Genomic DNA, 53,601 nt, shown 5'->3' on the forward strand with positions numbered 1-53,601 from the left:
TCAGCTCGGTTGAGGTACCGCCAGCTGCTCGCCGAGTACGAAACCGGGGTCGACCTGCGCCGCCAGGTCGACCCCGGACCCCTCTGTTGTCTGCACGCCTCGCACCGCTCGGCGCCTGGGGCGCCTCCCGGGCTTCGGCGCGCTGCGCCGGCCTCCGGCCGTCGGTCGTCGGTGCGGCTCAGCTCGGTTGAGGTACCGCCAGCTGCTCGCCGAGTACGAAACCGGGGTCGACCTGCGCCGCCAGGTCGACCCCGGTCTTGGCGTTGCCCCAGCTCTCCGCGTTGCGCAGGTGGAAGTGGACCATCTGGCGCGTGTACCGCTCCCAGTCGCGGTGGGCGTACGAGTCGTCCGCCGCGTCCTGGAGGGCCTGGAGCGCCATCCGGTTGTCCGCCTCCAGGAGTTCGAAGCGGGCCGGGCGGCCCTTCTCCATCGCGCGGACCCAGTCCGAGTGGCCCACCGTCACCAGCAGGTCGTCGCCCACCTCGGCACGGAGGAAGTCCACGTCGTCCTGGCCCTGGACCTTGTTGCCGACGACCTTGAGCGCGATGCCGAAGTCCCGCGCGTACTCCTTGTACTGGCGGTAGACCGACACCCCCTTGCGGGTCGGTTCGGCGACCAGGAACGTCATGTCGAAGCGGGTGAACATGCCCGAGGCGAAGGAGTCCGAGCCCGCCGTCATGTCGACGACCACGTACTCGTCCGCCCCGTCGACCAGGTGGTTCAGGCACAGCTCCACCGCGCCCACCTTGGAGTGGTAGCAGGCCACCCCGAGGTCCGACTCGGTGAACGGGCCCGTCGCCATCAGGCGGATCTCCCCGTCGTCGAGGCCCACGCTCCGCGCGCAGGCGTCGAACACCGGGTTGTCCTCGCGGACCCCCAGCAGCCGTGAACCCTCCCCGGGCGGTGTCGTCTTGATCATCGAGTCGGCGGAGGCGATCCGCGGGTTCGAGCCCCGCAGGTACTCCTTGATCAGCGGCAGATGCGCGCCCATCGCGGGCAGCGCCGACGCTCGGGCCTCGTCGAGCCCGAGCGCGGCCCCGAGGTGCTGGTTGATGTCGGCGTCCACCGCGACGACGGGGGCCTCATTGGCGGCGAGGTGGCGGATGAAGAGCGAGGACAGCGTGGTCTTCCCGCTGCCGCCCTTCCCTACGAAAGCGATCTTCATGTTCACGAAGCGTAGCGGTACGATCGCGTCACGTGGTCAAGGTCCGTGAAGAAGACCACTCCAAGGTGGGGCGGGCCGGGGTCGCCGCCCCGGGCGCGTAGCCTCCCTACTTATGAGTACGCACGCCTCTGACCCCCTGGCCGCCCTCGGCTCCCTGCCGGGCGTCGCCGATTCGGTGGACTCCGTACGCAAGGCCGTCGACCGGGTCTACGGACACCGCGTGATGCGCCGCCGCAGCAACGAGATCACCTCCGAGGCCGCCCTGCGCGGGGCCCGCGCCTCGGCGGCGCTGTCCGGCGCGGACTGGGCGCTGGAGGAGGTCCGCCGGCGCACCGACTTCGGCGGGGAGAGCGAGGCGCGGACGGTGGGCGCGGCCCTGCGGCTGGGCGCCGAGGCGGGCCAGCTGCTCTCCATCTGGCGCCAGTCGCCGCTACGGGTGCTCGCCCGGCTGCACCTGGTCGCGGTCGGCGACGCGGCGCTCGCAGCGGCCCGCGGCGAGGCCGACGACACGGTCGGCAGGCCCCGGCAGCTCGGCGAGGCGGTCGAAGAGCCGCTGATCGAGGCGCCGCTGCCGGACCCGGCGGAGGTCGCGGGGCGGCTGGACGGGCTCTCCGAGCTGATCATCGCGGGCGGTACGGCCCCGGCGCTGGTGACCGCGGCCGTGGTGCACGGCGAGCTGCTCGCACTGCGCCCCTTCACCTCGTACAACGGGCTGATCGCCCGGGCCGCGGAGCGGATCGTGCTGATCGGCAGCGGGCTCGACCCCAAGTCGATCTGCCCGGCCGAGGTCGGTCACGCCGAGCAGGGGCGGGCGGCGTACGTCGCCGCGTTCGAGGGGTACCTGTCGGGGACGCCGGAGGGCATGGCTGCCTGGATCGCCCACTGCGGGCGGGCCGTTGAACTGGGGGTCCGGGAGTCGACGGCGGTCTGCGAGGCGCTCCAGCGCGGCGCGGCCTGAGGTCCCACCCCCGGAAACCACCCGTACACAGGGTTGCGGCGGTACCAGTCCTGGTACCGCCGCTGGCACGTCTGCCGAGTTACCAAGCGTCCTCGATATGTGCCCATCAAGCGGGGAACTTTGCCCATCGCCTGGTGCGGCTGGCCCGTAATCGACGGGTCGACGTCGCGTGGGTGCTCAGTTTCTGTGCGTGGTCCGTGGGGCCTTCTTGCTCAACAGGTGATCCTCTCGGATGTCCTAGGTCTCGCGGGCCTGATTCCTTTCTACTCCTGTCGGGTGGGAAGCGAAAGTCCTGGCTCCACTTCTTTACTTTCGCCTCAAATCCGGGCAAAGCGATCGGCAAGGGTGGCGTGGCGCCGACGGTTGGCGTACCAGACCAGTCCGGCCGTCGCGGCGGCCGCGCCCACGGCGGCCGCGGCCAGGAGGGCGGGGCGCGGCGGCATCCGGAACGCCGGCAGCCGCTGCTTGAGCCGGACCGGCTTCTCGAACGCCAGGATCGGCCAGTCCCGGGCGGTCGCCTCGCGGCGGAGCGTCCGGTCGGGGTTGACCGCGTAGGGGTGACCCACGGACTCCAGCATCGGTACGTCGGTGGCCGAGTCGCTGTACGCGTAACACCGTGAGAGGTCGTACCCCTCCGACTCCGCGAGCTCCCGGATCGCCTCCGCCTTGGTGGGCCCGTAGGCGTAGTACTCCACCTCGCCGGTGAAGCAGCCGTCGTCGCCGACGACCATCCGCGTGGCGACGACCCGGTCGGCGCCGAGCATCTCGCCGATCGGCTCGACCACCTCGGCGCCCGAGGTCGAGACGATCACGACGTCCCGGCCGGCGGCGTGATGCTCCTCGATGAGGGACGCGGCCTCGTCGTAGATGATCGGGTCGATCAGCTCGTGCAGGGTCTCGGCGACAAGCTCCTTGACCTGCGCGACGTTCCAGCCTTTGCAGAGCGCGGAAAGGTATTCGCGCATCCGCTCCATCTGATCGTGGTCGGCGCCGCCCACGAGGAAGACGAACTGGATGTAGGCCGTCCGCAGGACGGCGCGGCGGTTGATCAGTCCGCCTTGGTAGAAGGACTTGCTGAAGGTCAGCGTCGAGGACTTCGCAATGACCGTCTTGTCCAGGTCAAAGAAGGCGGCTGTGCGCGGCATCGAGTGGTTTTCCACGAGCCGAGCATAGGTGCCCGCCATTCGGCGTACGCTCGAGCGTGTGGGTTTGCCTGAGAAGGCTCTCGGGTACACCATGGAAGTCACGGATCGTTCGCGACCGTGCTAACCCGGTCCGGCTCCTCCCCCCCCGAGTCGGCCGGAGAGACGACCCCCGCTCTCCCCCCCGGCGGGGGTCGTCGCATGTCCGGACGCGTTTTCATCCCTCGGATCCTCATCTCTCCCCCTCTCGGCGGCCGGTTGGCCGCGGCGGCGTGATGCCCTCGTTTCGTCACTCAGCGTAGTGGCTGTGCTGCTCTCCGGGCATCCCCGGTATGGGGCACGGGGATATTCACAACGGCGGAGTTATCCACAGCTTTTGAGCAAGATCCACACGATTTCCGGGATGGCGCCACGGTGATTCCCACCGCGAACTCCGCGGACGGAAGGAATCACGGATCTCGGCCGCGCGACGGGCGCGGACGGGATCGCATGGACAGGGGGCATGTGCCGTGGCGGGAACCATGACTTTCGGAACGACAACGGTGACTTCGGGGGCGGCGGGGCCCGCCCGAGTGACCCGGGCGCGGGACGGGTGGGGAGACGGCCGGCTGGGCGGCCCGCCGGGCGGTCGGCGGGACGGGTGGCTCGGTGGACCGCCGGGCGGTCGGCAGGACGGGCCGGACGGGCGGGGCGGGCGGATCGGGGGCTCGTTCCGGCGACCGGAGGGCGAGGAGGCCCGTCGCGCGCCCCGGCCCTTGATCGTGACCGAGGACCTCGCGCTTCTCGACGACCTGCTGCGGCTGTGTGCCGCCGCGGGGGCGGAGCCCGAGGTGCACCACACGGTGCCGGAGCACCGCGCGAGCTGGGCCGACGCCCCGCTCGTCCTGGTCGGCGACGACGCGGCGGCGCGCTGCCGTGGGGCGGCGCGCCGGGAGGGGGTGATCCTGGTCGGCCGGGACCGCGGCGGCCTCGACGACCCCGAGGTGTGGCGGCAGGCGGTGGAGATCGGCGCCGACTGCGTGCTGCGGCTGCCGGACGCCGAGAGCTGGCTCGTCGACCGGATCGCCGACGCGGCCGAGGGCGCGGGCCGCCAGGCGTTGACCGTCGGGGTCATCGGCGGACGCGGCGGAGCCGGCGCCTCCACACTGGCGTGCGCGCTCGCGCTGGCCGCCGCCAGGACCGGTCGGCGCACCCTGCTCGTGGACGGCGACCCGCTCGGCGGCGGGCTCGACGTCCTGCTCGGCGGGGAACGGGCCGAAGGCAGGCGGTGGCCCGATTTCGTCGCCTCCAAAGGGCGCGTCGGCGGCGGAGCCCTGGAGGAGTCGCTGCCTTCGGTGCGCGGGCTGCGGGTGCTCAGCTGGGACCGGGGCGACGAGGTCCTCGTGCCGGCCGAGGCCATGCGGGCGGTGCTCGCGGCGGCGCGCAGGAGGGGCGGCATCGTCGTCGTGGACCTGCCCCGCCGGATCGACGAGGCGGTAACCGAGGCGCTGGCCCAACTGGACCTCGGACTCCTCGTCGTCCCGGGCGAGTTGCGGGCCGTCGCCGCCGCACACCGGGTCGCCACATTGGCGGGCCTGACGCTGAGCGATCTGCGGGCCGTGGTGCGCGGACCGTACGCGCCCGGGATCGACGAGCAGTGGGTCGCGGACACCCTGGGCCTGCCGCTCGCCGGGGAACTCCCGCACGATCCCGGCCTCCTGGCCGCCCTCGACACCGGGGCGCCGCCGGGCGGCGAGGCGCGTGGCCCGCTCGGCCGGTTCAGCGCAGCCTTCTGGGAGCGCGTGCTCGCCCCGGAGGCCGTCTCATGAGCGCCATGACGGACGGCGGCGGCGCGGGGCTCCTGGAGGCCGTACGGCAGCGGCTCGCCGAGAGCGGGGCCGAGCCGACACCGGCCAGGGTCGCGGCGGCGCTGCGGGCCCAGGGGCGGCTCCTGGGCGACGCGGAAGTCCTGGGCGCGGCCGAGGCGTTGCGGAGCGAGCTGGTCGGCACCGGACCGCTGGAAGCTCTGCTCGCCGATCCCGACGTCACCGATGTGCTGGTCTCCGCCCCCGACCGGGTCTGGGTCGACCGGGGCGCCGGTCTCGAACTGACCGGGGTCCGCTTCGCGGACGCCCCGGCCGTGCGCCGGCTGGCGCAGCGGCTCGCGGCGGTTGCCGGACGGCGCCTGGACGACGCCCGGCCCTGGGTGGACGCCCGGCTCCCGGACGGGACGCGGATGCACGCCGTGCTGCCGCCGGTGTCGGTCGGATCGACGTGTCTCTCGCTGCGTGTGGTGCGGCCCCGGGCCTTCTCCGTGGGGGAGTTGACCGAAGCGGGCACCGTTCCGCCCGGCGGGGAGCGGATCCTGCGCGCCCTGATCGAGGCCAGGGTCTCGTACCTGATCTCCGGGGGCACGGGCTCGGGCAACCCCAACCTATGGTCAAGACACCCCTATTTCAGGGAGGCCAAGGGCCGTGCGAGGCGCCGCCGCCGCTGAGGGTTCGCAGCGCCCTGACCTGCGGCAACGCCGACCTCCGTGAGGGGCTGGCGGCGCTGTGCCCGTGGCCCTTCGAATCGAAGGCGACGTGAAAATGCCCCGGCCGACCGGGGGCACCGGTCTACCGGGGCGGAGCGTGCCGGGCTCAGAGTCGGTTGGCGGCGGTGTACGCGAGCATGCCGACCGCGGCCGCCAGGACCAGGCCGAGGGAGAGCAGCCATGTCGGCATGCCGAGGACCTCGTAGTCGAGCTGCTGACACTTCGGGTCGCCGCAGGTGCAGGCGGGCTGGCCCCAGTGGAGGCGTCGTGCCACGCGCGTCATCGTCTTCATGCTCGTGCCCTTCGTCCGGACTGCCGCACCAGGGTATGCGCCGCGAGGCATAAGAGGCCGAGACCGATCGCGGGGATCGGCGCGACCACCATGCAGCTGTCGCCGTCGGAACCCCCGGAGCTGCCGCCGGCCTTCGCGTGCTTACCCGAAGAGCTGCCTGCGGCGTGCTTCCGCTGGCCGCCGCCCGCTGCCTTCCGATCCGTGTACTCCTGGTACTCGTCGTACTGACTCACGGCGCCTCCAAGGGGGTTGAAGTGGAGGCCCCGGCCGGGGAACGGACCCGGCCGGGGCCGTCGTGCCCCACTCGCCCGTGGTCCGCCGTGACCACGGACGCACGGGAGATCATGGGCGACGCGGAACGGCGACGCGGCGCAGCTGCGACTGGAGGGGCGACAGGATCCCATCGTCCGGGCCTGGCAGCAGTCGCCTGCGAGGCCCGCACTCCGCTCGGTCGGCGTGCCAGTAGGCGGGCAGGTGCACGCCACTGCCCGCGTCGTCGCCGAGCTGCACAGCCTTGCCGTGGATCGGCTGGTCACACCACGAACAGACCTTCACGAGCCCTCCCCTGCCCGGGCATGCGGGTTGCCCGGCGCCGGGTACGCGCGCAGGTGCGCGGCTGCGAACTCCCGGTACGTCCGGTGGCCGGTCTCGCCCGTGTGCTTCAGCGCCCACGCGTCGGTGTCGGCCTGGGTGGTACTGGGCTCCGACCTGGCATCGCAGCCCTTGCACGTGACGAACCGCGCCGGGGGCCCAGGCTCCTCGCGGTCTGCGCCGATCGTCCACTCCGCCGGCCGGATGATGGTCCGCGACACGCTTCCTCCCCTGTCAGCGCTCGTCAGGCCCGAGTACGAGGTCGCTGGGGTCGGTGTTCGCGCCGCAGAGAACCACGGCGACCCGCTCGCCGTTGCCGGGGCAGTAGCTGCGGCTCGTTGTCGTGCGGCTGGACGGAAGGCCGCGGTCGGCACGGTGGTGCGGCGGGGACGTGAGTGCGGCGAGCGCGGTGGCGGCCCCGTGCTCGACGGCCACCCGCCGGTGGTCCCAGAGGGCCTGGCGGGCTCGAAGGATCTCGGAGTCGGGCACGATCACGGAGGTCACGTTGTCCTGCTGGGCAGCGTGCAGAGCCATGGAGGAGGTGCGGCGGGCACCGAGGGAGTCGGCGGCGATCGAGTCGACGGTGACGTCGACCGAGTGCCCCGCCTCGATGGCGGCGTTGAGAGCGCGGCAGTTCTCCGGCTCGACCGCGACCGCGCGGATGCCGTGATGCTGGGCGGCGGTGGCGATCCCGGCGAAGAGGCCGCCGCCACCGACCGCCACGACCACGGTGTCGAGGCCGGGGATGCGCTGGTGGATCTCCTCCAGGAGCGTCCCGGCTCCGGCGGCGATGAGGGGATGGTCGTAGGCGTGGGAAGGGAGCGCTCCGGTGGTTGCGGCGAAGGTCTCGCAGGCGGCCAGGGCGTCGGCGTACTCGGATCCGACGAGACGGACGTCCGCGCCGTAGGCGCGCAACTTGGCGACCTTGACCTGCGGCGCGGTCTCCGGCAGGAACACGGTGGCCCGAACACCCTGCTGCTGGGCGGCCCAGGCGCACGCCAGGCCGGCGTTGCCTCCGGATGCGATGGTCACTCCGGCGTCCGGCAAGGTGCCCGCCTCGCGATGGGCCTGGATGAAGTTCTGGGCGCCGCGGGCCTTGAAGGAGCCGGTGTGTTGCATGAACTCCAGCGCCAGCCACACCTGAGACGGTTCGGGCTCGCGGTCGTCGAGGGGGTCCCGGTGGGCGGTGCGGATCGCCCCGGGGTCGACGGGGGCGATGGTGATCGGGCGGATACGTCCGGCGATCCGGTCGGCTGCGGCTTTGATGTCGCCGTACGTGAGCTGGTGCACGAGGTACTCCTCTTGAGAGGTGGTCAGGACCAGGCGATGAGTTGGCCGGTGGTGGTGAGAGCGAGGAAGAACGCGAACGCGATCCGTCGGCCGCTGGGGTTGGGTTCGACGGCGTGGAAGTTGGCCGGGTTGAACAGCAGCGCATCGCCGAGTTCCGGGGTTACTGAGACGGACTGGCTGTGTGCGACGGTGTGGGGTGTGTAGCCGTATGCCTCGCGGTGCTGCTCGTCGGTCGGCTCCCAGCGGTGTCGCCACACCGTGGTCATTCCGCCTGTCTTCGGGGCAGCCACCCAGACGTTGAACGCCAGCTGGCCGACGGTCTCCTGGTCGAACAGGCCGTTGGGGAACTCGCGGTTGATGTCGTCGTAGTGGATGAGCGCGCCGGAGTTGATCTCGCGCAGCGTGCCACCGAAGACGGGACGGCCACCGATGGTGGCGGGTGCGACTGCCGCGCCCCACGCGGAGCCGAGCCGGGCCAGGGAGACCGCGATCGGGTCGGGCCTCATGCCGGCCTGGTGCCAGGCCGCCCGCGCGGCTTCGGCGTCGGTCCAGTACCGGGCGGCGTCCAGGCTGCCGTCGGGCTGCCGGTAGTCGTTGAGGGCGGGGCCGAACCGAACGATCGGCGTCGGTACCCGGCTGCGGTCGTAGTCTGCCGTGGGGAGCCGGCCCAGCGCCGCCATCGCGGCCTCGCATGAGGGGGTGCTGAGGAAGTTGGGAACGCGTACTGCGGCGAGCGCTCCGGAGGTGAGACGGGCCAGGTGGCGCTCGGTGAAAGCCGCGGCGGACGCGGTGCTGAAGAGGGGGTCGACGGTGGTGCGGGACATGCCGCCTCCGAGTGAGGAGAGATGAGCCTAGCGTGACCGATACGATGTACCGTACGCTGACTCTCATGCCGAGGCAATCCGTTCCCACATCTCCCGAACTCATCGCCGAGACGGCCCTGCTGATCGTCAATCAGCAGGGGCCCGGCGCTCTGAGCTTCCGCACGCTGGCTGCACGCTTGGACATTGCCCACGCCACCCTTCAGCGCCGCTGCACCGATATGGCGGGGCTACTGGACATGTGCACCGACTACCTCGCCGCCCAGCTGCCGGACATCCCGGCCAGCACTGAGTGGGCAGCCGCAACAGAACAGCGCTTCCGTGCTCTCTACAAGCTGCTCACGGATCATCCTGGCCTCGTTGCGCTCCGCGGCGCCCGCCCCTGGCTCAGCGCGCAGCTGCTCAAGCGCCTGGTGGAGCCGCAGCTCGCCCACAACATCGCGGCCGGAATGACGCCCGAGGAGGCCATCGTCGCCTACCGGCGCATGTACCTGCTGACGTTGGGCAGCGCGAGCTTCGTCGACCACCGGGACCCGAAGAGCGCGCAGGCGGCGACTCGGGTTGCCCTGGCCAGCCTCGACCCCGACGAGTTTCCTCTGCTTGCCGGGCATCTCTCGGCCATCGTGCCGGCGGTGGTGGACCACGAGGTGTACTACGGGGCGCTGCGTCAGCTCATCCACGCGGCGGCACCTGAGCCGGGCGCATAGCCCGGATGGGGCGGCCTTGCCCCGAGCGCAAGAAATCGCCCCCTCCCGCCCGAAGGCGAGAGAGGGCGTCGTGCTGCGGGGGCCGGAATCGAACCAACGTCTGAACCGGGTATGAATCGGCTGCTCTGTGCCCGTTGAGCTACCCCGCAGCAGGTTCAGCGCGCGGCGATCTCGTACAAGGTCAGGCCGAGCGCAGCACACGCCGTGATGGCAGCGATCGACGGCAGCGGCCAACGGGCCTTCTCCAGAGCGTCGAGGCGCTTGTCGTGGTCGTCGAGCTGCTTGTCGGTCTGGTCGCTCCGCTGCACCAGGAGGGCGAGCTGCCCATCCACCCGGGCGAACCCCGTCTCGACCGTTCCGCGTAGCCGTTCCAGTTCCAAGACCACCTGCCCCGACTCGGTCGGCGTCACCCGCGGGCCGCCGGCTCATCGGTGCGGAGCCAGCCCGGGAGGAGCCGCTGCACCCCGGGCAGGGCCATCACGCGCGTGAGGGCACCCGCAGCGGCCAGGGCGCCGGCGACCCACGGCAGCGTGGCCGGGATGTCGGCGGCGTCGACGATCGCGGGCAGGACCACGGCGAGCGCGACGGCGGACTGGAGGACTGTGCGCGCGGTGCGCTTCGCAGCATCGGACATCAGGGGTCTCCGTTCAGTTGGCGAGGCGGGCGGCGAGCTTGTCCGCTACCCGGTCGGCGAGCTTGTCGAGCTGGGCTTCGGTGAGGCCGGTCGCGGACAGACCCTTGGTCTGCTCGGCCGCCTGCTTCGCGAAGGACGAGGCGTCACGCTGGATCTGGTACACGTCGCGGGACGGCTCGACCGCCGTGTTCTGGTAGCTGGCGACAGCGCGGGCGATGCGCTTCAGGTCGTCGTCGGAGATGGGCATGTCGTCGTCCTCCTCGGGGGGCGTGGTCTGGCCGTTGGCGCGGGCGACGATGCCCGGGAACACGACCTCGTTGAACTGCTTCACGCGGGCGTTGCCGGGGCACGCGGTCCCGTCCTTCGCCCACTCGGCGTGGAGCCGGTGGTAGCCGAACCCGGGGTCGTCGTGGGTGCGGCAGATCCGCAGCGGGATGCCGTGCTCCTTGTGGAGCCACACCCCGATCTTGATCAGCTCCTCGACCTGCTCGGCCGTCCACGGGTCCGTGCCGCTCGTGTTGGACGCGGTCTCGACCGACACCGCCCCCGTACCGTCCGGCCGCAGGTTGGCCCTGTAGTTGGCGTCGGCGCGGGTCTGCGTGCCGATGTACTGGGCGAGGTCGCCCGCGTACCCCAGGCCGAAGTGGCTTTCGAGGTTGGTGGAGTCGCGCCAGAACTCGAAGGTGCGGCGGGCCGTCCACGGCGCGATGATCGAGTGGACGATGAGCTGCGTCGGCCGGATCGCCGGCTGGTCGTCCGACTCCGGCTGAAGCTCGTACCGGGTCGCGCCCGGGTACCAGGCCATGAGACCTCCAGAAAGCAGGAAGGCCCCGGCCGGCGGCGCGGGGCGTGCGGGTTGTGGGGCGGGTCAGGCGATCTCGTAGGTGATGGCCCCATGCAGGTAGTTGGTGGACGCGGCCGCCCAGGTAGTCGGCACGAGCGCGCCCCACTCCGTGTTCGGCGTCTCCTTGTGCGGGTAGATCCGCGCGACGGCGGTGTTCTTCAGGACGAACGCCGAGCCGTTGTACCAGTTGCCTGCATGCCCGCGGGCCGCGCCAGACCAGCCGAAGTTGGCATCGGTGCCGCCGGGATTGGCGGCCGTGAACGGCAAGCTCCACCCGTACACGCTGGTGCCGAACGTGGTGGTCGTGCCCATGGTCTGCCCGAACACCACATGGCAGGTTTTCCCGACGAGCTTGTACCTGCCGGCCAAGGTCCCGTTGCCGATAGCCGGCGCAGTGCCGGTCGACGTCCAGGCCGGGGTGTAGGAGACCCACGGGGCGATGAGGTCGGTGAACTGGTCCTTGATCTCAGCGTTCATGTAGGCCGCGGTCACGACTTCGCCGACGACCCACGTGCGGGGGGTAGCCACCATCGTCAGACCTCCGGGTTCTCAGGGGCGGGCGGCTCTTCCGGCTCGGGCTCGGCAGGGCGCACGGGGTCGTCGGGGTGCCACCAGTTCCGCTCGCCGACGGGCAGCAGGGCGACCCCCTGCTCCGCCGCCTCGACGTCATCGGGGAACGTGAGCTGCCACCAGCCGGTGCCGCACTCCACGCACCACATCCGCGGGTCGGCCGGGGTGACGATCTGCGCGGACATGCACGTGCAGGACGCCACCCATCGGCCGTGGTCGATCCGGGCGTACAGTCGCCCGGCGAGCAGCAGTAGTCCCTTCGCGACGAGGATGCGGCGCTGCTGCCGCTCCTCGTACCAGCGCACCACCCGCTCGGCTGGCGGGACCAGCGCCCACGCGTCGGCGGGCAGGTGGGGCGGGGGCAGGTAGAGGTCCTCGGCCCGGGTGACCGGACGGGGAACACGCATGAGGGTCCTCTCAATAAGCCAGGCGGGTGGAGGTGTTCAGGACGCTGTAGGTCGGGTCGTCCAGGACCCACACGGCGTCGATGTCGGACCGGCTGACGTGGAAGTTCAGGGGGTGCCGGCCTTCGAGGATCTGCTCCGTGTAGCCCTCGACGGTCACCGTGACGCTGGACGACATGGCCTCGTCGGGGAGGCTGGTGACGGCGATGACGGACGAGATGTCCGCGTCGAGGAGGTCCCGGTAGGTGGCGGTCGGAAGGGTCGCGGCCTCCACGGGGAGCTGCCGCATCTCGGGTTGCGGGTCGGCGTACCGGACGATCGACCACGTGGCCGCATCGATCACTGCGTCGTCGGTCACCTTGAGAACTTCGAGCGGCTGCTCGTAGGTCCCGTAGGCGGCGATCGACTCGGCCGACTGGATCCGCTGCTCGGCACCGCCCGGCCGCGACGCGCGGATCAGGTTCACCAGCTTCTGGTCGTCGTCAGAGAACTCGACGTCCTCGGTCTCCAGGTCGGCATACGCGACAGTGGCGGTGACGGCCGGGTTGTACCGGACGCTCCGACTCTGGAACACCAACTGCGCGGACGCCCGGTCGGCGAAGAGCTTGCCGCCCTCGGTCCGCTCGACGTCCCGCATGTGGGACAGCGGGCTGGAGCCGAGCTGGCCCTGAGAGGCGACCGCGCTGTAGGCGCCGAACGGCAAAACACCGGTGATCTTCGCGTAGGAGGCGAGGCGGACCATACGGTCCCACGAGTCCTCACCCTCGTGCCCGGTCATCCCGGCGCCGTAGTGGTCGACGATCGCAGACACGGCCGGCAGGCCGCTGAGGGCGACGTAGGCCGCGACGTGGCTGATCGCGCCGGACCACAGGTCAGTGCCCGTGGAGTTGGCGCCGACGGTGAGGACCGCGAGGTCCTGCCACGTGGTGGTGGCGACGGCGTATTGCACTCCGTCGACCCACACGTCGTGCCCCGCCTCGTCCCACACCAGATGGTGCACGTTGCCGTCCGCGAGGTTCGGCGTGCCGATCGTGTAGGTGGTGGTGCCGATGGGGAATGTCTCCAGAACCTGGAGCTGCCCCGTGCCCGACTCCAGCTTGAACGAGAGCACCGAGTCGAAAGCGGTGACCGCGCCGAGCGACCAGGCCATGAGCACGCGGCCGGACGTCGAGGTGGAGAACCACGCCTCCAGGATCAGGTCGCCGGGAATCGGGGTGCCGGTCGATCCGCTGGACGTGAGCATCGGATCGACGAAGCACCGCAGGTACTTCCCGTTGGTCGCGTTCACCGGGGTGAGGACCGGGGTGGACAGGCCGTCGGACGGCGGGCCGATGCCCTGCCCGAACGTGAGCGTCCCGCCGCTGCCGGACTGGCCGATCGCGAGCGACGGGCGGGAGTAGCCAGACTGGTCCCCGGCCGTCGTGCTCGACTCCGGTTCGGACAGCGGGTAGTACAGCTTGGCCTCGTCGCCCTGGACCTCCTCGACGAGCATCGGCCCCAGGGCCGGCCGCCTACTCGGCCACTTCAGCATGTCCGACGCGGTCACCTTGGACACCGAGTGCAGGCCTTCCCAGCCCATCGGCCAGGACGTGACCATCCCGAAGTACCGCGCGTGATGCGTCGCCGCAGTGCCAGACCACGTGGTGGCGCTGGAGCCTTCCTCGACCTGCGCCTCGTCCATCCACACCAGATCCCCGATCGTCGGGGACGTGGTGTTGGTGGTGATCCGCAGCATGTGCGAGGCGGCGCTCGTCGTCCACGTGACAGTGATCCGCTGCCACTGATCGTTCAGCGTGGACGCGGTACCGACCGTCGTCCCGTCGATGTCGAGGCGTACCGCCGGGTCCCCTGCCGGAACCCACACGTACACGGACGCGGTGTACGGGCGGCCGATCGTCAGCCCGTACAGCGGGCACTGCATCACCCCGCCCGTACCGGAGTCCGTCCACCCGACCTTGAACGCGAACGTCCCCGACTTCACGTGGGCGGTGTCGATCGTGGCGAGGTCCGGCTCCAGCCCCTCGGGCGGATCCCACCCGTTGTCCGACACCTCGAACCCCGGCTCGCTCAGGAAGTTGATCCCGCCGAGCACGGTCGTGAACACGCGGATCGGGCAGTTGCGCCGCACGTTCGGGTAGTACGGAGACGACGCCGCACCCGGGGTGAACCGGCCGTCGGCGTTGGTCAGGTCCAGCGTCAGCGTCCCCGTCTGGGTCTCGGACAGCTCGTCCGCCGCGCCCCGGGTGATGCGTGGGCCGTCGTCGTCGGAGAGCGCCACGAACTGGGTGATGTCCGTCCAGGTGATGTCCAGTGCGGTCGGCACGTAGCCGAAACCGCACTGGACCGTGAGCCGTGTCGTCGTCATCCCGTCCCCGTGTTGTTGCCACCGTTGACCCGCTTCAGCCTGAGCAGCCGGGTCTGAATCGCCTTCGCCGTACCCACCGGATCAGACGCCTCCTTCACCGTGATGTTGAAGGTGTCGCCACCCCGGACCATCTGCACCGGCACCGCCCGGCCCGGCGCCGCCGCAAGGGGGGACGGGAAGGGGGTAACGCCGAAGCCAGCGGTCCCCTGCGTGGCGCCAAAGCCACCCACCATTCCCATCGAGGACTGGTGGTCGTACACCTTGGTCCCGGGCTGCCGGAACTGCACCAGCTCCGGGCCCTCTTCACCGACCCACGCCCACTCGCCGGCGCGCGGGTTACCGCCACCGGCGTAGCCGCCGATGCTCTTGGCGAAGTCGGACGCGGGAGAGTTCTTCGTCCGGTACTCGATCATGACCGAAACGGTCTTGCCCTTGACCGAGGCGATCTCCCCCTTGGCCTTCCTGATCTGGGCTTCAAGCTGAGAGATATCCGCCCGGACCTTGGCCTTGTTGGAGTCCGGGACCTTGCCCAGCTTGTCCTTCGCCGTACGGAGTTTGGCCTCCAGATCCTCCAGGTTGCCCTTCAGCCGGGCGGTCTTGTCCGGGGTCTTCAGGATCTGGTCCGCGAGCCGCCGGGCCGCGTCCTTGTTGAGGCCCATCTGCATGGCGTTCTTGATGAGCTGCTGCCGGCCCCGCTCGTAGATCCCGTTGACCGTCGTCCACGACGCCCCGGACTCCCGCGCCGCCGACGCTGCTTCGTCGGTCTTCGCCGCCAGGTTGTTCAGCGACGTCGCCGCAGTCCGGCCCTTCTCGGTGGTGACGTCGAGCTGCCCGCCCGTCGACGCCCAGATGTTCTTGTACTTCTTCGCTGCCTCGGTGCCGTCGTCGACGGCCTGCTCGAACCCGATCTGCGCGGAGATGCCCTGCCGGTTCACGTCGTTGAGTGCGACGATCGCCTGCCTCAGCCCGTCGGCGCTGGTCTTCTGGGCGTCGAGCTTCTGCTTCGTCTGCAAGGCCTGCTGACCGAACAAGCCCATCGCCTCGGCCGCGAGCTCCTGCTCAAACCGGGCGTTGGCGATCGCGTTCTCGTAGTCGTCGAGCTGACCGGTGAACTCGCCAGCGCTGCGACCGGACTTGGCGTACTCGGCAGCCATCCGCTTCGCGGCCGCGGCAGCGAGATCCGAGTTCCCGCTCGACACCAGGCTGGCCAGCGCCTTGTCGATGGCGTCGACATTCTCCTTGGCCTGCTTGACCGGAGTCGAATCCCATGTCGCCAGGCCGCCCAGAGAAACGATGAACTGCTGGATGTCGTCCGCGGTCGACGGGTCGGTGAGGGAGCGAACCTTGTCGTAGAGCCCGCCGAAATCCTGCCCGAACGCCTTCGCCGCCTCGCCCGTGACCTTGCCCGTAGCGCCGAGCTGCTTGAGCGACCCCGTCAGCTTGTCGACATCCGGCGGAGCTTTCTCCGCCCCGGCCGACAGCTCGGACAGGGCGATGATCAGCAGGCCGATCCCCGTACCCGCCAGGGCGATCTTCGCCGTCCGGGACAGGCCGGTGATCGCGGCCCCAGCCGCCGCGAGCGGGCCCGGCGCAGCGGCCGCTGCCGTCCGCATCGCCATGATCTGCGTACCGAACGCGGCCATCGCCGTCCGCGCCGCCACCGATCCGGCCACCGCCAGGTTAACGATCTTGATTGCGACAGCCAGCTGCAGCAGCGTCGCGATCATTTCCGGCGGCACCGCCGCGACCAGCTTCGCGAGGACAGCCACGACCTGGAGCATGCCGACGCCCATGTCGGCCGCTGCGTCCAGCACGTTGAGCAGCGTCTCGCCCAGGTTCCGCAGAATGTCCCCGACGACTGGGCCCTGCTGCCTCGCCCAGTTGAGGAACTCGCCCACGCCCTGCCCGACCTCGTCAGTGTCCAGCGTCCGCAGGAACGTCACGAGCGAGTCGTTGACGCTCGCCATCACCCCGGTGGAGAAGACACCCATCCGCTTGGCGAAGGCGTCGAACCCCGGGCTGGCGACCCCGCCGGCAGCCAGCGTGACGGTACGGTCCAGCTGCCCGGCGAACCCCTTCACCATCGGCGTCAGCTTCGGCAGGATGCCCTGCATCACGGCCAGGCCCTTGACCACTGGGCCCATCGTGTCCTTGGCCAAGGAGTCCGACCACTCCTGGTACTCGTCCGTGAACACGGACAGCGCGGCGGCTGCCTCGCGGGTCTCCGGGGGCAGCTTGGCCATCTGTTTCGCGTAGGCGGCCTGCGCCTTGATCGCGTCCTCGGACTGGGCGCCGGACTCCTCGACGGCGTCCCTGTACTTCTGCTCCGCCTTCGTCGCCTCGCCGAGCGCGGCGACCTGCCTGCCGATCGCCAGCATGTAGACGCCCGCCGCCGCGGCCCCGGCCAGTACGGCGGGCGCGATCGGTGCCAACGACGCGGCCGCCGGGATGGCGGCGGGGGCGAGGCTGATGAGGCTCTTCTTCAGGGCTTCCCCAGCGATGCCGGCCTCGCGGGCGGCGTCTCCCCACTCGGCGGTGGAGCGCGCTGCTCGGTCGGTTCCGTGCGCCATCAGGGCGGCGGCGTCCCCCGCGTCGAGGAAGTTGCCCTCAAGGTCGCGCAGGAAGCCGCTGCCGTCCCGCGTGAGTGTGAGGAGGGCCTGCCCGCTGCCGTCAGCGGCGTCGGTCATCTGGCGGCGCAGCCGGTCGGCGGAGTCCCCGGCGTGGCCGAGGACGCGTGAGAGTTCGTCGCGGCCGCTGAGGGTGAACGTGAGGCGCTCGGCCACGGTCACTCACCTCCTGTCTGCTGGGCGAGGTGCTGGTCGATCCAGCCGACGAGCCGCTCGAAGTCCTCGACGATCAGGTCGTCCACGTCGGGGGCGGTGTAGTGGAGGAGGTGGCCGAACAGGCCGAGGTAGTGGTGCCTCAGCTGGACGATGTCTCGGTCGGGCCGGTCGTCCCGTTGCTCTGCGGCGCGGGGTGAGCCTCGTCTTTTGGGGCCTTGGCCAGCCGCTCGACGACGGCCTCAGCGTGCTCACGGTCCAGGGCCGCGGCCGGGATGATCCGCATCGCGGCGAGCAGCTTCTCCGGTGTGGCGTCGGCGTCCTGCCATGCGATCTCGGCGGTCGCCTCGGCCCACCGCTCGACCTCGTCGCGGTCGAGGCGCGTGCTCAGTTCCTCCACGCCGGGGTCGAAGTCGGCCAGCCGCAGGGACGGCTGAGAACGCTTCTTGATCACCCAGGCCACGCCGCACATGGCCACGAGATCCTGCTCGCCCAAGCCCGCCTGGATCTCCTTCCAGGTCTGGTCGATGCTCCGGGTCAGGATCGCGACCTCGGAGACCCGCAGCGACCGGGCGTCGAAGTGCTCGGGCTCCCCATCAAAGGGAGGGGTGTACACGACGATCAACGGGTTCTCCTAGGTGATCTGGCGGCGGACGTCTTCAAGGACCCGCGCAACCTCGGCCTGCATGCGGGGGGTGTGGCGGCGGATCGTGGCCTCCCACCACAGCGGGGTGGTCCACTGGTTGACCCACCCGCCGCGGCCCTTGTTGCCGAAGGTCGGGTGCCGGATCCGGCCGTTGGATTTGTTCATGGCCTCGGGCATGAACTTCAGGTCTGACGGGAGCATCGAGCGGTCGATCCAGACTCGGGCGCCGGGGTTGCCGCTGGTGCGGACGGAGAGACGCACCGCTTCGGCGATCTGGGCCCGCAGGGGCCGGGTGGTCGGCGATGCGCCACCTCGCGATCCGGCCTTGCGGGGCTCGGCGTTGATCGGCAAGTTCCGGATCGTCTGTTGCATGTCCGTCTTGAGCGGCTCGCCCGCCCGCCGGATCCGGCGGGCGAAGTTCTGCTTCAGCCTCGGCCCGCCAGCGGCGTTGAGGCGGCGGGACAGCTCGACGAGCTGCCCCGTGCCGCTGATCTGGACGTTGCGCAGGGCCATGGCGGGCCTCCTACAGGGTTACGTCCGTGCTCATGTACTCGATGGCGACCTGGTTCGTGCCGTCGAAGAGCGCGGTGAAGTTGATCGTCGTGCGCACGACCTCGAACCCGTCGACGGTCGGCGGAGCGTCGTCGACCTTGATCGCCGGGAGCTTGATCCGGAACGTCTCGGCGAACGTCGACGCGATGATCGGCCCGATGAACTCCAGCACCAGGCTGGTCGCGCCGTCGCTGGTGTGGAGGTCATCGAGCGTGGTGGCGACGTAGTCCGATTCCAGGCTGCCGGTGATCTTCACCAGGTCGTTGCTGATCGGCTGTGCCTTCAGCGCGCTCTGGTTGGCGTAGAACCGGTCGACCGCCTGCGGCCGCTCGATCTTGACGCTGGCCTTGCGGATGCCGTCGAGCGCGGTCTCAGAGCTGTACGTCCCCGCCTTGACACCCATCTGCCCGAAGTGGAACGGCGCCATGGTGCTGTAGCTCGCGACGGCCAGGGTCTGCGTCTCGTCGCAGTCCTTGCCGTCGAACTCGAAGGACGCGGTGAGCATGCCGCCGACCTCGCACGAGAACTCCGCCGACACGATCTTGCATCCGACGAAGGTCTTGTCCGTCACCGTGCCCGTGGTCAGCGGCACGCCCTTCTGGATCGTCAGCGACTTGCCGAACACATCCGCGAGAGTGTGGGTCTGGAGGTACGCGGCCGTCGCGCCCTGCTGCACCGGGGTCACCGTCGTACCCATCAGGGCCTGGAGCAGGACGCCCATGCCCTTGTTGGCGACCTCCATCTCGATGGAGCCCGACGCCTCCCGCTGGGTCACCACCCGCCGCGAGGAGAGCGCCATCAGTCGGCCCGCCGCGATCCCGCTCGACTGCGCGGTCGTCTTCTTCAGAACGAGCGACTCCTGCGTGAACTCCGGGAACTTCGTGGGAGCCACGTAGGTGCCGTAGGTGCTCTCGGCCGCGATGCCGATCTGCGCGCCGAGGCCTGATCCGATCGCCATGGGTCAGCCCTCCTTCCGGGTGGTGGTCTTCTTCGCGGCGCCCGGTTCCTCGACCGGCTGCCACGTGGTGGTCTGGCAGACGTAGCCGTCGAACCGGGCGTCCGGGACGGCCACGACCTCGTCAGGCTGAACTACTCGATCCCCGAGCTCCGGCACGGTGACCGGCTCCGGGCCGATGAAGCGCACACGCGCCATCGCTCTCTCCTTGCAGTGGGTGGGTGGATCAGATACGGGCCATGCACGAGACCATGAACACCAGCCCGGCGCGGGCGCCTTCACCCTGTTCCTGGGACAGGTCGCCGGCGGTGAGGTGGGACCACAGGACCGTGTTGCTCAGGGTCGGCGCCATGGTCGCCTCGTTGGTGGCACGCAGGGCGGTCTCGACTGCGCCGACGAGCTCGAACACGCGGGTCCGCTGGACGTGCATGTCGATGTCGCCGGACGAGACCTCGGCGTAGCAGTTGATCGCGAACGTCTCATCTCGCGTGCGGGCGCCCGCGGCGTTGAAGTCCTGGGACAAGGCGACGGCGGGGCCGCCGTCCGGCGTCCAGCCCACGTAGAGGCGCTGGTTGCCGGTGAGGCCGTTGGTCGGAGGGCCGTCCAGGATGAGGACGTCGTCCAGGGCCGGTGCCGCGCGCAGGATCGCGAGCAACGCGTCGACTGCGGCGGGCACGCGGGAGGTTGCCACTACGCCACCCCCGGCGGCGCCTTGAACGCCTCCAGCAGCTGCAGTACCCGGTTGGGCACCGCGTAGCCGAAGCCGGGGATGGGCTCGTTCACGTCGAAGTCCTCGCCGCCGCCGGGATTGCCGCGGGCGGCGCCGAACTTCGTCCGCCACAGGTGCTGCAGCAGGATCCGCGACGCGAGGTTGATCGTCGGGTGGACACTGCCGCGCCCTGCCACGTAGACCGCGACCCAGGGCCCGCCGGCGAACGGGCCGCCGTCCAGGCGGCGCAGCACTCCGGCGTCGCCGTCGAGGGCCACCTCGCCGACCGCGATCGCCCGCCCGCCGGAGTGCACCGGGGTGAGGGAGGTCAGGGACACCGCCGGCACCTGGGTGAGGGCGAGCAGCGGGCCGTAGGCGTTCACGGTCTCGGTGACCGTGCGGTTCTCAACCGGCCCGGTGTGCCGCTCGATTACGGGAGTGAGGGAGTTGATGTACGCGGTCAGCTCGGCGTCGTAGGCGGTGGTGCCGGTGAGCTGCAGCTGCGTCTTGGCCTCGTCGAGGGTGAGCAGCGCCATGCCAGCCTCCCCTCGGTCAGTCGGTCTCGGCCGTGGCGCCCCAGCGCTTCAGCTCGGCGTCTACGGTGGCCACGCGGTCTTCGCGGCCGTAGGTGACGTAGCCCGCGCGTTCGCGCCGCAGTGCATCCACGTAGGCGGCCTCAAGGCTCGTGCGCGGGGTGACCACGATCTCGCCGGTACGGACGTTCGCCGCGGTCTCCGCCTCCGGCGCTTCCGGCTCCTCCGGTGCCGGGGGCTCCTCGGGCATGGGCTCCTGCTCGGGTGCCTCGGGCTCCTCCGGGGTCTGGTTCTGCTCGGACGGCGTCGAGGGCACCGCGCTCTTCCGTGCTGCCATCGGGTTCCTCCTCAGGCGGGTCAGGGCCGGGCAGCAGCACGCTGCCCGGCCGGGCGGATCAGAACGTCGGGGTGATCAGGCCGGTACCGGCGATCACAGAGATGGACTTCGGGTACCGCTCGGAGTGCAGGGCCGCGTAGTTGTAGAACCGCAGCAGCACGGACAGCTGGTCGGCCTTCGTCTCGCGGAACGACTCGGCCCGCGGGGTGCCCTCGAAGAGGATCACGTCGCTCGCACGGAGGATGATGATCCGGTCCTCGTTCGTGCCTGCACCCAGGTTGATCGGGATGTTCGGGTCGACGTAGACCGGCAGACCCTGCAGGGTGCCGACGAATCCCTCGGAGACGACGTCGCCCATCTGCGCGAGGACGTTCTGCGGCATGTTCGCCACCGGGGTGACGAGCGGCCGCCCGGCGGTGTCGACCGCGGCGGTGAACCACGCCCAGCGTCGCGGGTGCATCAGGATCGCGTCCGGCGGCATGAACCGGCCGGTGTGGATCTGCTGGATGCCGTCGGCGACCTTGGGGTACAGCTCGGCCGTGGTCGGCGTGGCGTCGGTGTACGTGACGGCGTTGATGCCGGTCACGTTGAGCAGGCCGCGCTTGTTCGCCGCGTTGTTGTTCAGGACGAACGTGTCGAGCTTGACCGCGTAGTCGGCGGCCAGGTCGGCCAGGAGGATCGAGTCGAGGTTGATCGGCGACTGGTCCAGCGACTGCTGCGAGATGACCTGCTGGCCCGCGATCGTCGCGACGGTCGCGGTCACGCTGGTCGAGGTGGCGTCGGTGTTCTGCACCGCGGTGTTCTGCGTGGCCTGCTCGGCCACCGCCGTACCGGACGCGATCTTCGGCAGGTTGATCGAGTCGGTTCCGCCCGGCAGCGCCTGGTGCGCGACACGGTCGGCGGCGACCCGGCCGGCGCGGGCCAGCGCCACGTAGTCGTTGATCATCCACAGCGGGGGGACGAACTCGCCGACGGAGCCGTCGGTGGTGGTCAGCGCGCGCTTCTCCATCACCTCGCGGTCGTTGCGGGCGAGACGCTCGACGGACTCGCGGTTGCCGTTGACCTGGGCGCGGAACAGGTCACGGAAGTAGGACTGCTCGCCGCCCTTGCGGTAGGTCTCCGGCTCCGACGTCACGGTGACGCGCTCACGGCGCTCGCCGGCCTGCCGGTGCTCGGCGAGGACCTGCGCGGCGCGCTGCTCGCGCTGCTCGTCCTCCTCCAGGTCCGCGATCCGCGTGCGGAACTCCTCGATCTCGCCGTCCTTCGCCTTCAGCGCGGTGCGCTTCTCCTCGAAGGTCTGGGCTTCGGTGTCGGTCAGGCTGCGGTTCTCGGCGGTCGGGGCGGTGAGGACGGCGTCGAGCTCGGTCTTCAGCGCGGCCCGGGCTTCGAGCGCGCTCTGCATCTGCTTGCGCAGGTAGGCGAGCATGGCTCGCTCCCTTCAGGGTTGGGGTGGTGGGTCGCGCCCGCGGCTCCGTCCGGGTGGTGGCCCAGGTGGTGGCGCGCCGAAGCGCGCTCCGGCGTGGGCTCCGGCGCGTCGGGTGGTGCAGGCGGTGGGTGAAGCGGTGGTGCGGCTACAGGGCCAGTGCGGCGGCCTGCGCCTGGTAGAGGGACAGCGGATGCGTGGGCGCCGCGGGGGCGGGCTCCAGGCGTCGCTGCAGGCGCTCGAACAGCGCCCGGGCGTCGGCCTCGTCGAGTCGGTCGAAATCGGCCGCCCGCATCGAGGAGACCGTGGTCGCGGGGTTCGCACCGAAGTTGACGACGGACACGTCGCCGCGGTGCAGGTCCACTTCGAGGATGTCGCGCTGGTCGTAGTCCGGTGACCACTGCTGGCGGGTCACCCGGAACGCGAACGACATCTCGTCCACGCTGCCCTCGTCGAGGGCAGCAAGCATGTCGCCGACGTCGGAGCGCTTGGCGTTGACGTCGGCGGCCATGTGCAGGCCGGTCGAGTCCTCCGACAGGCGCAGCGTGCCGGCCTTGGTGTAGGCCATGGCGAGGCCGCCGTGGTTCAGCAGCAGCTGCACCTGGGGGTTCTCGGCCAGGGTCTTCCCGAAGGCGCCCGTGCGGACGACCTCGCTGTACGGGCCGAGCCAGTCCCACATCTCGAACGGCTCCTCAGTCACCGACGCGTAACCCTCGACCGTCGAGACACCCGAGGCGCCGGCCTTCGCGCGGACCTCCAGCTGCACCGGGTACGCGCGGCGCACGATTCCGGACGCCTTGGCCCGGTCACTCTTGGCGCTCATCACGCCCCCTTTCGCTAGTCATCGATCCGCACCTTCGGCGGCTGAGCCTCCGACGGGACATCGCCCCAGGCGACCGGCTGCATGTCCTCGATGTCACGCACCTCGTTGACGACCTCCCACCGGTTCTGCAGCGCGATCGCGTGCGCCCGGTAGCGGGTCAGCAGGTCGGTACGGGCCAGCGCAGCGCGGTTGATCTTGGCGTACTGGGCGCCGGGCAGAAGGCTCGACCACATGTCCTCGGTGCGCACGAGCCACGGATCGAGGGTGTAGGTCAGCAGGTCCAGCGACCGCTGCTCGACGTTGGCGTAGGTCATCGACCCGCCCGTGTCGTAGCCGAGGATCTCCGGCATGCCGGGCCCGTAGATCCGGGCGCACTCGGCGCTGGTGTACTTCTGCGTCTCCAGGAACTGCGACTCCTCGGGGGCCACCTGGATCTGCTGGTACTTCCAGCCCTGCCCCAGCACGACCGGCTCACGGGAGCCGCGCAACGCGGCCATGAACCGGTCCTTCGCCGTCTTCGCCTGCTTCGCGTCGAGGGCGTTGTCGTTGGTCAGCAGCCCCGACGGGTGGGCGCCGTCCTCGAACCACTGGACCCCGAACCGCAGCGCGGCGATCCCGAGGCCGATCGTCTGCGCATGGAACGCGACCGGCGACAGGCCTTGTAGGCGGCCGGGCACCGAGTAGGCGCGCTGGTGCCACATGTCGTCGGCGTCGATGCTCTCGCCGCCCACGCGCCACTGCGGCAGCCCGGACTTCTGGTCCCGCCACCCCTGCACCTCGTCCGGGTGGTACAGCACGATCTGCGTGGGGTGGCCCATCCGGTCCCGGTCGGCCACATTGCCGTTCGTGTTGCCGCGCAGGAGCAGCGACAGCATGTACTGGTACGTCCAGTCCACCCGCCCGTACCCGTCGCCCGCGGGGTCGACGAGGACCTTCGGCAGCGGCAGCTGCCTACGCGCCGCGCCCTGACCCTCGTAGACGTCCACGGGCAGGGTCGCGGTCAGCGAGGAGATCAGGTTCACCGCCGACCAGACCGCGACCTTCTGCAGAGACGACTCGGTCCGGGACAGGTTGACGCTCGCGAACGTCGACGCGGTCGACGAAGGACGGGGAATCTCCGGCTCGGCAAACGGCCCGCGCCGCTCACGGAAGAACAGGCTCACCGCGTCCCCCTCCAGTCCGCCAGGAGACAGAACCCGCCGGCGAGCGCGAGCCCTACCGGCTCGTACACCATCCAGCCCGCAGCCGATACGAGCGCTGCGCCAGCCACACCAGGCAGCCGGGCGACCGCCCAGCCCGCCACGGCTGCGAGGCCGCCCACGGTCTTGCTGAGCTTCATCTCGGGCCTCCTCACCAGATGTTGTCGAGCGGGTCGGCGGTCTCTTCAACCTCGACGCCGAGGCCCCACCTTGCGAAGGTCGCCGCCACCAGAGGGCTGATGTCCACACCGACGTTGCGCCGCGCCCACGCCCACGCCTCGCCCAGCGGCCGCTTCTGCGCGCCCGCCAGGGCGACCGCGAGGGGCGGAGGGTCGAAGTGGCTCAAAGTCTGGTCGGCGACCGCGTCGTAGAACTGGCCACAGCCCTGGGCGATCTGCCGGGCCTTCGGCTTCACGACCTCGATGCGGGCCTCAGGGTTGCCGGTCAGCTCCTGCTCGACCTCCGACAGGGCCGTCTCCAGCTCCGGGATGAGCGAGCCGGCCGGGCCGCCCTCGTCGACAACCCAGCAGCGCGGCCTCCACTTCCGGTGCAGCTCCTTCGCACGCTGCACCACCCAGCCCAGGCCGGGCCGGTGCTCGGGCACCTCGACGTGCGTACCGCCCCGCCACGGCCCCGCCACAGCAATCGCCGCGTGCGTCCGCTCCGGGGTCGCATCGATGGCGAACGAGTACGGCCCCTTAGTCATCGCCTTCGGATCCGCCAGGGCCCGCCACGCGTCCTCACCGATGACCTGCCACGTCTCCGCAGTGTCCGACGGGTACTCGCCCACCCCGAGCCGCTCACGGGCGTACAGGGCGTCGCCCAGCGTCAGCCGCCTGTTCAGCGACTTCTCGACCTCCAGGCGGTAGCCGACGGCAGGGTTGGCCTTCAGGAGCGACTCGACCGTGTCGATGTCGTCGTGCTGCTCGCAGCCCTGCGTGCACTCGGCCACGTGGGGATCGATCGACCACTCGAAGTACGCGAGCGTCGGATCGGGCACGCCCGTCTCCAGCACGTTCAGGGACCGCTGCCGCAGCCGGCCGAGCTGGAGCGAGGGGGCGCCGATCCCGGCGGACCCCAGGTACCAGAGCTGGCTGTTGGCGACCGCATCCGTCGTGGGAGCAAGGGCTGCCATCGCGTCGTCGCCGAGGATCATGCACTCGTCGAAGATCACGCAGTTCGCGGTGAAGCCGCGCCCGGAGCCGCGCGAGCGGGCGATGAACCGGAGCACCCGACCGTCGTGCAGCTCGATGCCCTCGCGGCCCACGGTCTTGTGGTACGCCTTCACGCGTTTGTGCAGATCAGGGCACCCACGGATCAGGGACTCGATGCGCTTCTGCGCGTTCATCGCGGTCTTGAACTCGTGGGCAGAGAGCAGGATTTCCTGCTCGCCGCCGAGGAACAAGCCCCACAACACCCGGGCTTCGATCAGCGCACCCTTACCGTTCTGCCGAGGAAGGTTCACTGCGACGTCCGGCGCCACCCAGTCGCCCGCGGCCGTCTCGCCCATGCTGACCATGAGGACGTGCTGCTGCCACGGATCCAGCTTGAGGCCAGCCCGAGCAGCGAGGCGAATAGCTTCCTGACCAGCCGATGACACCGCACCATCGGGCACGGTCTCGATCCGGGGTCGCTGCGCGCCGTAGACGCGGTCGTCAGCCGTGGAGCTTCTTGACTTCCGCACGACGCGCTTCTCGCTCGCGAGTGAACTCATCGACGCTGTCCCCCTGCTCCTGGACGGGCGCGAGCGCGCGTAGACGGATCATGAGGGCGTGGAGCTCGCGGGCGACGACGGCGCGGGCTGTTGGGGCGTCACCGACCGGGATCGAGTCGAGGGACTCGGCGAGGCTGATCGCGACCTCGGCGAGGCCGGGAGCAACAGCACGGACGCCGAGTTTGTCAAGCTCCGCGCGGATTTCGGCGGCAGCCATGGTCAACCTCCGTCACTGTCCGTGATGTTACGGAGCGTCGCTATTTACCCGAACTGTCAGACTCGGGTGAATAGCGTTTTCAAATGGCCGCGCAAAAAATCGGGCGAGAAGGGCTTTTGGGTCGCCCGCCCTTCCCCTTAAAGAAGGGCCCGACCCCCGGCCGTCGAGGTCGATCGAGGCTCTTCGTGATCACTCATGAGGCCCGTCTCGATCACTCATCACTCGCTGCGATCCCGGGCGGTGGCGGTGGGTTACCACTGCCTGGAGGCCTGTGGCATGACGGTGCGCGGCAGGTTCCTGCGCTGGCTGTACCAGCGTGAAGCGACCCGCTGCATCTCGGGTGAGCGCATCGCCTGGATGCGGGCCATGACGATGTCCTTGCCGGGGTCGACGACCTTGATCTCAGCCTCGTGGCGCTTGTACTTGGCCAGGGCCTTGGCACTCGGCATGGTGTGGATGAGGTAGACATCCAGCTTGTCGAGGAGCTGGAGGGCTTCCTCGATGGCGGCGAACCTGGCCTTCTGGGCGATGCGTTGCACGTTGGGGTCGTGGTTCCACTGCGGTGCCCCGGGCCCCGTGAGAGCTGTGGCGATCAGGTCCAGGTCGATGACGATGTCGCGCGCGGTGGCGTGCGCCTGGATCCAGCTGCTCTTCCCGGCGGCCGGCGGGCCCGTGACGACGTACAGCACGGCGCTACGTGGCTTGGTGGTGCTGCTCGGCGTGCTCGCGCGCTGCGGTGGCGTCCATGTCCCAGACGTGGGTCTCCTCGCCATCACGCACCGTGGACTCCAGCACCCTGATACCGACGGTGATGGCCTCGCCGCACGCGGGGCACGGGAAGGGGAGGCGGATCGCGGGGTTCTTCGTGGCCATGGCGTCACCACTTCCGTGAGGTTCGCTGCGGGGCTGTGGTGCCGGTGCGGTTGCCGCGAGCGCTGTTGCAGCGGCGGTGCATGCTGCGGGCGTTGGCGGGGTCGAGCAGGCTGCCGCCGCGGCTGAGGGGCACGATGTGGTCGAGGGTGAACGACCAGCCGCTGCGCGGGTCGAGGTCGGGGTTGATGTAGCCGCCGCAGCGCGCGCACGGCATGCCGAGGGCTTTCACGTGGGCGACGAGGCGGCGGTAGGGGCGCCCGTTGCGGGGGTTGCCAGCCACGGGGGGCCACCTCCTCGGTGTCAGCCTCAGCGTGCGTCGAGGCCTCGCTTGTTGGAGAGCATGAGGCCGTCCATGTAGACGTCGAGGTAGTCAGCCTCGGGGATCGCGTTGCACGCGTCAGGGTCCGGGTCCGTGTCCGCTTCGGGATCGAAGTCGTCCGGTCGGGCAGCGATGGTGTCGGCCCAGGCTTCGACGCATGCCTGCCGCTGCTCGGCAGCGGACAGGGTCGGCGTGACGGTGACGGTTACGGTGACCGTGGGTGCGGGCTGGTCGCTGGTGCCGCAGCCGGTGAGTGCGAGGAGTAGGCCGGCGCCGAGCGCGGTGAGGGTGGTGCGTCGCATGGTCCCCCCAGGACGTTGCGTGATGAGAGGTGCTCATCATGCGCCGGGCGGGGTGTGCGCGTGGAGGGAATGGCGAAGGCCCCGACCGGGGGTGGTCGGGGCCTTCGGGGTCCAGTATCCAGCCTGCGATTGGGCATGGCTGTACTCGCAAATCGTGGCGCACGAATCAGTGCACGTCAAGCGGCCTTGACACTGCGCTGGCCGGGGCGGTTGGGCTTGGCGGCGGTGCGAGCGGCCTTCACATCGTCGATGCGGTAGACGGGTCGCTTGGGGGTGCCGCCGCAGCGGGTGAGGATGCCGCGGCGCACCCAGTCCCGGATGGTGGCGGGCTCGACGTCGGCGGAGAGGGCGGCCATGGACGTGGTGAGGGTGCCGGCCGGGGGCTGTAGGTACTCCATGAGGCCAGTGTGGTCACCAAGCAGGGCTGGTTGTCCAGCGATCTACTCTTCAGCCGCCCAAGTACCCGAGAATGATCCGTCGGTGAGAAGCCCGTACCGTCGGCAGTGGGCGTCGATGCGCTGCTGGACCTCGTCGAGGATCTCCCGGCCGCCGTCTTCGATCCAGCGGCTGCGTTCGTCGACCTGCTCTTGGGAGTAGCCGTACTCGCGTGCTTCCTCTTCGAGCGACTCTCGCTGGGCGTCGAGGGCCTTGTTCTTGCGGCGGTACTCGTCCTTGAGTTTCTCGAGTTCGGCTTTGCCCGGGGCCTGTTCGACTTCAGGCAGGTCGTTGTCGGTCACGGGGTCCTCTCCCTTGGCGGCTTCTGGCCATGATGATCGAGGGCTCTGACATTCGGTAGGGCGGCTCAGTGGCTGTGTGGCGGGTACCACCAGCCGCAGGTGCCGCAGAACACGAGATCGGCGGCGGTACGGATGAGGGCCTGGATGTGGCGTCGCACGGGGTCTCCTGGGTGGTCTACGGCCTGCTCTACGCGGGGTCTACGGCCCCTTCTGTGGGCTGCTGTGGGGCGCTGACCTGCGTCTACAGGCGCGGAAGGGGCTTCTACAGTGCGGGGGAGCGGAGAGGAGAGCTGGAACGGCTGCGGCGGGCCCACTCGCGCTTGCGGTCGTTCGCGCAGGACCTGCAGCGCCGCCTGGTGTCGCTCTCCCAGATCACATTGACCGCCTTCAGCTCGTGTCCGTTCGCGCAACGCTGCGCCCTCGGGCGGCCGGCTCCCTGATTGCGTCGCTGCTGCGAGCGGGTGGCCCACCGGCAGTTGCTGGGCTCGTAGTTGCCGTCGTTGTCGATGCGGTCGAGCGTCCTGTCGGCGGGGCGCTCGCCCATGTCGGCAAGGAAGTTCTCGAAGGAGGTCAGCCAGCGCTCGCACACCGCGATGCCGCGGCCTCCGTAGTTCTCGTAGTTGGCGGTCCTGGGGTCTGTGCAGCGCCGGATCATGGCCCGCCAGGAGTTGTAGGCGCGGGCTTGGCCGGGGTCTCGTCGGGGCATGGCTGCTCCTTCGTTTCGGGCGGGGAGAGGAGGGCCTGGATGTCGGCGGCCTTGATGCCGCTGCGGCCGGTCGTCTCGCCGATGCGGAGGCTCTTGTGGATGGGGACCTGGCAGTGGACGAGGAGCGCGCGGAGGCGGGCGTCGTCGAGGTGCGCGGCTGCCGGCCGGGCCTGCAGTTCGTCGTACAGCTGGCGGAGGTGGATGCCGGGCCGGTCGCCGATGAGTTCCTGGACGCCGAGGAGGAAGCGCCGTTGGAGCTCTTCGGGGGTGGGCGGTACGGGGCGCCCGGCGCGCCAGGCCGCGACGACGTAGGCGCCGGCCGCGAGCGCCAGGAGCCGGGGCTGGTCGTTCGCGGTCCGCCAGGCCATGAGGGCGCCGAGGGCGAGGCCGGACGCGCGGGTGGCGATGGCCTTGCCGCGGGTCGCGTGGTTCTCGGCGCGGGCCCAGCCGCGGAGCCGACCGTAGAGCTTGAGGTGGCCGATGCTGATGCGGCGGGGGTGGATGCGATGGGCGGCCCACCGGGGCCTCCCGTGCCCGAAGGTGGGCACGGGAGGCAGCTCGAGGGTGTCGTCCTCGGGGGCGGTGGCCACCGTCAGACGGTGCCGGCGAAGTTGGCGACCATCTGGGCGAGGCTGCCGAAGAACATGCCGACCTGGGTTCCGAGCTGGGTGCCGGAGAGGGACAGGCCGAGGCCGAGGCAGACGAACCCGGGGGCGAGGTGGAGCTTCTTGTTCTTGTCGCCGTGCTTGAACATCCACCAGGCGATGCCGCCGAGCGCGATGATCAGCAGGACGGAGATCGGCACGGAGCCGGTCTGCCCGTTGACGGCGGCGGGCGGTGCGGCCATGGTGCGGGCGGTCGCGGTCTCGATGGCGGCGAGCAGGTTGGTCTTCACGGTGGGGTCCTTCAGTACGAGAGCGCGATGATCGCGGCGATGAGGAGGAGGGCGCCGAGGGCGGCGCGGGCGAGGGCGCGGCGGGCCGGTGAGCCGGCGGGCATGAGCCGGGCGGCGGCCAGCGCCGCGGGGATGCCGAGGAGGCCGTAGTAGCCGAGGGCGTGGTAGGTCAGCACGGGTCGGCTCCGGTGGCGCTCTGGGCGAAGGGGTAGTAGTCGGCGAACTGGTCGGCGAGCGCCGTGAGCTGCGCCGCGGTGGCGCGCAGTTCGTCGTGCCAGCGCCGGGCCGTCTCAGGGTCGGTCCAGACGTAGGCCGGCCGGGTGTCTGCGGCGGCCTGAGCTGCGGCGCATACCTGACTCAGGGCCGTCTCGGCCTGCGCCGCGCGCTGCGCCATCCGCTCGGCGAGCGGCACCTCGAACCACTCCAGGTCGCGCCGGACTGTGTCCTTGGAGATGTCGAGCTGCGCCGCGATGGCGCGGTTGGATGCTCCGCCTTGCGCCAGGCGGCGCACTTTTCCGCGCCGCTGCGCCACCGGGTCCGCGCCGGTCACCGTGGGCCTCCCTCGGCAGCCGCGTCGATGGCGGTGAGGCTGTCGGCGAGCGTCCGCAGGTGCATCGCGTGCACAGTGAGGGCGGCAGCGAGCTGGCGGGTACCCGCGTAGCCGAGGGTGGCCGCGTACCCGGTCTGCTCGACGTACAGCCCCGTCGCCCGGCTGCCGGTCTCGGAGAACGGCGCCTGCGACAGCATCGCGACGAGCAGCTGCTCGCCGTCGAAGGCGAAGGAGTGCTCGGGACCGGTGTGCGCGAGGTCGACCCGGTAGCCGGGGATGTGGTCCTGGTGCCCACGGCACCAGGCCGGCTCGGGCAGGGCGACCGGGCCGTGGTCGAGCGTGGGCAGGGTGATGGTGCGCTGCTCGGTCACCGGCCCTCCTCCGCGTCGAGGGCGTCGAGGACCTGGCGCAGGGCCATCTCGAGAGCGACGGCGGCCCGGAGCATTTCCGTGTGGTCGTGGATGTTGGCGGCCTCGTGGCGCTCGAGAGCCTGGCGGCCGGCGGAGCGGGCGATGTCGAGCGGCGGCGTCCAGCCGGTGGTGTCCTGCTCCGCGTCGAACAGGGGCCTGAAGGAGCTCACTGGGTGACCCCCTTCGCGACGAGGCGGAGGAGGGCCGCGTACTCGCCTCTTGTCTGCTCGTGGCGGACGGGCGGCGCGGCGATGAGGAAGTCCTGCTCGGCGGCGTAGGCGGCCTCGGTCGGGCCGTACAGCTGCTCGGCGAGGACGAGGGCCTGGCCGAGGCGGATGCCCTCGCTCATGGAGGCGTTCGGCCGGAGCGCATCGAGCTTGTCGGCGAGCTGGGCGAGGAGCGTGCGGGTGTCGTCGCTGAGGACGGGCGAGGGCCGGCTCATCGCGCACCGCCCTTCTGGGCGGTGGCGCGGACGCGGCGGAGCGCCTCGTCCATGTCGGGGTCGTTGGCTGCGTCGGCGAGGGCCGCGTCGATCAGTTTCATGACGAACTTGCTGATGCTGAGACGCTCGGCCCTCGCCAGGTCGGCCAGTGCCTTCGCCCGCTCGCCCTTGAGGACGAGGTGGACATCGCGGCGTCCGGCCCGCGGGTTGTCGCTGACGTTGTGCGCCGGCGCCTCGGCTCGAATCGCGGCCGTCTCGGCCATGAGGGCGGAGCGCCGGTCGGGATAGACCGTGAGCTTCTTGCTGGCCACCAGCGGCCACCAGGGGCTGAGCGCCCGGTGAGAGTCCCAACGCTGGGCGGTGTTGCAGGTGACGCCGATGTACAGGAGCTGGCCTGCCTCGTCGTACATCCGATAGAGGGTGGTGGGGCCGTCGAAGCGCTCCGTGGCGTGCGGCAGCCTTCGGAGGCCGGTCGCCGCAACAGCAGCGGCCCGGGTAGTGTCCTGCTGATCCATGACGAGTCCTGTCTCGTGCGTGGGTAAGTGTCCAGGCCGGCGTTCGCGCGCCTCCTGGGTGCCGGGTAGTAGCCCTCCGGCCGGCGGTGCAGTCGCCTTTGCCGGGGGGCCTACTTGTTCCCTGGTTCTTCGGTTGTCGAGTCGGGCGGCGGTGCAGTCGCCGGTCCGTACTCGTTGATCGCTCTTCGTACTGCGCGGACGTCGATCCCGATCTCTCGGGCGACAGCCGACTTGCTGCCGAGTTCCAGGACGCCGTCTGCGAACGCTGCCGCTCGTCTTCGGGCGCTTGCTGCGATCTCCGCTTGCAACTCGCGCTGACGCCGGTTCTCGGACTCAACACGCTCGCGCCAATCGGTAGTTGGCACGTCACAGACACTACTAGGACACGGTGTCCTATGCAACCCTTCGGCGCTCAACTCGCCAACTCCACGGGCGGGTTGGCCTCGTCGCGGTCGATCCACTCGCGGAGGCCGGCCCACTCGTGAGGCTCGAACGCGCAGCCGCACCACCTGCAGGTGACGGCTCGCTCGCCGGGGAAGTGCCGCAGGATCGCGCCGCAGATCGCTCCCGAGGAGTCGACCGCCGGGCATTTACCCAGGCGGGTGCCGCGCTCGGCACGGTCGGCCGGGTTCACGACCGAGGCGACGTCCTTCTCGAGGTCGCGGATCTCCTCGGCGAAGGCGCCGGCGAGCGGCCAGCTGGCGGCGATCCACTCGAGGTTCATGCACAGGGCCCGGGCTGCGCGGACGACGCGGGGCTCGATGAGCCCGGTGGCGTCCGGCTCGCTCCAGCCGCGGTCGCTCTGCATCGCCGATCGCCAGTCCTCCAGGACCCCGACGATGCCGCCGGGGCCACGGAGGTTGAGTACCTGCTCCGGCACGGGCAGGGGGGCATCCACAGCCTGTGAACGGCCGCCGTCGGTGCCGCGTGCGGCGGGCTGTAGGAACGCGGCGAGCGCGGCGTACAGCTTCGGCATCCGGTCGAGGCGGCGGGCCGTGGCGAGTGCACAGCCCGGACAGAGGTAGCCGTCGGTCTGGTTCCGCTCGCAGAGCAGGCAGTCGATCACGCTCCCTCCCCGGTGATGACGTCGCGCCAGTCGCGGACGGCGTGGGCCTTGAGGGCCCGGGCGGCGGCTGCCTGGGCGCGGCGGCGGTCCCGGCGGTCGTCGATGGCGGCGAACGTCAGCTGCAGGAGCAGCATCACGTAGGCGCCGAGGGTGCCGCCGAGGACGAGCAGCTGGATCTCCTGGTCCGTCATGGTGATCACCTCTCTGTGTGGCGGTCGGCGTCAGGTGTCGGCGGCGGCCGGGTGGCCATTCGCCCCTGCCCGAGGTCCTGGACCTCGGGCAGGTCACACATCAGAAGGGGGGCTGGTCGGAGTAGCCGGGCACCTGCGCGGCCGGTGCGGGCTGCTTCTGGCCGTCCCAGTTGTTCGCCGCGGGCGCCTGCTGCTGCGCGGGCCGGGCGCCGCCCCAGCCGTCGGCCGACGGCTGGGCGGCCTGCTGTCCGCCGGCGGCCGGGTTCTTGGTGACCTTCGCGGACGCGCGGAGGAGCGACGGGCCGACCTCGTCGACGTCGATCTCGTACACGGTGCGCTTCACCTGCTCGCGGTCCTCGTAGCTGCGCTGCTTGAGGCGGCCCTGGACGATGACGCGGGTGCCCTTGGTGAGGGTCTCGGCGGCGTTCTCGGCGGCCTGTCGCCAGACGGAGCAGGTGAGGAACAGGCTCTCGCCGTCCTCCCACTGGTTGGTGGTCTTGTTGAAGACGCGGGGGGTGGAGGCGATGCGGAACTTCGCGACGGCGGCGCCGGCGGGGGTGAAGCGGAGCTCGGGCTCGTCGACGAGGTTGCCGACGATCGTGATCGTGGTCTCTCCGGCCATCAGTTGGACTCCTTCTCGGGGCAGGGGCGGTAGGGGCTGGCGTCGGGATGCCCGGGGGCAAGGAAGCCGCCGACGTTCTCCGGCTCGTAGGGGGTCGCGTAGCCCTCGGCGTTGGCGATGAGCGGCAGGGCGTAGCCGCTGCGGTCGATGACCCAGGCGACGACGGGGTCCAGGGCGGCGCCGTCGGCGTAGGCGACGCTCCAGCCCTGGCCGGGCACGACGCCGACGGTGCTGCTCTCCGCTTCCTGCAGGCCGCGGAAGTGGGGGAGGTTCGAGGCGGGGGTGCGGGTGCCGAGGCGGCGGTCGACGACGAGCGCGTCGCCGTCGGGGGCCCAGCCGTCGACGGGCAGGCAGCGGCCGGGTCGCTTCTGCTGGACCTCCTCGGGGGTGCGGTAGGTGGCGAGCCATCCGGTGGGGCTGGTGGGCAGGGTCATCAGGTACTCCTCGATGGGCAGACGTTCGGTGTGGACATGTGGACGTGGACATGTGGACGGCTGTCCACGTCCCCCCGTCGCGCGTCACGCGAGTACACACACATGTCCTATTTGTTGTTATTTAGAGAGGCTTCCGAAGGGTTCTCGATCTCTGGACGGGGGGGTGTGGACACGCGTCCACATGTCCACACCCCGGTGCGTGTCCACGTCCCGATCGACTCCGTTAGTCCGTGCGGACCGAGACGCGGTCGCCCTCGACCACGACCCAGCCGCGGGACTCCGCAACGTCGACCGCCTTCCGGAGTCCCTTCCGATCGCGGCTCGCCATACGGCGGTTGAGCTCGCCCCAGGTGATCCCGCCGACCACCGAGGCGTGCTTCCGAATTAGCGCCGCGACCCGTTCGAGGGCGACGGTGGCCTCGGCCTTCGCCTCGTGCTCGCGCACCACCTGCAGGACCTTGGCGTCCTGCTCGCGCTGCTTCTCGGCCGCCGATTCGCGCTGCGCCCGCTCCACCAGGTGGTCACGGGCCCCGCATGACGCGGCCCAGACCACCTCGGCGAGAGACCAGTCCTCCTCGGTTGCGTAGTCCCGCCCGTCGAGGAGCGCGAGCAGTGCGGCCACCTTGACCTTGATCAGGCCAGCGTGGCCGTCCAGCTCGGGGACCTCGATCTCACCCCGCGCGCGGCCGACCTTCTCCGCCCACAACATGCTGCGGACACGCTCGGGGAAGCGGATGTCGACGGGGTCGGTGATGTGGCGTTGCCAGTGCCCGCGCTCCAGCTCACCCGGCCATGACGGTGGTACGTCAGGGATGGAGGGGTCGTCTGCCCAGCCCCAGAGGAAGCGCTGCGGGGTGCCGGTGCTGGCGTCGGCGAGTACCGGCACCGCCGTGCTCGGCTGGAACCCGACGAGCAGTCCGAGGCTGTACGAGCCGGCCGGTACGTACCGGGTCCGCTCCTCGCTCGCGTTGGTCTGGCCGAGGGTCTCGCCGACGGCGGCGCGGCGCAGCGTCTCGCCGAGCACGGAGCCGTTCCGCTCGCTCAGCTTGGCGATCGTCTGGCCCTCGTCCACGTAGAAGTAGGCGTTGTGGCGCACCTGCTTCCGTACCTTGCGCATGACCGGGTCGCCCTTGTTCGGGCCGCCCTTGTGTAGTTCGCCGGTCGGCTCGTCGACGGAGCCCATGAAGGCCTCGGCGATGCCTTCGCCGGATCCGACGGGCAGGCCGTCGCGGAAGTCGTCGTCCAGCGCGGGCATGAGCGTGCGCGTGAGGGAGGAGCTCGTCGACTTGCCCGCGCCGGACGTGCCGACGATGGCGGCGAAGATGTTCAGCGACGCCCGGCCGCCGATACCGGTGACCGCTCGGTACTGGTGGGGTACGAGCGCCGACATGCGGGCGAGCGTGCTGTAGAACAGGACGTCGCCCGAGCAGCCCTCGGCGTGAGCGGCCTGGCGGATCTTCGCGAACACGGGCCGGGCGGAGAAGAACTCCTCAGGGAGTCGGCCCGGGCGGCCGAGCGTCGCCTGGTCCACCTCCCTGACATCGGGGGCCCAGGCCGGTGCTGTCGTCACGCGACCACCGCCGGGTCGCCCGGGTAGGGGACCGGCGCCCAGACCTGGTTGAACTCGATGTCGGTGTGGCCGGCGGCGAAGTGGTCGTAGGCGTCCTTCCCCGTGACGGCCTGGACGACGTACACGGACCTGGCGACACCCCTGAGGGTGGCGACGACGGCCTCGGCGTGCTGCCGTCCCTTCGCGTCGCGGTCGGCCACGATCGTGACGTCGGCGCCGGTCAGGTACTGGGCGTGCTCGGCCGTCCATTTCCCGGAGCCGCCCGCGTTGCAGGTGGCGGGGAACCCGTGGTCGACGAGGGCGTGGACGTCCTTCTCGCCTTCGGCGATCCAGACGACGCGGTCCGCCGCGACGGCGACGAGCAGTTCGGGCAGTCGGTACGGGACGGTGGCGACGAGGCGGTTACCGCCCTCGTCGTTGAGGCTCCAGCGGCGGCCGGATCGGTTGGACGGTTCGGGCCGCCACTGCGCGAAGCACTTCGCGTCGCAGCGGGTGACGCCGTGCACGAGCGTTCCGTGCGCGTCCTTGTAGAGGTACTGGGCGACACGCTTGTGCCCGCGGTCCTGGCACGGGATCCACGTGTCGTCCTCGGGGCGGTCGCGCGGCCGTTCGGGGAGCGGCTCGTCGAACAGGTCGGCCTCGGTCCAGCCGATGGCTGCGAGGAACTCGGCGTTGCCCTGGCACTTGTGGCAGTACACGCCGACGCCGTTGTTGATGCGCTTGATGGCGACGGTGGTGGGGGAGTCGCCTCCGTGGCACAGGCCGCGGGTGCGGAGCACACCCCCGGTGTATCGGGTGCGCTCGCCCATGCTGCCGAGGAGGTCGGCGAGCCGGTTGAAGGCGATGGTGTCGTTCACGAACGGGGCTCTCTTCTCCGAGCAGGTGCTGGTGTCCGTGTCGGGCCCGGGGGGGGGGCCATCCGGTTGACGCACAGAACCCCCGGGCCGTGCGACTAGCTGGCCTTCTTCAGGGCCGAGGCGACCTCGTCGGCCATGGCAGTGATCGCGCAGTTCCATCGGCGGGCCGCGTTGAGGACGGCCATCGGGGACGGCTGCTCCTCGAGGTCGGCGCGGATCGAGCCGAGCGTCACGTGGAAGCGGGCCTGGACGGCGACGAGCGCGAGATGCTGCTCGCCCTGGTCGTCGGCCTGGTGGAGTTCGACGGGCTTGGTGACCGGCCACTGGCCGGGGATGTGCGGCTTCTGGCTGGTCACGCTGCCTCCTGGCTCGGGGCGGGCTGGTGGAAGATCGTGCGGAGCTTGGCGCGCTGCGCGTCGGTGAGCGGTGGGGCCTGGGCGACGATGCGGTCGATGCGCTCCCAGTAGCCGGCGGGCCGGGCCGGACGGCCGGGGATAGCCCCGACCGTCGCGACGTTCTGCTTCTCGGTCACCGGCCACGCTCCTCGCTGTGGGCCTGTTCCATGAGGCCGAGGACATGGCGGACGATGCCCGGGGCGTCTCCGGTGCGGTCGATCTCGCCGAGGATGATCGAGTAGAACTCGCGGCAGTTCTCGTCCTCGGCGGTGGAGCCCGCGTCCCGGATGCGGTCGATCTCAGGGCTCTCCGTGTAGTGCACGTAGATGCCGAGGACGCCCCGGGCGTCGAGCGGGCTGATTTGGTCGGGGTCGTAGGCGACGCGGACGTGGTCCGCGAACTCCTTGAAGACGACCTTCGCGCCGTGATCGAGGGCGACCTGTTCGATGTAGGCCTGCTTCATCGGGCGCCTCCCGTCCGGTGCGCGTTGACGTCGCCGGGGGTGGCGCCGTGCTCCTCGGCGACGGTCCACCAGAGGGCGACCGTGGCGGTGGCGCGGAGGGCGGCATCCCGGTCGCCTCGGGCGTGGGCGGCGGCCCGCTCATCGAGGGCCCGGGCGGCGCGGACTACGGCGGTGGTCTTCACAGGACGTACTCCCCGTTCTCGATGACGTTGGTGGTGGTCATGTGGCTGGGGAAGTCGTCGCTGGTCAGACCGTGGAACTGGGCGATCAGCATCCGCACGCTGGCGTCCTGCTCAATCGCGCTACGTCCGGGGGGCATGGCGAGGATGATCTGCCCGTCGCGCTTGTGGACGAGCTGGCCGAAGAACCAGGAGTCCATGGGCCTATCGAGCTCGACGAGCATGGCGTCCTGCTGGTCGAGCAGCTGGTCGATGGGGGCCGCGATCACGTGCTCGATGGTGGGCACCGGGCGGACGGTGGCCGGAACGGTGGTACCCCTCTGACCGGGGTTCTGCTTGGCCGAAGTGGCCGGCTCTGCGATGATGGGCACGAGCTTTCCGATCTGCTGGCTAGCGGATTCGTTGAACTGCTCGACAGGCGGCGTCAGGGCTGGACCCCTGGCGCTGTCGTCGTTCGCGGCGTAGGCCGCATCGGTGGTCACGCCGATTCCTGGTCGGCCTTGTCGGCAAGCTGCTCTTCGAACCTGAGGAGCGAGGCCTCGGTGTAGAGGACGCGCCGGCCGATTTTGATGCCCTTCGGGCCGTAGCCGATGTGGCGCCAGTAACGAACGGTGCTAGCGGTCGTGCGGTACCTGGAGGCCACGTCGTCCGTGGTCAGGTACCGCGCCGCGCCCATGGCGAGCGGCATCGACACCACTCCACCCCCTTGCGGTGTTGGTGTTGGAACACCATGAGTATGTACCCGGTGGCGGTGTGGCGCAACAACAACATCGCGGTGTAGCGTGTTGGGCATGAAGGATGTTGATTGCGTTGGCTGAGGACCAAGCGCCGGCCCCGGGGGCAGTGGCTGAAGAAGCCTTTATCCGGCAGGTGAGGAAGATCAGGGTTGCCCTTGACATGTCTCAGGTGGAGCTCGCCGAGAGGGTGATGGCTCTCGGGGGGTCGATGTATCAGCAGACCATCGCGAAATTGGAGTCCGGGCAGCGGTCGCTGAAACTCTCCGAGGCTGATCTGCTCGCGCGGGCCCTGGGGACCACTGTTCACGAGATGCTTGCTGAGGGCGTGGCCGCAAAATCCCGCGCCCCGGGCCGGGGCGACTGGACTGTTGAGCAGCTCGAAGCCCACGCGAAGCATGCAGCATCAAGGGCATGGGATGCGTCAAGCAAGGTGGATCGGGCTAGAAGCGAATTGCAGTCGGCTACTGAGGCGATGAGCGCCGCCAAAGAGCGCCACACCCGCGCGCAGCTTCTGCTTCAGTACGCGCAGAGAGACCGTCAGGAACTGGAAATGATCGCCGAGGAGTGGCGCCTGCGTGCTCGGGAGGCCCAGTATGAGGCCGAGCTTCAAACAGGCGACTCGTCCGAGAGCTAGCCATTCTGGCTCGCCGTTCGCCTTTTCCACTCCGTCTCGATCGCCTCGTAGTCGAAGTACGTGCCGTCGGGCATGCGGCCCGGCCGGGGCGCATGCAACGTCACGTCCAGGAGCTCGCGCAGCACGGTCCGCCGCTCCTGCAGGCCCATGCTTTTCCACGCCTTGCGGACGTCCGGCGCACCCACGAGCGGCACCAGCGGATCCCTCGTCGCCGCCCGGGCCAACTGCTTGTTCACGCCGTCCAGCTGGGCGCGCGCCACGTCCGACCCCTCGGTGAACTGCGGCATGTCGATCCGGCCGGCTCCGAACGCGCCAGCGAGATCGGTCAGCCGCCGGCGGATCTGCTCGCTCTCCATCTGCAGCGCCGCCACGTCGATGTCGTCCGGGCCGGGCAGGAGGAGATCAGCCGCGTCCGGTCGTGACAGCCGCTCGACGATGAGGTCCTCGACGTAGTCGTCAACCAGCTGTGCGCGGCGCCCGCCGCCGTGCTGCAGTCGGCACCGGTAGCTGGGCAGTTGCAACCGGCCGGTCTTCGTGACCCGCACGGTGTCTGTGCACCCTGGTTCCCCGCACCGGTAGATCAGCGAGCCGAACCACTTCGGCTGCGCCCCGGGCGTCGTCTTGCGGGAAGGGTCCTTCAGGACGGCCACAACGGCTCTGAACTTCTCCTCGGGCACGAGCTTGTCCCAGGGGCCGGTGCCGATCTCCTCGCCCCTGTAGACGGCGATTCCGGCGTTCCTCGGCCGCAGCAGCATGTCGCGCGCCTCGACGTGCGAGATCGTGTTGGCGCGGGTCGTGGTGTACCCCTTGTCGGCGAGCCACTTCACCCATCCCCTGATCGATCCGCCGGACAGCAGCATGTCGGTGCCGGTCTCGATCGCGGCGGCCTCCTCGGGGACGGCCTTGTTCATGTCGAGGACGGGTACCTCGACCTCCTCGCCCGTCTTTCGGTCGACCTTCTTCCGGGTCTCCCCGGTGGGCATGCCCCACCCGAACGGGCGAATCCCGCCGCCCCACTCGCCGGACTTCGCCTTCTGCATTCGGGCCCGGGCGACGCGGTGCCCCTTGTGCTCGGACTCGTACCGGGCGACGTTGCCGAGCATGCGCGCGAGCATGCGTCCGGAGGGCGTGGACAGGTCGAGGTGGCCGGCCTGCACGGTGTGGGTCGTCACTCCCCGGGCATCGCACAGGTCGATGTACTTCTCCAGCTCGGTGGGCGAGCGATGTAGGCGGTCGGTGTGCCAGGCGATGACGACGGTGGCCGCGCCGTCCTCAAGGTCAGCGAGCATGCGCATGTAGTCCTTGCGCGGCTTGCCGCTGTAGGCGGAGACGTCGTTGTCGACGTAGACCTCGACGACGTCCCACCCGTTGCGCTCGGCCAGGTCCTCGCAGTCCTCGCGCTGTCGGTCTACGCCGAGATGGGCGCCGCTACGGTCCTGGCTGATGCGGACGTAGATGACCGCGCGAGTGCGTTGCCCTGCTGGTGTCTTGGTCGTCGCCATGGGGCAAGTGTGCCGCAATAGAGGTGTCTTGTCGTTGGGTTCGGGAAGACGACTCTGCTGTCCACGCTGCTCGGTCTGGTCGGCGAACGGGAGCGGATCGTCCTCGCCGAGGACTCCGCCGAGCTACGGCCCGACCATCCGCACGTGGTGCGCCTTGAGGCGCGGCCGGCGAACCAGGAGGGCGCGGGTCTGGTGACCCTGCGGGACCTGGTCCGGCAGGCGCTGCGGATGCGGCCCGACCGGCTGGTGGTCGGCGAGGTGCGAGGCGGGGAGGCCGTCGACCTGCTTGCAGCCCTTAACACCGGCCATGAGGGCGGCTCGGGCACGCTCCACGCCAACACGGCGGCGGACGTACCGGCCCGCCTCGAAGCACTCGGCACGGCCGCCGGGCTCGACCGGGCGGCGCTGCACAGCCAGTTGGGTGCCGGGCTCTCGGCGGTGCTGCATCTCGTACGGGACCGGGTGGGGCAGCGGCGGATCGCGGAGATCCACGTCCTGGAGCGGGACCGGCGGGGGCTCGTGGTGACCGTGCCCGCGCTGAGCTGGGGAGCGGCCGGGTTCGAGCGGGAGCGGGGCTGGGAGCGGCTGCGGTCGCTGATCGGGGGCGGCTCGTGATGAGCGACCAGGCGGCGCTGGCCCAGGGCGCGGCGGTGCTGTGCGCGGGGGCCGCGCTGTGGCGGGTGGCCGAGCGGGAGCGCGGCGTGCGCAGGGCGCGGCTTGTCCTCGCCGGTGTCGGCGGGCCGGGGGATCCGGGTGCGCCGGGGCGGGCGCGGACGGCGTGGCGGGCCGTCGGCGAGCGCTGGTGGGCGGCGCTGCGGGGGCGGCGGGCCTGGCTCTGTCTGCCGGTGGCGGCGGTGCTCGCGGTGCTCGGGGAGTCACCGCTGCCGCTGGTGGCGGGGGCGTTGGCGGGTCCCTTGGTGGGGCGACGGCTGCGGGCGGCGGCGCTCCGCAGGGAGCGGGAGGCGCGGTCCGACGCCGTGGTGGGTCTGTGCGGCGCGGTCGCGGCCGAGCTGAGAGCCGGTCGGCAGCCCGCGCGGGCGTTGCTGTTCGCGGTCGGGGCGACCGGGGCGCTGGGGCCGAAGGAGGAGGCGGAGGTGCTCGCGGCGGCCCGGTTCGGCGGCGATGTGGCGGCGGCCTTGCGGAGGGCCGCGCGGCAGGACGGGGCCGATGCGCTGGCCGGCCTGGCGGCCTGCTGGCAGGTCGCGGTGGACGGGGGCGCGGGGCTGGCCGCCGGGCTCGACCGGCTGGAGGCGGCGCTGCGGGAGCACCGGGACCAGCGGGAGCGGCTGCGGGCCCAACTGGCCGGGGCGTGGGCGACGGTGGCCGTTCTCGCGGTGCTCCCGGCCGTGGGGCTCCTCCTCGGTTCGGCGCTGGGCGCACGACCGCTGTACGTGCTGCTGCACACGCCCCTGGGCCTCGGCTGTCTGGTCGTCGGCGCCGCACTGGAGACCGCCGGCCTGTGGTGGGCCGCGCGGATCGTCCGAGGAGGGGAGCGGGTGTGACCGGAGTGGCGGGTCTTCTGGGGGAGTTCGGCCACGGGCTGGGGGTGATGGTCGCGGTGGCGGCCTCGGTCGGCTGGGCGGCCTGCGCGGTGGCCGACCGGCGGCGCGAGCGGCGGACGCGGAAGCGGCTGGCGGCCCTGCTGGGCGCCGGGTCGGCCGGCGGTCGACGGCGCGCTTGTCCCGCCTGGTTGCGGACCTGGGCCGCGCCGGTCGCGGCGGGCGCCGTCGGCTGGGCCCTGGTCGGTGGGGTGGCCGGGCTTTTGGCGGGGATCGCGGCGGGTTGGGGCGTACGGCGGTGGAGCGCGGGCCGGGTCCCGACGGCCGGTGACGAGGAGGAGGCGGTACGGCAGCTTCCGCTCGCGGCGGACCTGTTGGCGGCCTGCGCGTCCGCAGGAGCGGGGCCCGGCGAGGCGGCGGAGGCGGTCGGGCGGTCGCTGGGCGGACCGCTCGGCGAGCGGCTCGCGCGGACGGCCGCGGAGCTGCGGCTCGGCGGCGAACCGGCCGATGTGTGGCGGAGGTTCGGGGAGATACCCGGTGCCGAGGGCCTGGCCCGCTGCCTGGAACGGGCCGGCTCCTCCGGGGCGCCCGCCGCCGAGGCCGTCTCCCGCCACGCGGCCGACCTGAGGGCCGACCGGGCCCGGAAGGCGGCGGCCCGGGCCCAGCGGGCCCAGGTGCTGATCACCGCCCCCGTGGGCCTCTGCTTCCTGCCGGCCTTCCTCGCGGTGGGCGTGGCCCCGGTGGTGATCGGCCTGGCGACCGGCCTGCTGCGGAACTGACCGAAGACGAACACGACGACGCGTACGAACACGACGACGACACATGGGGGTTGGCATGACAAGGACGAGCAGGCGGCGGATGGGCACGTGGTGGCGGGCCCGATGGGCGGCCCGGAGCGGTGACGCGGGGATGACGACCTCGGAGTACGCGATGGGGACCATCGCGGCGGCGGGTTTCGCCACGATCCTGTACAAGATCGTGACCAGCGGGTCGGTCTCCGGTGCGCTGGAGTCCGTGATCGGGAAGGCGCTCGATGCGCCGTTCTGACGACCGGGGCGTCGTGACCGTGGAGGCGGCGATGGCCCTGCCCGCGCTGGTGGTGCTCACCATGGCCCTGGTCTGGGCGCTCGCCGCGGCGGCCGCGCAGATCCAGTGTGTGGACGCGGCGCGGGCCGGCGCGCGGGCGGTGGCCAGGTCGGAGCCGGTGGCCGGCGCCGAGGCCGCCGCCCGGGCGGCCGCGCCGGAAGGGGCCCACGTCTCGGTCACCCGTTCGGGCGACCTGTGGCGGGTGACGGTGGATGCCCAGGCACCCGGCCCCGGCGGGCTGGGGCTGACGCTGCGCGCCGCGGCTGCGGCGCTCGCCGAGGACACGGTGGGGGTGACGGCGCCGTGATCGGGGGCCTGAGCCGCGACCGGGGGGTGGCGACGGTGTGGACGGCCTTCGCGGCCTGTGTGCTGTGCGTGGTGTTCGGTGCGGTGCTTGCGCTGGGGCAGGCGGTCGCCGCCCGGCACCGGGCGGGCGGGGCCGCGGACCTGGCCGCGCTTGCCGCCGCCGACCGGGCCCTGTGGGGCGAGGAGACCGCCTGCGCGGCGGCGGCCCGGGTCGCGGCCGCGCAGGGGGCGGCGGTGGTGCGCTGCTCGGTGCGGGACGACATCGCGGACGTGACGGCGACGGTGCGCCTCGGGCCGTACGCACCGGCGGTCAGGGCGCGGGCGGGGCCTCCTCGGGCTCTGCCGGGGCTTCCCGCAGCAGTTCCGTGAGCAGGCGCACGGCGCCGCGCTTGTGGAGAGGGTCGTTGCCGTTGCCGCACTTGGGGGACTGGATGCAGGAGGGGCAGCCCGCCTCGCACTCGCAGGAGGCGATCGCCTCCCGGGTGGCCGTCAGCCAGGCGCGGGCGGTGTGGAAGGCCCGCTCGGCGAAGCCCGCGCCGCCCGGATGCCCGTCGTACACGAAGACGGTGGGCAGCAGGGTGTCGGGGTGCAGCGGCACGGACACCCCGCCGATGTCCCAGCGGTCGCAGGTGGCGAAGAGCGGCAGCATGCCGATGGAGGCGTGTTCGGCGGCGTGCAGGGCACCGCCGAGGATCTCCGGGTTGATCCGGGCGGCGTCGAGCTGGTCCTCGGTGACCGTCCACCACACGGCGCGGGTGCGCAGGGTGCGGGGTGGCAGGTCGAGCTTGGTCTCGCCGAGCACCTCGCCGGTGATCAGACGGCGGCGCAGGAAGGAGACGACCTGGTTGGTGACCTCGACGGAGCCGTAGCAGAGGCGGCCGGCTCCCCAGGGGATCTCGGTGTCGGTCTCGAGGACGGAGATGGAGGTGGTGTCCCGGGCGGTGGTGGAGTACGGCGGGGCGGCCTCCTCGACCAGGGCCACGGAGTCCTTCAGGTCGAGGGTCTTCACCAGGTACGTACGGCCCTGGTGGAGGTGGACGGCGCCGTCGTGGACGGCGGTGTGCGAGGCGGCCTCGTCGACCGTGCCGAGGAGGCGGCCGGTGGCGGCCTCCACGATCTGGACCGGGCTGCCGCCCCCGCCCCGGATGTCCGTCAGGTCGGCGGCCCTCTCGCGGCGGGTCCAGTACCAGCCGGTGGAGCGCTTCCGGAGCAGTCCGGCGGCCTCCAGCTGGGGCAGCAGCAGCTCGGTGACGGCCGGGCCGAACAGGGCCAGGTCGGCGTCGGTCAGCGGCAGCTCGGCGGCGGCGGCGCAGAGGTGCGGCGCGAGGACGTACGGGTTGTCGGGGTCCAGGACGGTCGACTCGACCGGCTGCTGGAAGAGCGCCTCGGGGTGGTGGACCAGGAAGGTGTCCAGCGGGTCGTCCCGGGCGACCAGGATCGCCAGGGCGCCCTCGCCCGAGCGGCCGGCGCGGCCGGCCTGCTGCCACAGGGAGGCCCGGGTGCCCGGGTACCCGGCGATCAGCACCGCGTCCAGGCCGGAGACGTCCACGCCCAGCTCCAGGGCCGTCGTGGCGGCCAGGCCGAGGAGCTCGCCCGAGTGCAGGGCCCGCTCCAGGGCCCGGCGCTCCTCGGGCAGGTAGCCGCCCCGGTAGGCGGCGACGCGACGGGCCAGGGAGCGGTCCACTTGGGCGAGCCGCTCCTGCGCGATGACCGCGATCAGCTCGGCGCCGCGCCGGGAGCGGACGAAGGCGACCGAGCGGACGCCCTGGACGGTCAGGTCGGTCAGCAGGTCGGCGGTCTCGGCGGTGGCCGTGCGGCGCACCGGGGCGCCCTGCTCGCCGTGCAGCTCGGTCAGCGGCGGCTCCCAGAGGGCGAAGACCAGCTCGCCGCGCGGGGAGGCGTCGTCGGAGACCTCCGAGACCGGCAGGCCGGTCAGCCGGCGGGCGGCGAGGGCCGGCTCCGCGGAGGTGGCGGAGGCGAGGAGGAAGACGGGATCCGCGCCGTACCGGGCGCAGACCCGCCGCAGACGGCGCAGCACCTGGGCGACGTGGGAGCCGAAGACGCCCCGGTAGGTGTGGCACTCGTCGATCACGACGTAGCGCAGGGAGCGCAGGAAGGAGGACCACCTGGGGTGGGAGGGGAGTATGCCCCGGTGCAGCATGTCGGGGTTGGTCAGCACGTAGTTCGCGTACTGGCGGACCCACTCGCGTTCCTCGACGGGCGTGTCGCCGTCGTAGACGGCCGGCCGGATCCGGTTGCCGAGCGGAGCCGCCAGCTCACGGACCGCACGCCGCTGGTCGGCGGCGAGGGCCTTGGTGGGCGCCAGGTAGAGCGCGGTGGTCCCCCGGCCGTTGGCGGCCTCGGAGCCGTCCAGGAGGGTCGACAGGACCGGGGCGAGATAGGCCAGCGACTTGCCCGAGGCGGTTCCCGTGGCGATCACCACGGACTCGCCGTCGAGGGCGTGCTCGGCGGCCTCCGCCTGGTGGGCCCAGGGGTGCTCGATGCCCGCCGCCTGGATCGCGCTGATCACCTCCGGCCGGATGCGATGCGGCCAGACCGCATGACGGCCTGCCCGGGCGGGCAAGTGCTCCGTATGAGTGATGCGCGCGGCCCGGCTCTCGCCCGAGGAGAGCCGGTCGAGGACCATGCCGGGGGAGGGGCGACTGCCCGTGTCCCCGGCTGGACGACTGGGGCGGTGATTCTTGGCCATCGGCACCGAGTGTGTCACTGGCGTGACGGACAATGCTCCCAAGGCGTCGTGCATGGCTGCAGGTAAGTGATTGAATGCCATCGCGGCTGGCGATCCGTCCCCCGACTCCGCCGGGAGACTTGAGGAACGACCGCTCGATAGCAAGGTGCTGGAGGATCCGTGGACCTGTCCCTGTCGACTCGCAATGTGTCCGGCCCGAGTGGCGACCGTACGGTCGTCGAGGTCGGTGGCGAGATTGATGTGTATACCGCGCCCAAGCTGCGCGAGCAGTTGGTCGAGTTGGTGAACGACGGCAGCTACCACCTGGTTGTCGACATGGAGGGCGTGGACTTCCTCGACTCGACCGGCCTCGGCGTGCTGGTGGGCGGCCTGAAGCGCGTGCGCGCGCACGAGGGCTCGCTGCGCCTGGTCTGCAACCAGGAGCGCATTCTCAAAATCTTCCGGATCACCGGACTGACCAAGGTGTTCCCCATCCACACCACGGTCGACGAGGCCGTCAACGCCACCGACTGACGGCCGGCCGAGGCCGGAGAAGGAGTGGAGAGCCGGGCCGGACACGCCCGGTCCTCCGAGTTGCCCGCCCAGACGTTCCTAGGGGGACCGTATGGCCACCGTTGAACTCCGCTTCAGCGCCCAGCCCGAGCACGTCCGCACGGCCCGCCTGGTGGCGGCCGCGGTGGCGCGCCGGGCCGGGGTCGACGAGGCGGTCCTCGACGAGGTCAGACTCGCCGTCGGTGAGGCGTGCACCCGTGCCGTCGGGCTGCACCGCAGCAACGGCGTCACCACCCCCGTCCGGGTCGTGCTGACCGAGGAGGAGAAGTCGTTCTCCATCGAGGTCGGGGACGAGGTGCCCGGCGCGGGTGTGGCGGCGGCCGACGCCGCCGGTGTGCCCGGCGCCCGGGACGAGGCTCCGGCCGAGGAGTTCGACGACGCCGACGGTGAGGACGAGATGGGTCTCGCCGTGATTCGCGGCCTCGTCGACGACGTCGAGGTGCGGGCCGGCGAGGAGGGCGGCGTCATCAGGATGAGCTGGCCGACGACGCCGGCGGTCGCGCTCCCCTGACCGACCACCAAGTCAAGATCGCGGAAAAAAGGCCCTGCCGAGCAGGGCCTTTTTTCATTTCCCTAGATCGTCGATCATCTGTCAATGCTTTTGGCCCATTACCGCTTTCGGTGGGAAGATCGAGGCAATGGGGAATTCCGTTAGCGGCGCCCTGTTTTGATCAGGTTCTGCTCCCTACAATCCGTCCACATCTTGAGCTCGCAACGTCAAGGAGGACGAATGGCGGGGCTCTTCAACCCAGAACTGACCGGACACCCCACTTCTCTCGCCGCAGCGGTACTCACGGACGGGAACCGTACGATCGTGATCGTCATCGCGGTCGTCGCGCTGGCGGCCCTGGTCGTCGCCCGGCTGCTGGTACGCCAGGTGCTGGCCGCCGACGAGGGCACCGACTCGATGAAGGAGATCGCCGCCGCAGTGCAGGAAGGCGCCAACGCCTATCTCGCACGCCAGTTGCGCACACTAGGGATCTTCGCCGTAGTCGTGTTCTTCCTGCTGATGCTGCTGCCCGCCGACACCTGGTCGCAGCGCGCCGGACGTTCTCTGTTCTTCCTGGTGGGTGCGCTTTTCTCGGCGGCCACCGGATACATCGGCATGCGACTCGCCGTACGGGCGAATGTGCGAGTGGCCGCCGCGGCACGAGAGGCGACCCCGGCGCCGGGTGAACCGGAAAAGGATCTGACGGCCGTCTCGCACAAGGCCATGAAGATCGCTTTCCGTACCGGCGGAGTGGTCGGCATGATCACCGTGGGCCTCGGCCTGTTCGGTGCCGCCTGCGTCGTCCTCGTCTACGCGGCCGACGCGCCCAAGGTGCTGGAGGGCTTCGGCCTGGGCGCCGCTCTCATCGCCATGTTCATGCGGGTCGGCGGCGGCATCTTCACCAAGGCCGCCGACGTCGGAGCCGACCTGGTCGGCAAGGTCGAACAGGGCATCCCCGAGGACGACCCGCGTAACGCCGCCACCATCGCCGACAACGTGGGCGACAACGTCGGCGACTGCGCGGGTATGGCCGCCGACCTCTTCGAGTCGTACGCGGTCACCCTGGTCGCCGCCCTCATCCTCGGCAAGGCGGCCTTCGGCGACCTCGGCCTCGCCTTTCCGCTGATCGTCCCGGCGATCGGCGTGGTCACCGCGATGATCGGCATCTTCGCGGTCGCCCCGCGGCGCGCCGACCGCAGCGGAATGTCCGCGATCAACCGCGGCTTCTTCATCTCCGCCGTGATCTCCCTGGCCCTGGTCGCCATCGCGGTCTTCGTCTACCTGCCGTCCTCCTACGCCGACCTCAAGGGCGTCACCGAGGCCGGGATCCGCGACCACCCCGGCGACCCGCGGATCCTCGCCCTGGTCGCCGTGGCCATCGGCATCGTCCTGGCCGCGCTGATCCAGCAGCTCACCGGCTACTTCACCGAGACGACCCGGCGCCCGGTCAGGGACATCGGCAAGTCCTCGCTCACCGGCCCCGCCACGGTCGTCCTCGCCGGCATCTCCATCGGCCTGGAGTCCGCCGTGTACACGGCCTTCCTGATCGGCCTCGGCGTCTACGGGGCGTTCCTGCTCGGCGGTACGTCGATCATGCTGGCGCTCTTCGCGGTCGCCCTCGCCGGTACCGGTCTGCTCACCACCGTCGGCGTGATCGTCGCCATGGACACCTTCGGCCCGGTCTCCGACAACGCGCAGGGCATCGCCGAGATGTCCGGCGACGTCCAGGGCGCGGGCGCGCAGGTCCTCACCGAGCTCGACGCCGTCGGCAACACCACCAAGGCCATCACCAAGGGCATCGCCATCGCCACCGCCGTCCTGGCGGCGGCGGCGCTCTTCGGTGCGTACCGCGACGCCATCGCCACGGCCGTCACCGACGTCGGGGCGAAGGCCGGTGAGACGAACCTCTCCATGGACATCTCGCAGCCGAACAACCTCTTCGGGATGGTCCTCGGCGCCGCGGTCGTCTTCCTCTTCTCGGGGCTGGCGATCAACGCGGTGTCGCGTTCGGCCGGCGCGGTGGTCTACGAGGTGCGGCGGCAGTTCCGCGAGCACCCCGGGATCATGGACTACACCGAGAAGCCCGAGTACGGGCGCGTGGTCGACATCTGCACCAAGGACGCGCTGCGCGAACTCGCCACGCCCGGGCTGCTCGCCGTCCTTGCACCGATCGCGGTCGGCTTCACCCTCGGCGTCGGCGCGCTCGGTTCGTACCTCGCCGGCGCCATCGCGACCGGCACCCTGATGGCCGTCTTCCTCGCCAACTCCGGCGGCGCCTGGGACAACGCCAAGAAGCTCGTCGAGGACGGCCACCACGGCGGCAAGGGCAGCGAGGCGCATGCCGCGACCGTCATCGGCGACACCGTCGGCGACCCGTTCAAGGACACCGCGGGCCCCGCCATCAACCCGCTGCTGAAGGTGATGAACCTGGTCGCCCTGCTGATCGCGCCCGCCGTGGTGCAGTTCAGCTTCGGCGACGACGCGAGCGGCGGACTGCGGGCGCTGATCGCGATCCTCGCGATCGCCGTCATCGTCGGCGCGGTCTACGTCTCCAAGCGGCGCTCCGTGGTCGTCGGCGACGACGCGGACGACGACTTGGGTGACGAAGGCAACGCCGCGCGCCGCTCGGCCGCCTCGCCGGACGCGCCGGTCATCTCGTAACACCAGGTCAGAGGGCGGGCGGACAGCACGTGTTGACGTGCCGTCCGCCCGTCGCGCGTGTGGCGTGAGGCGTGTCTCCCTTGGTGCAATCGGCTGCAATAAGGGATGAATCCGTCGCACGAAAGGTGGATGTCGCCCGTTCGGCGTGTATGTTCCGGGGCCGAGAGCCTTGGAAGGGACCGATCCGTTGAACAAGAAGCTTGCTGTCGCGCTGTCCAGCGCCGCTGTACTGGTGCTCACGCTGTCGGGCTGCAGCGACGACGGCGACAAGGTGAACGACTGGGCCAAGACGGTCTGCGACCAGGCGAAGCCCCAGATCCAGAAGCGGGCCGACGCCCAGCAGCTGATCATCTCGACGGCCGCGGACGGCAAGCCGGCCGACATCCAGGCCGCCGACTCGAAGGCCTTCCAGGACATCGCCGACGCGGACCGCGCGCTCGCCAAGGCGATCGAGGGCGCGGGCGCGCCGCCGGTCGACAACGGCGAGAAGCTCCAGCAGGACGCGGTCAAGGAGCTCAACGCCACGGCCGTCGCCTACGAGGGGCTGAAGAAGCAGGTCGACGCGCTCGACCCGAGCAACCAGCAGAAGTTCGCGGACGGCCTCCAGGACGTCGCCGACGGCCTGAAGAGGATCGAGAAGATGGACCAGGACGCGCTGGCCAAGCTGCAGTCCGGCGAGCTGGGCACGGCCATGGCGAAGCAGCCGGGCTGCCAGAAGGCCACCCCGTCGCCCGCCGCGACCTCCCCGCAGCCGGGCTCCACCCCGTCGGAGAAGGCCTCCGCCAAGCCGTCGGGCTCCGCGAGCAAGAGCTCGGAGTAGCGACACCGACTGGCGCCGCGTGAGCCGGTCGGCCGCGTGAGGCGGTCGTACGAAGGCCCCGGGACGAGCACGCCTCGCCCGGGGCCTTCGCACGCGCGCGTGGAGCCGCCTTTGCCGGTCCGGGACTTCGGGACGGGCGGGACGGGCGGGGCTGACGCGGCATTGTCGGTGGCGGCCGCCACAATGGTGGGGTGAGTACGACCAGCCTGACCTCCCGCCTCCCCGTCCCCGCGCGCGCCGCCCGGCTCCGCGAGGCCCTGCTCGCCGCCGAGTTCACCGCCGACGGCCTCCTCGAACTGCTCGGCGCCCCCGCCTATGCCGCGCTCGCCCGCAGCGAGACCGTGCCCGCGCTGCGGGCCACCCGGGGCGACTCCTCGCTGGAGACCCTCGTACGGCTCTTCCTCCTCCAGCGCCCCGTCTCCCGCGCCCGCGCCGCCGCCGCGCTGCCGCTGGCCGAGTGCCTGGAGGACGGCTGGCTGGTCCCGCTCGCCGAGGACGGTGACCACGAGCCCGGCGGCCAGGAGGCCCAGGAAGTCGGTGCCACCGTCGACATCCGGCCGTACGGCGGGCCCGACGGGCAGGACTGGTTCATCGTCTCCGACCTGGGCTGCGCCGTCGGCGGGGCCGGCGGCATCGGCAGCAAGGACGAAGGGGTGGTCCTCGGTGTCGGCGGCGCCTCCACCACGCTGGCCGGCATCACCGTCCGTACGCCGGTGTCCTCCGCGCTCGACCTCGGCACCGGCTCCGGCATCCAGGCCCTGCACGCCGCCCAGCACGCCACGCTGGTCACCGCGACCGATCTCAACCCGCGCGCCCTGGACTTCACCCGCCTCACCCTCGCGCTCTCCGGGGCCCGCGAGGCCGAGCTGCTCCAGGGCTCGCTCTTCGAGCCGGTCGACGGCGACACGTACGACCTGATCGTCTCGAATCCGCCGTTCGTCATCTCCCCCGGCGCCCGTCTCACCTACCGCGACGGCGGCATGGGCGGCGACGACCTGTGCCGCACGCTCGTCCAGGAGGCGGGGGAGCGGCTCAACGACGGCGGATACGCCCAGTTCCTCGCCAACTGGCAGCACGTGGACGGCGAGGAGTGGCAGGACCGGCTGCGCTCCTGGGTGCCGCGCGGCTGCGACGCCTGGATCGTGCAGCGCGAGGTCCAGGACGTCACCCAGTACGCCGAGCTGTGGCTGCGGGACAGCGGCGACCACCGTTCGGACCCGGCCGAGTACGCGGTGCGGTACGGGGCGTGGCTGGACGAGTTCGAGGCCCGGAAGACCAAGGCGGTCGGCTTCGGCTGGATCACCCTGCGCAAGAACGCGGCGGTGGCCTCGGGCGCCGTCGAGCCGTCCATCGTGATCGAGGAGTGGCCGCACCCGGTCGAGCAGCCGCTCGGCGACACCGTGCTCGCCCACTTCGAGCGCCAGGACTACCTGCGGTCGCGCGACGACGCGGCCCTGCTCGCCGACCACTTCACCCTCGCGCCCGAGGTGATGCAGGAGCAGGTCGGGCTGCCGGGCGCCGAGGACCCGGAGCACGTGGTGCTGCGGCAGAACCGCGGCATGCGGCGCGCGACCAAGGTGGACCACGTCGGCGCCGGATTCGCGGGCGTCTGCGACGGGACGCTCAGCGCGGGCCGGATCCTGGACGCGATCGGCCAGCTGATGGGCGAGGACCCGGTGCTGCTGCGGGACCGCACCCCGCAGGCCATCCGGCTCCTGGTGGAGGAGGGCTTCCTGCTCCCGTCGGCTTGATCCGGTCGGCTCGATCCGGTCGGCCTGATTTCGGCGACCTCGGTGCGATGTGACGAACGAGTCGCGTCGGGGTGGGGCACTACCGGCCATATTCGTGAACCCGTCCGGGACCGTCCGCGTCGTTCACCCGGAATTCGCACCCAGGACGCCGGGAGGTGCCAGCCTCGGCCTCCAGGGCCATGGGGGCGTGGGAAGGGAACGGGGTACGGGCATGGAGAGCGGGCCTGCGATCTTCGCCGGAACGGCGTTCGCGCTGTTCGGAGCCGCACTGCTGCTGTGGACGGGGGTCCGCGTGGCCCACCGTGAACCGGTCGCGCAGGGGGTCGCCACGCCGGTGGCCGCGACCCTGACGACGATCTTCGGACTCACCTTCCTTCTTCTCGGGGTGTGGTGCTTCGGCCGCGTCTGAGGCGGCCGGGACGCGGGTCCCGACGGGGGTCCGGACGCGGTGTGACGAGGTCGTTCCGCTTACTCCCGCCCCACCGGACCGGGAGTCCGGGCGGCAGGAATGCCAGGAGTCGGGTTACCGTTCGAGTGGCCGTTGCGGGCTTTCGCCGTTTGACACGGGGGCGGGTTGTACCGTCACACTCCGCAGCGACGGCAGCGTCACCGTGTGTGCCGCCGCTGTGCGAACCGGCGGATTGCCGGCGCCGTACGTGCCACCGAGCGTCGACCGGAGAGAAGAGCGAAGTTGTCCCCGACCAGCGAGACCGCACAGGGCGGCCGCCGACTCGTCATCGTCGAGTCGCCTGCCAAGGCGAAGACGATCAAGGGCTACCTCGGCCCCGGCTACGTCGTCGAGGCGAGCGTCGGGCACATCCGCGACCTCCCCAGCGGCGCCGCCGAGGTGCCCGAGAAGTACACCGGCGAGGTGCGCCGCCTCGGTGTCGACGTCGAGCATGACTTCCAGCCCATCTACGTCGTGAACGCCGACAAGAAGGCGCAGGTCAGGAAGCTCAAGGAGCAGCTGGCCGGGGTCGACGAACTCTTCCTCGCCACCGATGAGGACCGCGAGGGCGAGGCCATCGCGTGGCACCTCCTCGAAGTCCTGAAGCCCAAGGTCCCGGTCCACCGGATGGTCTTCCACGAGATCACCAAGGACGCGATCCAGGAAGCCGTCCGCAACCCGCGCGAGCTGAAC

The 53,601-nt window shown here is 71.0% G+C and carries 71 protein-coding genes, 1 tRNA gene and 2 pseudogenes (1 of these 74 only partly in view); 18 read left to right on the forward strand and 56 right to left on the reverse strand.

What is annotated here, in order from left to right; all coding sequences use genetic code 11:
- Positions 1-178: 178 nt before the first annotated feature.
- A complete protein-coding gene (locus tag Q5762_RS13710) occupies positions 179-1,165 on the reverse strand; it encodes an ATP-binding protein (protein WP_315892336.1) in 987 nt (328 codons plus the stop codon).
- Between the two features lie 112 nt (positions 1,166-1,277).
- Between Q5762_RS13710 and Q5762_RS13715 the strand changes: the two genes are divergently transcribed.
- The gene (locus Q5762_RS13715; RefSeq protein WP_315892337.1) at positions 1,278-2,123 is read left to right on the forward strand and encodes an oxidoreductase; all 846 of its coding nucleotides are present in this window, start codon (positions 1,278-1,280) and stop codon (positions 2,121-2,123) included.
- Positions 2,124-2,440: 317 nt separating this feature from the next.
- Here Q5762_RS13715 and Q5762_RS13720 read toward each other — a convergent pair whose 3' ends face one another.
- The gene (locus Q5762_RS13720; protein WP_315892338.1) at positions 2,441-3,307 is read right to left on the reverse strand and encodes an HAD-IB family hydrolase; all 867 of its coding nucleotides are present in this window, start codon (positions 3,305-3,307) and stop codon (positions 2,441-2,443) included.
- 719 nt (positions 3,308-4,026) lie between these two features.
- Between Q5762_RS13720 and ssd the strand changes: the two genes are divergently transcribed.
- Both ssd and Q5762_RS13730 read left to right on the forward strand, forming a co-directional pair.
- Positions 4,027-5,073, forward strand: a complete 1,047-nt coding sequence (gene ssd, locus Q5762_RS13725; RefSeq protein ID WP_399495103.1) for a septum site-determining protein Ssd — start codon at positions 4,027-4,029, stop codon at positions 5,071-5,073.
- Positions 5,074-5,078: 5 nt separating this feature from the next.
- A pseudogene (locus tag Q5762_RS13730) lies at positions 5,079-5,681 on the forward strand (ATPase, T2SS/T4P/T4SS family); the annotation flags it as partial.
- 205 nt (positions 5,682-5,886) lie between these two features.
- On the opposite strand, the gene Q5762_RS13735 reads toward Q5762_RS13730, so the two are convergent.
- From Q5762_RS13735 to Q5762_RS13750, 4 genes are all read right to left on the reverse strand, one after another.
- Positions 5,887-6,054: a hypothetical protein gene (locus Q5762_RS13735; RefSeq protein ID WP_315892339.1), complete on the reverse strand. Its 168-nt coding sequence runs from the start codon at positions 6,052-6,054 to the stop codon at positions 5,887-5,889.
- Between the two features lie 569 nt (positions 6,055-6,623).
- The gene (locus Q5762_RS13740; protein ID WP_315892340.1) at positions 6,624-6,884 is read right to left on the reverse strand and encodes a hypothetical protein; all 261 of its coding nucleotides are present in this window, start codon (positions 6,882-6,884) and stop codon (positions 6,624-6,626) included.
- Between the two features lie 13 nt (positions 6,885-6,897).
- The gene (locus tag Q5762_RS13745; RefSeq protein WP_315892341.1) at positions 6,898-7,953 is read right to left on the reverse strand and encodes a threonine/serine dehydratase; all 1,056 of its coding nucleotides are present in this window, start codon (positions 7,951-7,953) and stop codon (positions 6,898-6,900) included.
- A gap of 23 nt (positions 7,954-7,976) precedes the next feature.
- A complete protein-coding gene (locus tag Q5762_RS13750; RefSeq protein WP_315892342.1) occupies positions 7,977-8,777 on the reverse strand; it encodes a proline hydroxylase in 801 nt (266 codons plus the stop codon).
- Between the two features lie 32 nt (positions 8,778-8,809).
- Between Q5762_RS13750 and Q5762_RS13755 the strand changes: the two genes are divergently transcribed.
- Positions 8,810-9,481: a TetR/AcrR family transcriptional regulator C-terminal domain-containing protein gene (locus Q5762_RS13755; RefSeq protein ID WP_315892343.1), complete on the forward strand. Its 672-nt coding sequence runs from the start codon at positions 8,810-8,812 to the stop codon at positions 9,479-9,481.
- A gap of 73 nt (positions 9,482-9,554) precedes the next feature.
- On the opposite strand, the gene Q5762_RS13760 is transcribed toward Q5762_RS13755, so the two are convergent.
- The 48 genes from Q5762_RS13760 to Q5762_RS13995 form a co-directional block, all read right to left on the reverse strand.
- A tRNA-Met gene (locus tag Q5762_RS13760) sits at positions 9,555-9,630 on the reverse strand.
- A gap of 6 nt (positions 9,631-9,636) precedes the next feature.
- The gene (locus Q5762_RS13765; protein ID WP_315892344.1) at positions 9,637-9,891 is read right to left on the reverse strand and encodes a hypothetical protein; all 255 of its coding nucleotides are present in this window, start codon (positions 9,889-9,891) and stop codon (positions 9,637-9,639) included.
- Complete coding sequence (locus Q5762_RS13770) at positions 9,888-10,115, reverse strand: hypothetical protein (protein ID WP_315892345.1); 228 nt, start codon at positions 10,113-10,115, stop codon at positions 9,888-9,890. Before Q5762_RS13770 ends, Q5762_RS13765 begins: the two co-directional genes overlap by 4 nt.
- Positions 10,116-10,128: 13 nt before the next feature.
- Positions 10,129-10,920, reverse strand: a complete 792-nt coding sequence (locus Q5762_RS13775) for an N-acetylmuramoyl-L-alanine amidase (protein ID WP_315892346.1) — start codon at positions 10,918-10,920, stop codon at positions 10,129-10,131.
- A gap of 63 nt (positions 10,921-10,983) precedes the next feature.
- Positions 10,984-11,436 (reverse strand): hypothetical protein, encoded by a 453-nt coding sequence (locus Q5762_RS13780; RefSeq protein ID WP_315892347.1) that lies wholly within the window; start codon positions 11,434-11,436, stop codon positions 10,984-10,986.
- Between the two features lie 56 nt (positions 11,437-11,492).
- Positions 11,493-11,936, reverse strand: coding sequence for a hypothetical protein (locus Q5762_RS13785; RefSeq protein WP_315892348.1), 444 nt, complete (start codon positions 11,934-11,936; stop codon positions 11,493-11,495).
- Positions 11,937-11,946: 10 nt separating this feature from the next.
- Complete coding sequence (locus tag Q5762_RS13790; RefSeq protein ID WP_315892349.1) at positions 11,947-14,298, reverse strand: hypothetical protein; 2,352 nt, start codon at positions 14,296-14,298, stop codon at positions 11,947-11,949.
- Complete coding sequence (locus Q5762_RS13795) at positions 14,295-17,081, reverse strand: hypothetical protein (RefSeq protein WP_315892350.1); 2,787 nt, start codon at positions 17,079-17,081, stop codon at positions 14,295-14,297. Before Q5762_RS13795 ends, Q5762_RS13790 begins: the two co-directional genes overlap by 4 nt.
- Positions 17,082-17,220: 139 nt before the next feature.
- Positions 17,221-17,703: a hypothetical protein gene (locus tag Q5762_RS13800; protein ID WP_315892351.1), complete on the reverse strand. Its 483-nt coding sequence runs from the start codon at positions 17,701-17,703 to the stop codon at positions 17,221-17,223.
- Positions 17,704-17,712: 9 nt separating this feature from the next.
- Positions 17,713-18,237 (reverse strand): hypothetical protein, encoded by a 525-nt coding sequence (locus Q5762_RS13805; RefSeq protein WP_315892352.1) that lies wholly within the window; start codon positions 18,235-18,237, stop codon positions 17,713-17,715.
- 10 nt (positions 18,238-18,247) lie between these two features.
- Positions 18,248-19,234, reverse strand: coding sequence for a phage tail tube protein (locus Q5762_RS13810; RefSeq protein WP_315892353.1), 987 nt, complete (start codon positions 19,232-19,234; stop codon positions 18,248-18,250).
- Between the two features lie 3 nt (positions 19,235-19,237).
- Positions 19,238-19,429: a hypothetical protein gene (locus Q5762_RS13815; protein WP_315892354.1), complete on the reverse strand. Its 192-nt coding sequence runs from the start codon at positions 19,427-19,429 to the stop codon at positions 19,238-19,240.
- A gap of 28 nt (positions 19,430-19,457) precedes the next feature.
- Positions 19,458-19,922, reverse strand: a complete 465-nt coding sequence (locus Q5762_RS13820) for a hypothetical protein (protein ID WP_315892355.1) — start codon at positions 19,920-19,922, stop codon at positions 19,458-19,460.
- Positions 19,922-20,476, reverse strand: coding sequence for a hypothetical protein (locus Q5762_RS13825; protein WP_315892356.1), 555 nt, complete (start codon positions 20,474-20,476; stop codon positions 19,922-19,924). The genes Q5762_RS13820 and Q5762_RS13825 overlap by 1 nt, the downstream gene beginning before the upstream one ends.
- A 16-nt stretch (positions 20,477-20,492) precedes the next feature.
- Positions 20,493-20,810, reverse strand: a complete 318-nt coding sequence (locus tag Q5762_RS13830; RefSeq protein ID WP_315892357.1) for a hypothetical protein — start codon at positions 20,808-20,810, stop codon at positions 20,493-20,495.
- Positions 20,811-20,868: 58 nt separating this feature from the next.
- Positions 20,869-22,236: a phage major capsid protein gene (locus tag Q5762_RS13835; RefSeq protein WP_315892358.1), complete on the reverse strand. Its 1,368-nt coding sequence runs from the start codon at positions 22,234-22,236 to the stop codon at positions 20,869-20,871.
- 145 nt (positions 22,237-22,381) lie between these two features.
- Positions 22,382-23,056: an HK97 family phage prohead protease gene (locus tag Q5762_RS13840; protein WP_315892359.1), complete on the reverse strand. Its 675-nt coding sequence runs from the start codon at positions 23,054-23,056 to the stop codon at positions 22,382-22,384.
- A gap of 14 nt (positions 23,057-23,070) precedes the next feature.
- Complete coding sequence (locus Q5762_RS13845; RefSeq protein ID WP_315892360.1) at positions 23,071-24,219, reverse strand: phage portal protein; 1,149 nt, start codon at positions 24,217-24,219, stop codon at positions 23,071-23,073.
- Positions 24,216-24,395 (reverse strand): hypothetical protein, encoded by a 180-nt coding sequence (locus Q5762_RS13850; protein ID WP_315892361.1) that lies wholly within the window; start codon positions 24,393-24,395, stop codon positions 24,216-24,218. The genes Q5762_RS13845 and Q5762_RS13850 overlap by 4 nt, the downstream gene beginning before the upstream one ends.
- An 11-nt stretch (positions 24,396-24,406) precedes the next feature.
- On the reverse strand, positions 24,407-25,765 hold the full coding sequence (locus Q5762_RS13855; protein WP_315892362.1) for a terminase: 1,359 nt from the start codon (positions 25,763-25,765) through the stop codon (positions 24,407-24,409).
- A gap of 145 nt (positions 25,766-25,910) precedes the next feature.
- On the reverse strand, positions 25,911-26,186 hold the full coding sequence (locus tag Q5762_RS13860; protein WP_315892363.1) for a hypothetical protein: 276 nt from the start codon (positions 26,184-26,186) through the stop codon (positions 25,911-25,913).
- Positions 26,187-26,437: 251 nt separating this feature from the next.
- A complete protein-coding gene (locus Q5762_RS13865) occupies positions 26,438-26,875 on the reverse strand; it encodes a hypothetical protein (protein ID WP_315892364.1) in 438 nt (145 codons plus the stop codon).
- A 4-nt stretch (positions 26,876-26,879) separates the two neighbouring features.
- Positions 26,880-27,059, reverse strand: coding sequence for a hypothetical protein (locus Q5762_RS13870; protein ID WP_315892365.1), 180 nt, complete (start codon positions 27,057-27,059; stop codon positions 26,880-26,882).
- Positions 27,060-27,063: 4 nt separating this feature from the next.
- Positions 27,064-27,339, reverse strand: coding sequence for an HNH endonuclease signature motif containing protein (locus Q5762_RS13875; RefSeq protein WP_315892366.1), 276 nt, complete (start codon positions 27,337-27,339; stop codon positions 27,064-27,066).
- Positions 27,340-27,365: 26 nt separating this feature from the next.
- Entirely contained in the window at positions 27,366-27,680 is a 315-nt protein-coding gene (locus tag Q5762_RS13880; RefSeq protein ID WP_315892367.1) for a hypothetical protein, read from the reverse strand.
- 176 nt (positions 27,681-27,856) lie between these two features.
- Positions 27,857-28,078, reverse strand: a complete 222-nt coding sequence (locus Q5762_RS13885) for a hypothetical protein (protein ID WP_315892368.1) — start codon at positions 28,076-28,078, stop codon at positions 27,857-27,859.
- A 42-nt stretch (positions 28,079-28,120) separates the two neighbouring features.
- A complete protein-coding gene (locus tag Q5762_RS13890) occupies positions 28,121-28,417 on the reverse strand; it encodes a hypothetical protein (protein ID WP_315892369.1) in 297 nt (98 codons plus the stop codon).
- Between the two features lie 262 nt (positions 28,418-28,679).
- Complete coding sequence (locus tag Q5762_RS13895) at positions 28,680-29,123, reverse strand: hypothetical protein (protein WP_315892370.1); 444 nt, start codon at positions 29,121-29,123, stop codon at positions 28,680-28,682.
- On the reverse strand, positions 29,069-29,713 hold the full coding sequence (locus Q5762_RS13900; RefSeq protein ID WP_315892371.1) for a hypothetical protein: 645 nt from the start codon (positions 29,711-29,713) through the stop codon (positions 29,069-29,071). Before Q5762_RS13900 ends, Q5762_RS13895 begins: the two co-directional genes overlap by 55 nt.
- A gap of 2 nt (positions 29,714-29,715) precedes the next feature.
- Entirely contained in the window at positions 29,716-30,018 is a 303-nt protein-coding gene (locus Q5762_RS13905; protein WP_315892372.1) for a hypothetical protein, read from the reverse strand.
- Between the two features lie 11 nt (positions 30,019-30,029).
- Positions 30,030-30,194 (reverse strand): hypothetical protein, encoded by a 165-nt coding sequence (locus tag Q5762_RS13910; RefSeq protein WP_315892373.1) that lies wholly within the window; start codon positions 30,192-30,194, stop codon positions 30,030-30,032.
- A complete protein-coding gene (locus Q5762_RS13915) occupies positions 30,188-30,568 on the reverse strand; it encodes a DeoR family transcriptional regulator (protein WP_315892374.1) in 381 nt (126 codons plus the stop codon). Before Q5762_RS13915 ends, Q5762_RS13910 begins: the two co-directional genes overlap by 7 nt.
- Positions 30,565-30,939, reverse strand: coding sequence for a DUF6907 domain-containing protein (locus tag Q5762_RS13920; protein WP_315892375.1), 375 nt, complete (start codon positions 30,937-30,939; stop codon positions 30,565-30,567). Before Q5762_RS13920 ends, Q5762_RS13915 begins: the two co-directional genes overlap by 4 nt.
- Positions 30,936-31,148 (reverse strand): hypothetical protein, encoded by a 213-nt coding sequence (locus tag Q5762_RS13925; protein ID WP_315892376.1) that lies wholly within the window; start codon positions 31,146-31,148, stop codon positions 30,936-30,938. The genes Q5762_RS13920 and Q5762_RS13925 overlap by 4 nt, the downstream gene beginning before the upstream one ends.
- Positions 31,145-31,420: a hypothetical protein gene (locus Q5762_RS13930; RefSeq protein WP_315892377.1), complete on the reverse strand. Its 276-nt coding sequence runs from the start codon at positions 31,418-31,420 to the stop codon at positions 31,145-31,147. The genes Q5762_RS13925 and Q5762_RS13930 overlap by 4 nt, the downstream gene beginning before the upstream one ends.
- Entirely contained in the window at positions 31,417-31,935 is a 519-nt protein-coding gene (locus Q5762_RS13935) for a GIY-YIG nuclease family protein (RefSeq protein WP_315892378.1), read from the reverse strand. Before Q5762_RS13935 ends, Q5762_RS13930 begins: the two co-directional genes overlap by 4 nt.
- Before the next feature lie 412 nt (positions 31,936-32,347).
- Positions 32,348-33,001 carry a hypothetical protein gene (locus Q5762_RS13940; RefSeq protein WP_315892379.1) on the reverse strand — a complete coding sequence of 218 codons (654 nt, stop codon included), beginning with the start codon at positions 32,999-33,001 and terminating at the stop codon, positions 32,348-32,350.
- Positions 32,998-33,192 carry a hypothetical protein gene (locus Q5762_RS13945; RefSeq protein ID WP_315892380.1) on the reverse strand — a complete coding sequence of 65 codons (195 nt, stop codon included), beginning with the start codon at positions 33,190-33,192 and terminating at the stop codon, positions 32,998-33,000. The genes Q5762_RS13940 and Q5762_RS13945 overlap by 4 nt, the downstream gene beginning before the upstream one ends.
- A gap of 100 nt (positions 33,193-33,292) precedes the next feature.
- The gene (locus Q5762_RS13950) at positions 33,293-33,814 is read right to left on the reverse strand and encodes a single-stranded DNA-binding protein (protein ID WP_315892381.1); all 522 of its coding nucleotides are present in this window, start codon (positions 33,812-33,814) and stop codon (positions 33,293-33,295) included.
- Positions 33,814-34,248: a hypothetical protein gene (locus Q5762_RS13955; protein ID WP_315892382.1), complete on the reverse strand. Its 435-nt coding sequence runs from the start codon at positions 34,246-34,248 to the stop codon at positions 33,814-33,816. The genes Q5762_RS13950 and Q5762_RS13955 overlap by 1 nt, the downstream gene beginning before the upstream one ends.
- A 223-nt stretch (positions 34,249-34,471) precedes the next feature.
- Positions 34,472-35,818, reverse strand: coding sequence for a hypothetical protein (locus Q5762_RS13960; protein WP_315892383.1), 1,347 nt, complete (start codon positions 35,816-35,818; stop codon positions 34,472-34,474).
- The gene (locus tag Q5762_RS13965; RefSeq protein ID WP_315892384.1) at positions 35,815-36,675 is read right to left on the reverse strand and encodes a toprim domain-containing protein; all 861 of its coding nucleotides are present in this window, start codon (positions 36,673-36,675) and stop codon (positions 35,815-35,817) included. Before Q5762_RS13965 ends, Q5762_RS13960 begins: the two co-directional genes overlap by 4 nt.
- Before the next feature lie 95 nt (positions 36,676-36,770).
- Positions 36,771-37,031: a hypothetical protein gene (locus Q5762_RS13970; protein ID WP_315892385.1), complete on the reverse strand. Its 261-nt coding sequence runs from the start codon at positions 37,029-37,031 to the stop codon at positions 36,771-36,773.
- Complete coding sequence (locus Q5762_RS13975) at positions 37,028-37,207, reverse strand: hypothetical protein (protein ID WP_315892386.1); 180 nt, start codon at positions 37,205-37,207, stop codon at positions 37,028-37,030. The genes Q5762_RS13970 and Q5762_RS13975 overlap by 4 nt, the downstream gene beginning before the upstream one ends.
- Entirely contained in the window at positions 37,204-37,533 is a 330-nt protein-coding gene (locus tag Q5762_RS13980) for a hypothetical protein (RefSeq protein WP_315892387.1), read from the reverse strand. Before Q5762_RS13980 ends, Q5762_RS13975 begins: the two co-directional genes overlap by 4 nt.
- Positions 37,530-37,715 (reverse strand): hypothetical protein, encoded by a 186-nt coding sequence (locus Q5762_RS13985; protein ID WP_315892388.1) that lies wholly within the window; start codon positions 37,713-37,715, stop codon positions 37,530-37,532. Before Q5762_RS13985 ends, Q5762_RS13980 begins: the two co-directional genes overlap by 4 nt.
- Positions 37,712-38,194 carry a hypothetical protein gene (locus Q5762_RS13990; RefSeq protein WP_315892389.1) on the reverse strand — a complete coding sequence of 161 codons (483 nt, stop codon included), beginning with the start codon at positions 38,192-38,194 and terminating at the stop codon, positions 37,712-37,714. The genes Q5762_RS13985 and Q5762_RS13990 overlap by 4 nt, the downstream gene beginning before the upstream one ends.
- Entirely contained in the window at positions 38,191-38,400 is a 210-nt protein-coding gene (locus Q5762_RS13995) for a helix-turn-helix domain-containing protein (protein WP_315892618.1), read from the reverse strand. Before Q5762_RS13995 ends, Q5762_RS13990 begins: the two co-directional genes overlap by 4 nt.
- Before the next feature lie 122 nt (positions 38,401-38,522).
- Between Q5762_RS13995 and Q5762_RS14000 the strand changes: the two genes are divergently transcribed.
- Positions 38,523-39,083, forward strand: coding sequence for a helix-turn-helix transcriptional regulator (locus tag Q5762_RS14000; protein WP_315892390.1), 561 nt, complete (start codon positions 38,523-38,525; stop codon positions 39,081-39,083).
- Here the strand turns inward: Q5762_RS14000 and Q5762_RS14005 are convergent.
- Entirely contained in the window at positions 39,080-40,585 is a 1,506-nt protein-coding gene (locus tag Q5762_RS14005) for a recombinase family protein (protein WP_315892391.1), read from the reverse strand. The two genes, Q5762_RS14000 and Q5762_RS14005, sit on opposite strands and share 4 nt — an antisense overlap.
- Positions 40,586-40,621: 36 nt before the next feature.
- Between Q5762_RS14005 and Q5762_RS14010 the strand changes: the two are divergent.
- The 6 genes and pseudogenes from Q5762_RS14010 to Q5762_RS14035 form a co-directional block, all read left to right on the forward strand.
- Positions 40,622-41,200, forward strand: a pseudogene (locus Q5762_RS14010) (ATPase, T2SS/T4P/T4SS family); the annotation flags it as partial.
- Positions 41,200-42,087, forward strand: a complete 888-nt coding sequence (locus Q5762_RS14015) for a type II secretion system F family protein (protein ID WP_315892392.1) — start codon at positions 41,200-41,202, stop codon at positions 42,085-42,087. The pseudogene Q5762_RS14010 and the gene Q5762_RS14015, both read left to right, overlap by 1 nt.
- 47 nt (positions 42,088-42,134) lie before the next feature.
- The gene (locus tag Q5762_RS14020) at positions 42,135-42,863 is read left to right on the forward strand and encodes a type II secretion system F family protein (RefSeq protein ID WP_315892619.1); all 729 of its coding nucleotides are present in this window, start codon (positions 42,135-42,137) and stop codon (positions 42,861-42,863) included.
- Positions 42,864-42,918: 55 nt separating this feature from the next.
- A complete protein-coding gene (locus Q5762_RS14025) occupies positions 42,919-43,131 on the forward strand; it encodes a DUF4244 domain-containing protein (protein WP_399495120.1) in 213 nt (70 codons plus the stop codon).
- Positions 43,118-43,477 (forward strand): TadE family type IV pilus minor pilin, encoded by a 360-nt coding sequence (locus Q5762_RS14030; RefSeq protein WP_315892393.1) that lies wholly within the window; start codon positions 43,118-43,120, stop codon positions 43,475-43,477. Before Q5762_RS14025 ends, Q5762_RS14030 begins: the two co-directional genes overlap by 14 nt.
- Positions 43,474-43,845: an Rv3654c family TadE-like protein gene (locus Q5762_RS14035; RefSeq protein WP_315892394.1), complete on the forward strand. Its 372-nt coding sequence runs from the start codon at positions 43,474-43,476 to the stop codon at positions 43,843-43,845. Before Q5762_RS14030 ends, Q5762_RS14035 begins: the two co-directional genes overlap by 4 nt.
- Here Q5762_RS14035 and Q5762_RS14040 read toward each other — a convergent pair.
- Entirely contained in the window at positions 43,787-46,267 is a 2,481-nt protein-coding gene (locus Q5762_RS14040) for a DEAD/DEAH box helicase (protein WP_315892395.1), read from the reverse strand. The genes Q5762_RS14035 and Q5762_RS14040 overlap by 59 nt on opposite strands.
- Before the next feature lie 78 nt (positions 46,268-46,345).
- Between Q5762_RS14040 and Q5762_RS14045 the strand changes: the two genes are divergently transcribed.
- The 7 genes from Q5762_RS14045 to topA all read left to right on the forward strand — a co-directional run.
- The gene (locus Q5762_RS14045) at positions 46,346-46,699 is read left to right on the forward strand and encodes an STAS domain-containing protein (protein ID WP_137988538.1); all 354 of its coding nucleotides are present in this window, start codon (positions 46,346-46,348) and stop codon (positions 46,697-46,699) included.
- 91 nt (positions 46,700-46,790) lie between these two features.
- On the forward strand, positions 46,791-47,249 hold the full coding sequence (locus tag Q5762_RS14050; protein WP_315892396.1) for an ATP-binding protein: 459 nt from the start codon (positions 46,791-46,793) through the stop codon (positions 47,247-47,249).
- A gap of 219 nt (positions 47,250-47,468) precedes the next feature.
- Entirely contained in the window at positions 47,469-49,889 is a 2,421-nt protein-coding gene (locus tag Q5762_RS14055; protein ID WP_315892397.1) for a sodium-translocating pyrophosphatase, read from the forward strand.
- Between the two features lie 187 nt (positions 49,890-50,076).
- Positions 50,077-50,709: a small secreted protein gene (locus tag Q5762_RS14060; protein WP_315892398.1), complete on the forward strand. Its 633-nt coding sequence runs from the start codon at positions 50,077-50,079 to the stop codon at positions 50,707-50,709.
- 191 nt (positions 50,710-50,900) lie between these two features.
- A complete protein-coding gene (locus tag Q5762_RS14065; RefSeq protein WP_315892399.1) occupies positions 50,901-52,460 on the forward strand; it encodes a methyltransferase in 1,560 nt (519 codons plus the stop codon).
- 211 nt (positions 52,461-52,671) lie between these two features.
- The gene (locus tag Q5762_RS14070) at positions 52,672-52,869 is read left to right on the forward strand and encodes a hypothetical protein (RefSeq protein ID WP_315892400.1); all 198 of its coding nucleotides are present in this window, start codon (positions 52,672-52,674) and stop codon (positions 52,867-52,869) included.
- Positions 52,870-53,151: 282 nt separating this feature from the next.
- Positions 53,152-53,601: the 5' end (the start) of a type I DNA topoisomerase gene (gene topA, locus Q5762_RS14075; RefSeq protein WP_315892401.1), read on the forward strand. 2,385 nt of this gene lie beyond the right edge of the window; 450 of the gene's 2,835 nt are visible here — the first part of the coding sequence; it begins with the start codon at positions 53,152-53,154; its stop codon lies off the right edge, out of view.

The sequence above is a fragment of the Streptomyces sp. P9(2023) genome (assembly GCF_032436795.1).
Lineage (GTDB): Bacteria > Actinomycetota > Actinomycetes > Streptomycetales > Streptomycetaceae > Streptomyces.

Bases quoted from the DNA above. Each gene is read 5' to 3' on its own strand.
- Q5762_RS13710 (WP_315892336.1), bottom strand. From the start codon at position 1,165: ATGAAGATCGCTTTCGTAGGGAAGGGCGGCAGCGGGAAGACCACGCTG.
- Q5762_RS13715 (WP_315892337.1), top strand. From the start codon at position 1,278: ATGAGTACGCACGCCTCTGACCCCCTGGCCGCCCTCGGCTCCCTGCCG.
- Q5762_RS13720 (WP_315892338.1), bottom strand. From the start codon at position 3,307: ATGGCGGGCACCTATGCTCGGCTCGTGGAAAACCACTCGATGCCGCGC.
- Q5762_RS13750 (WP_315892342.1), bottom strand. From the start codon at position 8,777: ATGTCCCGCACCACCGTCGACCCCCTCTTCAGCACCGCGTCCGCCGCG.
- Q5762_RS13770 (WP_315892345.1), bottom strand. From the start codon at position 10,115: ATGTCCGATGCTGCGAAGCGCACCGCGCGCACAGTCCTCCAGTCCGCC.
- Q5762_RS13775 (WP_315892346.1), bottom strand. From the start codon at position 10,920: ATGGCCTGGTACCCGGGCGCGACCCGGTACGAGCTTCAGCCGGAGTCG.
- Q5762_RS13780 (WP_315892347.1), bottom strand. From the start codon at position 11,436: ATGAACGCTGAGATCAAGGACCAGTTCACCGACCTCATCGCCCCGTGG.
- Q5762_RS13785 (WP_315892348.1), bottom strand. From the start codon at position 11,936: ATGCGTGTTCCCCGTCCGGTCACCCGGGCCGAGGACCTCTACCTGCCC.
- Q5762_RS13790 (WP_315892349.1), bottom strand. From the start codon at position 14,298: ATGACGACGACACGGCTCACGGTCCAGTGCGGTTTCGGCTACGTGCCG.
- Q5762_RS13805 (WP_315892352.1), bottom strand. From the start codon at position 18,237: ATGGCCCTGCGCAACGTCCAGATCAGCGGCACGGGGCAGCTCGTCGAG.
- Q5762_RS13810 (WP_315892353.1), bottom strand. From the start codon at position 19,234: ATGGCGATCGGATCAGGCCTCGGCGCGCAGATCGGCATCGCGGCCGAG.
- Q5762_RS13815 (WP_315892354.1), bottom strand. From the start codon at position 19,429: ATGGCGCGTGTGCGCTTCATCGGCCCGGAGCCGGTCACCGTGCCGGAG.
- Q5762_RS13825 (WP_315892356.1), bottom strand. From the start codon at position 20,476: ATGGCGCTGCTCACCCTCGACGAGGCCAAGACGCAGCTGCAGCTCACC.
- Q5762_RS13830 (WP_315892357.1), bottom strand. From the start codon at position 20,810: ATGGCAGCACGGAAGAGCGCGGTGCCCTCGACGCCGTCCGAGCAGAAC.
- Q5762_RS13835 (WP_315892358.1), bottom strand. From the start codon at position 22,236: ATGCTCGCCTACCTGCGCAAGCAGATGCAGAGCGCGCTCGAAGCCCGG.
- Q5762_RS13840 (WP_315892359.1), bottom strand. From the start codon at position 23,056: ATGAGCGCCAAGAGTGACCGGGCCAAGGCGTCCGGAATCGTGCGCCGC.
- Q5762_RS13850 (WP_315892361.1), bottom strand. From the start codon at position 24,395: ATGAAGCTCAGCAAGACCGTGGGCGGCCTCGCAGCCGTGGCGGGCTGG.
- Q5762_RS13855 (WP_315892362.1), bottom strand. From the start codon at position 25,765: ATGGGCGAGACGGCCGCGGGCGACTGGGTGGCGCCGGACGTCGCAGTG.
- Q5762_RS13860 (WP_315892363.1), bottom strand. From the start codon at position 26,186: ATGGCTGCCGCCGAAATCCGCGCGGAGCTTGACAAACTCGGCGTCCGT.
- Q5762_RS13870 (WP_315892365.1), bottom strand. From the start codon at position 27,059: ATGGCCACGAAGAACCCCGCGATCCGCCTCCCCTTCCCGTGCCCCGCG.
- Q5762_RS13880 (WP_315892367.1), bottom strand. From the start codon at position 27,680: ATGCGACGCACCACCCTCACCGCGCTCGGCGCCGGCCTACTCCTCGCA.
- Q5762_RS13885 (WP_315892368.1), bottom strand. From the start codon at position 28,078: ATGGAGTACCTACAGCCCCCGGCCGGCACCCTCACCACGTCCATGGCC.
- Q5762_RS13895 (WP_315892370.1), bottom strand. From the start codon at position 29,123: ATGCCCCGACGAGACCCCGGCCAAGCCCGCGCCTACAACTCCTGGCGG.
- Q5762_RS13930 (WP_315892377.1), bottom strand. From the start codon at position 31,420: ATGAGCCGGCCCTCGCCCGTCCTCAGCGACGACACCCGCACGCTCCTC.
- Q5762_RS13935 (WP_315892378.1), bottom strand. From the start codon at position 31,935: ATGGATCAGCAGGACACTACCCGGGCCGCTGCTGTTGCGGCGACCGGC.
- Q5762_RS13945 (WP_315892380.1), bottom strand. From the start codon at position 33,192: ATGACGGACCAGGAGATCCAGCTGCTCGTCCTCGGCGGCACCCTCGGC.
- Q5762_RS13950 (WP_315892381.1), bottom strand. From the start codon at position 33,814: ATGGCCGGAGAGACCACGATCACGATCGTCGGCAACCTCGTCGACGAG.
- Q5762_RS13955 (WP_315892382.1), bottom strand. From the start codon at position 34,248: ATGACCCTGCCCACCAGCCCCACCGGATGGCTCGCCACCTACCGCACC.
- Q5762_RS13980 (WP_315892387.1), bottom strand. From the start codon at position 37,533: ATGAAGCAGGCCTACATCGAACAGGTCGCCCTCGATCACGGCGCGAAG.
- Q5762_RS13995 (WP_315892618.1), bottom strand. From the start codon at position 38,400: ATGCCGCTCGCCATGGGCGCGGCGCGGTACCTGACCACGGACGACGTG.
- Q5762_RS14005 (WP_315892391.1), bottom strand. From the start codon at position 40,585: ATGGCGACGACCAAGACACCAGCAGGGCAACGCACTCGCGCGGTCATC.
- Q5762_RS14015 (WP_315892392.1), top strand. From the start codon at position 41,200: ATGAGCGACCAGGCGGCGCTGGCCCAGGGCGCGGCGGTGCTGTGCGCG.
- Q5762_RS14020 (WP_315892619.1), top strand. From the start codon at position 42,135: ATGGTCGCGGTGGCGGCCTCGGTCGGCTGGGCGGCCTGCGCGGTGGCC.
- Q5762_RS14025 (WP_399495120.1), top strand. From the start codon at position 42,919: ATGACAAGGACGAGCAGGCGGCGGATGGGCACGTGGTGGCGGGCCCGA.
- Q5762_RS14030 (WP_315892393.1), top strand. From the start codon at position 43,118: ATGCGCCGTTCTGACGACCGGGGCGTCGTGACCGTGGAGGCGGCGATG.
- Q5762_RS14040 (WP_315892395.1), bottom strand. From the start codon at position 46,267: ATGGCATTCAATCACTTACCTGCAGCCATGCACGACGCCTTGGGAGCA.
- Q5762_RS14050 (WP_315892396.1), top strand. From the start codon at position 46,791: ATGGCCACCGTTGAACTCCGCTTCAGCGCCCAGCCCGAGCACGTCCGC.
- Q5762_RS14055 (WP_315892397.1), top strand. From the start codon at position 47,469: ATGGCGGGGCTCTTCAACCCAGAACTGACCGGACACCCCACTTCTCTC.
- Q5762_RS14070 (WP_315892400.1), top strand. From the start codon at position 52,672: ATGGAGAGCGGGCCTGCGATCTTCGCCGGAACGGCGTTCGCGCTGTTC.